Annotated in this window: 56 protein-coding genes (1 of these 56 running past the window's edge); 30 read left to right on the top strand and 26 right to left on the bottom strand. The window is 70.3% G+C overall.

The window, feature by feature from the left end; genetic code table 11:
* On the bottom strand, nucleotides 1–132 hold the 5' portion of the coding sequence (locus tag HND91_RS19360; protein WP_181708250.1) for a hypothetical protein. It extends 207 nt beyond the left edge of the window; only the first 132 of its 339 coding nucleotides appear in the window; the start codon lies at nucleotides 130–132; its stop codon lies off the left edge, out of view.
* An 81-nt stretch (nucleotides 133–213) separates the two neighbouring features.
* Complete coding sequence (locus tag HND91_RS19355) at nucleotides 214–1,461, bottom strand: peptidoglycan-binding protein (RefSeq protein ID WP_181708249.1); 1,248 nt, start codon at nucleotides 1,459–1,461, stop codon at nucleotides 214–216.
* Between the two features lie 215 nt (nucleotides 1,462–1,676).
* Between HND91_RS19355 and HND91_RS19350 the strand changes: the two genes are divergently transcribed.
* The 4 genes from HND91_RS19350 (at nucleotide 1,677) to HND91_RS19335 (ending at nucleotide 6,446) form a co-directional block, all read left to right on the top strand.
* Nucleotides 1,677–2,549 (top strand): c-type heme family protein, encoded by an 873-nt coding sequence (locus HND91_RS19350; RefSeq protein ID WP_181708248.1) that lies wholly within the window; start codon nucleotides 1,677–1,679, stop codon nucleotides 2,547–2,549.
* Nucleotides 2,550–2,655: 106 nt separating this feature from the next.
* On the top strand, nucleotides 2,656–4,032 hold the full coding sequence (locus tag HND91_RS19345; protein WP_181708247.1) for a protein kinase domain-containing protein: 1,377 nt from the start codon (nucleotides 2,656–2,658) through the stop codon (nucleotides 4,030–4,032).
* Nucleotides 4,033–4,123: 91 nt separating this feature from the next.
* Nucleotides 4,124–5,731, top strand: a complete 1,608-nt coding sequence (locus HND91_RS19340; protein WP_181708246.1) for an adenylate/guanylate cyclase domain-containing protein — start codon at nucleotides 4,124–4,126, stop codon at nucleotides 5,729–5,731.
* 325 nt (nucleotides 5,732–6,056) lie between these two features.
* A complete protein-coding gene (locus HND91_RS19335; protein WP_181708245.1) occupies nucleotides 6,057–6,446 on the top strand; it encodes a hypothetical protein in 390 nt (129 codons plus the stop codon).
* Nucleotides 6,447–6,770: 324 nt separating this feature from the next.
* Here the strand turns inward: HND91_RS19335 and HND91_RS19330 are convergent, their stop codons facing one another.
* On the bottom strand, nucleotides 6,771–7,088 hold the full coding sequence (locus HND91_RS19330) for a hypothetical protein (protein WP_181708244.1): 318 nt from the start codon (nucleotides 7,086–7,088) through the stop codon (nucleotides 6,771–6,773).
* Between the two features lie 324 nt (nucleotides 7,089–7,412).
* Between HND91_RS19330 and HND91_RS19325 the strand changes: the two genes are divergently transcribed.
* Complete coding sequence (locus HND91_RS19325; protein ID WP_181708243.1) at nucleotides 7,413–7,622, top strand: hypothetical protein; 210 nt, start codon at nucleotides 7,413–7,415, stop codon at nucleotides 7,620–7,622.
* Between the two features lie 101 nt (nucleotides 7,623–7,723).
* Here HND91_RS19325 and HND91_RS19320 read toward each other — a convergent pair whose 3' ends face one another.
* Nucleotides 7,724–8,263 carry a YciE/YciF ferroxidase family protein gene (locus HND91_RS19320; RefSeq protein WP_181708242.1) on the bottom strand — a complete coding sequence of 180 codons (540 nt, stop codon included), beginning with the start codon at nucleotides 8,261–8,263 and terminating at the stop codon, nucleotides 7,724–7,726.
* A 239-nt stretch (nucleotides 8,264–8,502) separates the two neighbouring features.
* On the opposite strand from HND91_RS19320, the gene HND91_RS19315 reads away from it, so the two are divergent.
* The 4 genes from HND91_RS19315 to bfr all read left to right on the top strand — a co-directional run bounded on the left by HND91_RS19315 (nucleotide 8,503) and on the right by bfr (nucleotide 12,189).
* Complete coding sequence (locus HND91_RS19315; RefSeq protein WP_181708241.1) at nucleotides 8,503–10,740, top strand: EAL domain-containing protein; 2,238 nt, start codon at nucleotides 8,503–8,505, stop codon at nucleotides 10,738–10,740.
* Between the two features lie 198 nt (nucleotides 10,741–10,938).
* Complete coding sequence (locus tag HND91_RS19310; RefSeq protein WP_181708240.1) at nucleotides 10,939–11,100, top strand: DUF3563 domain-containing protein; 162 nt, start codon at nucleotides 10,939–10,941, stop codon at nucleotides 11,098–11,100.
* A gap of 200 nt (nucleotides 11,101–11,300) precedes the next feature.
* Complete coding sequence (locus HND91_RS19305; protein WP_181708239.1) at nucleotides 11,301–11,594, top strand: (2Fe-2S)-binding protein; 294 nt, start codon at nucleotides 11,301–11,303, stop codon at nucleotides 11,592–11,594.
* Between the two features lie 109 nt (nucleotides 11,595–11,703).
* Nucleotides 11,704–12,189, top strand: coding sequence for a bacterioferritin (gene bfr / locus HND91_RS19300; RefSeq protein ID WP_181708238.1), 486 nt, complete (start codon nucleotides 11,704–11,706; stop codon nucleotides 12,187–12,189).
* 104 nt (nucleotides 12,190–12,293) lie between these two features.
* On the opposite strand, the gene HND91_RS19295 is transcribed toward bfr, so the two are convergent.
* Nucleotides 12,294–12,662: a hypothetical protein gene (locus HND91_RS19295; RefSeq protein ID WP_181708237.1), complete on the bottom strand. Its 369-nt coding sequence runs from the start codon at nucleotides 12,660–12,662 to the stop codon at nucleotides 12,294–12,296.
* Between the two features lie 169 nt (nucleotides 12,663–12,831).
* Here HND91_RS19295 and HND91_RS19290 point away from each other — a divergent pair, with 169 nt between their 5' ends.
* The 3 genes from HND91_RS19290 to HND91_RS19280 all read left to right on the top strand — a co-directional run bounded on the left by HND91_RS19290 (nucleotide 12,832) and on the right by HND91_RS19280 (nucleotide 15,161).
* Complete coding sequence (locus HND91_RS19290) at nucleotides 12,832–13,779, top strand: tyrosine recombinase XerC (protein ID WP_425485495.1); 948 nt, start codon at nucleotides 12,832–12,834, stop codon at nucleotides 13,777–13,779.
* Between the two features lie 124 nt (nucleotides 13,780–13,903).
* A complete protein-coding gene (locus HND91_RS19285; protein ID WP_181708236.1) occupies nucleotides 13,904–14,833 on the top strand; it encodes a DMT family transporter in 930 nt (309 codons plus the stop codon).
* 100 nt (nucleotides 14,834–14,933) lie between these two features.
* Nucleotides 14,934–15,161: a hypothetical protein gene (locus HND91_RS19280; protein ID WP_181708235.1), complete on the top strand. Its 228-nt coding sequence runs from the start codon at nucleotides 14,934–14,936 to the stop codon at nucleotides 15,159–15,161.
* 110 nt (nucleotides 15,162–15,271) lie between these two features.
* On the opposite strand, the gene lpdA is transcribed toward HND91_RS19280, so the two are convergent.
* The 8 genes from lpdA to HND91_RS19240 all read right to left on the bottom strand — a co-directional run bounded on the left by lpdA (nucleotide 15,272) and on the right by HND91_RS19240 (nucleotide 26,665).
* Nucleotides 15,272–16,678, bottom strand: a complete 1,407-nt coding sequence (lpdA, locus tag HND91_RS19275; RefSeq protein ID WP_181708234.1) for a dihydrolipoyl dehydrogenase — start codon at nucleotides 16,676–16,678, stop codon at nucleotides 15,272–15,274.
* A gap of 100 nt (nucleotides 16,679–16,778) precedes the next feature.
* Nucleotides 16,779–18,002: a 2-oxoglutarate dehydrogenase complex dihydrolipoyllysine-residue succinyltransferase gene (odhB, locus tag HND91_RS19270; RefSeq protein ID WP_181708233.1), complete on the bottom strand. Its 1,224-nt coding sequence runs from the start codon at nucleotides 18,000–18,002 to the stop codon at nucleotides 16,779–16,781.
* A gap of 82 nt (nucleotides 18,003–18,084) precedes the next feature.
* On the bottom strand, nucleotides 18,085–21,066 hold the full coding sequence (locus tag HND91_RS19265) for a 2-oxoglutarate dehydrogenase E1 component (RefSeq protein ID WP_181708232.1): 2,982 nt from the start codon (nucleotides 21,064–21,066) through the stop codon (nucleotides 18,085–18,087).
* A gap of 164 nt (nucleotides 21,067–21,230) precedes the next feature.
* The gene (gene sucD, locus HND91_RS19260; RefSeq protein ID WP_181708231.1) at nucleotides 21,231–22,130 is read right to left on the bottom strand and encodes a succinate--CoA ligase subunit alpha; all 900 of its coding nucleotides are present in this window, start codon (nucleotides 22,128–22,130) and stop codon (nucleotides 21,231–21,233) included.
* Nucleotides 22,130–23,329, bottom strand: a complete 1,200-nt coding sequence (gene sucC / locus HND91_RS19255) for an ADP-forming succinate--CoA ligase subunit beta (RefSeq protein WP_181708230.1) — start codon at nucleotides 23,327–23,329, stop codon at nucleotides 22,130–22,132. Before sucC ends, sucD begins: the two co-directional genes overlap by 1 nt.
* 77 nt (nucleotides 23,330–23,406) lie before the next feature.
* Nucleotides 23,407–24,372, bottom strand: coding sequence for a malate dehydrogenase (gene mdh / locus HND91_RS19250; RefSeq protein ID WP_181708229.1), 966 nt, complete (start codon nucleotides 24,370–24,372; stop codon nucleotides 23,407–23,409).
* Nucleotides 24,373–24,792: 420 nt separating this feature from the next.
* Complete coding sequence (gene zapE, locus HND91_RS19245) at nucleotides 24,793–25,908, bottom strand: cell division protein ZapE (protein WP_181708264.1); 1,116 nt, start codon at nucleotides 25,906–25,908, stop codon at nucleotides 24,793–24,795.
* Between the two features lie 217 nt (nucleotides 25,909–26,125).
* Complete coding sequence (locus tag HND91_RS19240; RefSeq protein ID WP_181708228.1) at nucleotides 26,126–26,665, bottom strand: protease inhibitor Inh/omp19 family protein; 540 nt, start codon at nucleotides 26,663–26,665, stop codon at nucleotides 26,126–26,128.
* A gap of 252 nt (nucleotides 26,666–26,917) precedes the next feature.
* Here HND91_RS19240 and HND91_RS19235 point away from each other — a divergent pair, with 252 nt between their 5' ends.
* Both HND91_RS19235 and msrA read left to right on the top strand, forming a co-directional pair.
* A complete protein-coding gene (locus HND91_RS19235; RefSeq protein WP_210272799.1) occupies nucleotides 26,918–27,229 on the top strand; it encodes a hypothetical protein in 312 nt (103 codons plus the stop codon).
* Between the two features lie 15 nt (nucleotides 27,230–27,244).
* Nucleotides 27,245–27,907 (top strand): peptide-methionine (S)-S-oxide reductase MsrA, encoded by a 663-nt coding sequence (gene msrA, locus HND91_RS19230; RefSeq protein ID WP_181708227.1) that lies wholly within the window; start codon nucleotides 27,245–27,247, stop codon nucleotides 27,905–27,907.
* 72 nt (nucleotides 27,908–27,979) lie between these two features.
* On the opposite strand, the gene mbfA is transcribed toward msrA, so the two are convergent.
* Nucleotides 27,980–28,951 carry an iron exporter MbfA gene (gene mbfA, locus HND91_RS19225; RefSeq protein ID WP_181708226.1) on the bottom strand — a complete coding sequence of 324 codons (972 nt, stop codon included), beginning with the start codon at nucleotides 28,949–28,951 and terminating at the stop codon, nucleotides 27,980–27,982.
* A gap of 173 nt (nucleotides 28,952–29,124) precedes the next feature.
* Here mbfA and HND91_RS19220 point away from each other — a divergent pair, with 173 nt between their 5' ends.
* Together HND91_RS19220 and HND91_RS19215 are read left to right on the top strand one after the other, a co-directional pair.
* On the top strand, nucleotides 29,125–29,712 hold the full coding sequence (locus HND91_RS19220; protein ID WP_181708225.1) for an NADPH-dependent FMN reductase: 588 nt from the start codon (nucleotides 29,125–29,127) through the stop codon (nucleotides 29,710–29,712).
* An 81-nt stretch (nucleotides 29,713–29,793) separates the two neighbouring features.
* Entirely contained in the window at nucleotides 29,794–30,402 is a 609-nt protein-coding gene (locus tag HND91_RS19215; protein ID WP_181708224.1) for a histidine phosphatase family protein, read from the top strand.
* A 46-nt stretch (nucleotides 30,403–30,448) separates the two neighbouring features.
* On the opposite strand, the gene HND91_RS19210 is transcribed toward HND91_RS19215, so the two are convergent.
* A complete protein-coding gene (locus tag HND91_RS19210; protein ID WP_181708223.1) occupies nucleotides 30,449–31,330 on the bottom strand; it encodes an SDR family oxidoreductase in 882 nt (293 codons plus the stop codon).
* Nucleotides 31,331–31,472: 142 nt separating this feature from the next.
* Here HND91_RS19210 and hslV point away from each other — a divergent pair, with 142 nt between their 5' ends.
* The 5 genes from hslV to HND91_RS19185 are packed head-to-tail and all read left to right on the top strand — an operon-like array spanning nucleotide 31,473 to nucleotide 34,850.
* Nucleotides 31,473–32,033, top strand: a complete 561-nt coding sequence (gene hslV / locus HND91_RS19205) for an ATP-dependent protease subunit HslV (RefSeq protein ID WP_181708222.1) — start codon at nucleotides 31,473–31,475, stop codon at nucleotides 32,031–32,033.
* A gap of 17 nt (nucleotides 32,034–32,050) precedes the next feature.
* On the top strand, nucleotides 32,051–33,355 hold the full coding sequence (gene hslU / locus HND91_RS19200; protein WP_181708221.1) for an ATP-dependent protease ATPase subunit HslU: 1,305 nt from the start codon (nucleotides 32,051–32,053) through the stop codon (nucleotides 33,353–33,355).
* A 46-nt stretch (nucleotides 33,356–33,401) separates the two neighbouring features.
* Nucleotides 33,402–33,665 (top strand): type II toxin-antitoxin system prevent-host-death family antitoxin, encoded by a 264-nt coding sequence (locus HND91_RS19195; protein WP_181708220.1) that lies wholly within the window; start codon nucleotides 33,402–33,404, stop codon nucleotides 33,663–33,665.
* Between the two features lie 2 nt (nucleotides 33,666–33,667).
* The gene (locus HND91_RS19190) at nucleotides 33,668–34,081 is read left to right on the top strand and encodes a type II toxin-antitoxin system VapC family toxin (protein ID WP_343057414.1); all 414 of its coding nucleotides are present in this window, start codon (nucleotides 33,668–33,670) and stop codon (nucleotides 34,079–34,081) included.
* A gap of 7 nt (nucleotides 34,082–34,088) precedes the next feature.
* The gene (locus HND91_RS19185) at nucleotides 34,089–34,850 is read left to right on the top strand and encodes a molybdopterin-synthase adenylyltransferase MoeB (protein ID WP_181708218.1); all 762 of its coding nucleotides are present in this window, start codon (nucleotides 34,089–34,091) and stop codon (nucleotides 34,848–34,850) included.
* A gap of 3 nt (nucleotides 34,851–34,853) precedes the next feature.
* Here HND91_RS19185 and HND91_RS19180 read toward each other — a convergent pair whose 3' ends face one another.
* Nucleotides 34,854–35,486 (bottom strand): LysE family translocator, encoded by a 633-nt coding sequence (locus HND91_RS19180; protein WP_181708217.1) that lies wholly within the window; start codon nucleotides 35,484–35,486, stop codon nucleotides 34,854–34,856.
* A 158-nt stretch (nucleotides 35,487–35,644) separates the two neighbouring features.
* Between HND91_RS19180 and HND91_RS19175 the strand changes: the two genes are divergently transcribed.
* Nucleotides 35,645–36,130, top strand: coding sequence for an Lrp/AsnC family transcriptional regulator (locus HND91_RS19175; RefSeq protein WP_181708216.1), 486 nt, complete (start codon nucleotides 35,645–35,647; stop codon nucleotides 36,128–36,130).
* Between the two features lie 265 nt (nucleotides 36,131–36,395).
* On the opposite strand, the gene HND91_RS19170 is transcribed toward HND91_RS19175, so the two are convergent.
* Nucleotides 36,396–37,382 carry a 2-hydroxyacid dehydrogenase gene (locus HND91_RS19170; RefSeq protein ID WP_181708215.1) on the bottom strand — a complete coding sequence of 329 codons (987 nt, stop codon included), beginning with the start codon at nucleotides 37,380–37,382 and terminating at the stop codon, nucleotides 36,396–36,398.
* 290 nt (nucleotides 37,383–37,672) lie between these two features.
* On the opposite strand from HND91_RS19170, the gene HND91_RS19165 reads away from it, so the two are divergent.
* Nucleotides 37,673–38,218, top strand: a complete 546-nt coding sequence (locus HND91_RS19165; RefSeq protein WP_343057411.1) for an SH3 domain-containing protein — start codon at nucleotides 37,673–37,675, stop codon at nucleotides 38,216–38,218.
* A gap of 165 nt (nucleotides 38,219–38,383) precedes the next feature.
* On the opposite strand, the gene irrA is transcribed toward HND91_RS19165, so the two are convergent.
* Nucleotides 38,384–38,803, bottom strand: coding sequence for an iron response transcriptional regulator IrrA (gene irrA, locus HND91_RS19160; RefSeq protein ID WP_210272803.1), 420 nt, complete (start codon nucleotides 38,801–38,803; stop codon nucleotides 38,384–38,386).
* Nucleotides 38,804–39,178: 375 nt separating this feature from the next.
* On the opposite strand from irrA, the gene fabA reads away from it, so the two are divergent.
* From fabA to fabI, 3 genes are all read left to right on the top strand, one after another.
* Nucleotides 39,179–39,703 carry a 3-hydroxyacyl-[acyl-carrier-protein] dehydratase FabA gene (fabA, locus tag HND91_RS19155; protein WP_181708213.1) on the top strand — a complete coding sequence of 175 codons (525 nt, stop codon included), beginning with the start codon at nucleotides 39,179–39,181 and terminating at the stop codon, nucleotides 39,701–39,703.
* A 115-nt stretch (nucleotides 39,704–39,818) separates the two neighbouring features.
* On the top strand, nucleotides 39,819–41,036 hold the full coding sequence (gene fabB, locus HND91_RS19150; protein ID WP_181708212.1) for a beta-ketoacyl-ACP synthase I: 1,218 nt from the start codon (nucleotides 39,819–39,821) through the stop codon (nucleotides 41,034–41,036).
* A 34-nt stretch (nucleotides 41,037–41,070) separates the two neighbouring features.
* A complete protein-coding gene (gene fabI, locus HND91_RS19145) occupies nucleotides 41,071–41,907 on the top strand; it encodes an enoyl-ACP reductase FabI (protein WP_181708211.1) in 837 nt (278 codons plus the stop codon).
* A gap of 103 nt (nucleotides 41,908–42,010) precedes the next feature.
* Here the strand turns inward: fabI and HND91_RS19140 are convergent, their stop codons facing one another.
* Nucleotides 42,011–42,976, bottom strand: a complete 966-nt coding sequence (locus tag HND91_RS19140; protein WP_181708210.1) for an acetyltransferase domain-containing protein — start codon at nucleotides 42,974–42,976, stop codon at nucleotides 42,011–42,013.
* A gap of 144 nt (nucleotides 42,977–43,120) precedes the next feature.
* Here HND91_RS19140 and HND91_RS19135 point away from each other — a divergent pair, with 144 nt between their 5' ends.
* On the top strand, nucleotides 43,121–44,224 hold the full coding sequence (locus HND91_RS19135; RefSeq protein WP_181708209.1) for a hypothetical protein: 1,104 nt from the start codon (nucleotides 43,121–43,123) through the stop codon (nucleotides 44,222–44,224).
* A gap of 19 nt (nucleotides 44,225–44,243) precedes the next feature.
* Nucleotides 44,244–44,735: an MmcB family DNA repair protein gene (locus tag HND91_RS19130; RefSeq protein ID WP_181708208.1), complete on the top strand. Its 492-nt coding sequence runs from the start codon at nucleotides 44,244–44,246 to the stop codon at nucleotides 44,733–44,735.
* An 81-nt stretch (nucleotides 44,736–44,816) separates the two neighbouring features.
* Here the strand turns inward: HND91_RS19130 and HND91_RS19125 are convergent, their stop codons facing one another.
* The 6 genes from HND91_RS19125 to HND91_RS19100 form a co-directional block, all read right to left on the bottom strand.
* Nucleotides 44,817–45,116: an HPr family phosphocarrier protein gene (locus HND91_RS19125; protein WP_246329582.1), complete on the bottom strand. Its 300-nt coding sequence runs from the start codon at nucleotides 45,114–45,116 to the stop codon at nucleotides 44,817–44,819.
* Nucleotides 45,113–45,514 carry a PTS sugar transporter subunit IIA gene (locus HND91_RS19120; protein ID WP_181708207.1) on the bottom strand — a complete coding sequence of 134 codons (402 nt, stop codon included), beginning with the start codon at nucleotides 45,512–45,514 and terminating at the stop codon, nucleotides 45,113–45,115. Before HND91_RS19120 ends, HND91_RS19125 begins: the two co-directional genes overlap by 4 nt.
* Before the next feature lie 124 nt (nucleotides 45,515–45,638).
* Nucleotides 45,639–46,163, bottom strand: a complete 525-nt coding sequence (locus tag HND91_RS19115) for an HPr kinase/phosphorylase (RefSeq protein WP_181708206.1) — start codon at nucleotides 46,161–46,163, stop codon at nucleotides 45,639–45,641.
* A 3-nt stretch (nucleotides 46,164–46,166) separates the two neighbouring features.
* Nucleotides 46,167–47,936: a sensor histidine kinase gene (locus HND91_RS19110; RefSeq protein ID WP_181708205.1), complete on the bottom strand. Its 1,770-nt coding sequence runs from the start codon at nucleotides 47,934–47,936 to the stop codon at nucleotides 46,167–46,169.
* Nucleotides 47,937–47,988: 52 nt separating this feature from the next.
* The gene (locus HND91_RS19105) at nucleotides 47,989–48,690 is read right to left on the bottom strand and encodes a response regulator transcription factor (protein ID WP_181708204.1); all 702 of its coding nucleotides are present in this window, start codon (nucleotides 48,688–48,690) and stop codon (nucleotides 47,989–47,991) included.
* A 137-nt stretch (nucleotides 48,691–48,827) separates the two neighbouring features.
* Nucleotides 48,828–50,264, bottom strand: coding sequence for an MATE family efflux transporter (locus HND91_RS19100; RefSeq protein ID WP_181708203.1), 1,437 nt, complete (start codon nucleotides 50,262–50,264; stop codon nucleotides 48,828–48,830).
* A gap of 159 nt (nucleotides 50,265–50,423) precedes the next feature.
* Between HND91_RS19100 and HND91_RS19095 the strand changes: the two genes are divergently transcribed.
* Nucleotides 50,424–51,152: a HugZ family pyridoxamine 5'-phosphate oxidase gene (locus HND91_RS19095; RefSeq protein ID WP_181708260.1), complete on the top strand. Its 729-nt coding sequence runs from the start codon at nucleotides 50,424–50,426 to the stop codon at nucleotides 51,150–51,152.
* 452 nt (nucleotides 51,153–51,604) lie between these two features.
* Nucleotides 51,605–53,218 carry a phosphoenolpyruvate carboxykinase gene (locus HND91_RS19090; RefSeq protein WP_181708202.1) on the top strand — a complete coding sequence of 538 codons (1,614 nt, stop codon included), beginning with the start codon at nucleotides 51,605–51,607 and terminating at the stop codon, nucleotides 53,216–53,218.
* Between the two features lie 152 nt (nucleotides 53,219–53,370).
* On the opposite strand, the gene HND91_RS19085 is transcribed toward HND91_RS19090, so the two are convergent.
* The gene (locus tag HND91_RS19085; RefSeq protein ID WP_181708201.1) at nucleotides 53,371–53,925 is read right to left on the bottom strand and encodes an ActR/PrrA/RegA family redox response regulator transcription factor; all 555 of its coding nucleotides are present in this window, start codon (nucleotides 53,923–53,925) and stop codon (nucleotides 53,371–53,373) included.
* Between the last annotated feature and the right edge of the window lie 137 nt (nucleotides 53,926–54,062).

The raw sequence follows: 54,062 nt of genomic DNA, 5'->3' as shown, positions 1-54,062 counted from the left end.
GGTCCGGAACAGGGTGGCGCCGTCGTCGTCGGCCTCGCCCGTCTCCAGGTCGCGCATGCGGACCAGATAGCCCTCCGGATGCTCGATCACCTCGTAGTCGAAGGCGAGGCCATGGGATGCGGCGATGAACATGGTGTCCTCCTGACGAATGCGTCTGGTCGGCACCATGCCCGTCCGCCGGCTCCCGGTCCGTGACGGGCGTCACGCCCGCCGTCACTCGCCGCTCGCCAGCAGCGCGTCATACTGGTCGGCCGTCAGGTAGCCGGTCACGGCCGCCTGCCGGCTCTTCTGGAAGCCCATGATCGCCTCGCGGGTGAGCGGCCCCATGATGGAGTCGATCGGCCCGGTGTAGAGGCCGAGGCCGCGCAGCTTCTGCTGGATCTGCTGGCGCTGCCACCGGCCGAGCTCGCGCTCGTCGATCGGCCCGGGCAGGGCGCCCGTGGCGTCCGTGGAGGCGACCTGCGAGCGGGCGGCGTTCTGCAACGCCTCCGCCTTGGTGCGCTCCGCCTCGGCCAGCGCGCGCGCCGCGTCGGCCTGGGCCTTGCGGGCGTCCGCCTGCGCCTTCTCGGCGTCGGCCTGGGCCTTGCGGGCCTCCGCCTGGGCGCGCTCCACGTCGGCCTGCGCCTTCTCGGCGGCGAGCCGCGCCTCCTCGGCGCGCCCGCGCTCGGCCTCCGCCTCCGTCTCGGCCCGCTCCCGCGCCAGCCGCTCGGCCTCCAGCATCCCGTCGTCCGCCGCGGTGGGGGGCGGATCGGGCGCGACGGTCGCCACCGGCGCCGGCGCCTCCGCTTCCACCGGCTCGGTGGCCTCCAGCGGCACGTCCGGCGCCGTCCCGATCACCGCCCCGCGGCCGTCGCCGGCCACGGCGGCCGCCACTCCGGCGAGCGTCGGCTGCGGCGCGCGCAGCGCCTCGATCAGCGCGTCCGCGGCCTTTTCGGCCGCCAGGTCGAGCTGCGACACCGGAACCGACGGGGAGGCCGACAGGACGACGACGCCGTTCTGCCCCGGCGCGGCCACTTGCGGGCGCACCTCCAGGCCTTGCACGGGCGTCGCGAACCGGGGCGTGGTCGCCAGGTAGAACACGCCCCCCGCCTTCGCCCGCCCGGCGATCTGGGCGACGTTGCCGACCGAGAGGGCCCGGGACAGGAGGTCCGTCGGCCGGCCGATGTCGGTGTTGGCGGGCAGGAAGAAGGACTGGCCCGACCACGTGGTGCCGTGGCCGAGAAGGACCGCGATCGCCATCTCGGCCCCGTCCGAGGCTTCGGCGAACTCCCGCAGCTTGGCGCGCGCGGTGGCGTTCCCGGGGTTGGCGCTCTCGATCACCTGGAAGCCGAGGCCCGTCAGCGCCTCGCTGATCGCCGCCGCCCGCTTGGTGCCGACAGGCGAGGCCTGCAGCGCCGGATACTCCTCCACCGCCAGCACCAATGCGACCCGGGATGGTGCCGCATACGCATTATTAACCATGAACGTGAGCGTTGTGACAAGCACAGCGAACGTCAAGATCGCAAACTTGAAAGATGTCATCACCAATTTCGATGACAAGGAGAGGAAAAGATAGGACCGGTCGCCCCAGATTCCTGTCACGCCGAAATTCATGGCGATGCTCCCGACCTTGAGTTACACTCTCGTAGTGGCAGTCCGCTGTTCAGGCCAACGGTGAGAGTGTCGGGAGACTTTACATGGGGTTGCGGCTTAAATTCAATGTCGTTCTGATCGTCTGCTATCTGCTCGGTCTGGGCGTATCCGTTTTCCCATTCTACTATATCTCGCGTCAGGAAGTCGTAGAGCAACTTCAGTCGCAGATCAATGTTCTGCGCGCGCAGGCGCTCGCGATCCGGAAATACACATCCGAAGAGATCCAGCCGCTGCTCGCCGACTTCTCGACAATCCAATTCCTGCCGCAGACCGTTCCGTCCTTCTCGGCGCAGACCGCCTTCCGGAACTTCCGGGAACACTATCCGGAATTCTTCTACAAGGAGGCGGCCCTCAACCCGACCAATCCGGCCGACCTCGCCGAGCCCTGGGAGCAGGAGCTGATCGAGAAGCTCCGCGCGGCGCCGGACCTTGAGAAGGACGTGAGTTTCCGTCAGACCGACGCCGGCACCTACTACACGGTGACCTACCCGCTGACGATCCGCAGCGAGTCCTGCCTCGCCTGCCACTCCACGCCCGACAAGGCGCCGGCCTCCATGGTGGCCCTCTACGGGCCGAAGGGCGGGTTCGGCTGGAAGCTCGGCGAGACCATCGGGGCGCAGATCTTCTCCGTGCCCATGAGCGTCGCGGAGGGCCGGATCTGGCGCAACCTGGCGCTCTTCGTCGGCACCGCCAGCGCCATCTTCCTCCTGCTCCTCCTGCTCCTCAACGTGCTCCTCAACCGCTACGTGATCAGCCCGGTGCTCAGGATGGCGAAGGCCGCCGAGGCGGTCAGCATGGGCGACGCCTCTGTGCCGGAGTTCGAATATCCCGGCGCCGACGAGATCGCGTCCCTGTCCCGGTCCTTCAACCGGATGCGGCGCAGCCTCGATAGCGCGATGAAGATGCTGGAGAAATGAGAAGCGCCGGCCGCCGGAGCGGCCGGCCTGACGGGGAAGGGTCGTGATGGGTGCGGGCGGGGAGAGGCGAGGGGCAGGGGGCGCTCCTCCATCCGGTGCCGAGGCGGTGCCGGCGCGGGTCGGCAAGTACCGGATCGATCATGTGATCGGTCGCGGCGCGATCGGCGTCGTCTACAAGGGCTACGACGAGCACATCGACCGGCCGCTCGCCATCAAGACACTCCGGCCGGAATTCCTCGCCGAGATCAACGAGAACGGCGACCTGCTGCGCCGGTTCGCCGTGGAGGCCCGGTCCGCCGGCCGCTGCCTCCACCCGAACATCGTCACCGTGTTCGATTTCGTGGAGCACGACGGCGCGCCCTACATCGTGATGGAATATGTCAACGCCGGCACGCTCGACAACGTGCTGAAGCGGGGCGCTTTGCCGCCGGTCCGGCAGGTGGGCGAGATCATGGCCCAGCTCCTGTTCGCCCTCGGCTACGCCCATTCGAAGGGCGTCATTCACCGCGACGTGAAGCCGGCCAACATCCTCTGCCCGTCCGCCTCCTCCATCAAGGTGTCGGACTTCGGGGTCGCCCACCTGGACGCCCTCGACCTCACCCGGCCCGGCTACGGCGGCCCGGTCGGCACGCCCAACTACATGGCGCCGGAGCGCTTCCTCGGCCGGCCCGCCGACGCCCGGTCGGACCTCTTCTCCGCCGGCATCATCCTGTTCCAGCTCCTCACCGGAGCCAAGCCGTACGTGGCGGCGGATCTCGCCGAACTGGTGCGCCTGCTCATGGAGACGGCGCCCCCGTCCCTGCGCTCGGTCCGGCCGGACCTCTGGCCGGAGCTCGACGCGGTGGTCCAGAAGGCGCTCGCCCGCAATCCGGAGGACCGCTTCCCGACCGCGGACCACTTCATCGACGCCCTCAACATCGCCATCGAGTCCCGGCCGGCCGACAATGTGATGCCGCTCGACCTCACGGCCCTCTCCCACCAGCCCGCCCGGGAGGGCGCCGGAACCACGCGCCCGGGCCTCAACCAGACCATGGCGGAGGTGCTCGCCCCCGACACCATCGACGCGCTCTCCAAGACGCTCGCCCGCTGGCTCGGCCCGATCGCCCGGCTGCTGGTCCGGCAGGCGTCCGAGAAGGCCACGGACATCGACACCTTCGTGGGCCTCCTCAACGAGCACATCCGCACGGAAACCGACGCGGTCGCCTTCCGGGCCGCCGCCGGCCGCGTGCTCCAGGCGACCCCCGTCATGGCCGGCGGCCTGCCCGCCGTGGCGGCCATCTCCCAGGCGGAGATCACCGCCGTCACCGCCCGCCTCCTGCCGGTCATCGGGCCGGTCGCCTCCGTGCTCGTCAACCGGCAGGCCGAGAAGGCGGTCGGCCGGGACGACTTCTACCGTCGCCTTGCCGAGTTCATCCCCAGCGAGCAAGATAGGGCGGCGTTTCTGGCATCGCGCGCCCAGCCGGGCGACCGGGGCCAGGGCTGAACGGCCGGTTTGAGCAGTGGATCCGATGGACCATGCGCCGCCATCCACCGGGGGGCAGGGCAGCTCGCGGCGTCGCCGTCTGCGGGCCGTGATGGCGGCCGACGTGGCGAATTTCGGCGGCCTCGTCTCGGTCGACGAGACGAGCACGCTGGAGGCCCTCTGGGTCACCCGCCGCATCGCCCGGGAGGAGCTCGCCATCCACGGCGGCTGGCTGTTCGGCCTGCCGGGAGACGGCATCTTCGCCCTCTTCGAAAGCGCGGTCGACGCGGTGCGCTGCGCGCTCGAAACCCAGGCGCGCCTCGCGGCGGCGCCGGGGCTCGACGCTCTGCGGCTGCGCGTCGGCGTCCATCTCGGCGAGGTCCTGTTCCAGGACGACCTGCCCTTCGGCGAGGCTCTCGTCATCGCGTCGCGCCTGGAAAGCCTGGCCGATCCGGGCGGCATCCTGGTCTCGGCCGCCGTCATGGAGGCGGTCGCGCCGCGGATCAGCGCCGACTTCACCGAGCGCGGCGTCGTCGGCCTGAAGCACAGCCCGCGCCGGGTCGCCATCTTCAGCGTGTCGACGCCCCGCCCGGGCACGCGCCTCGATCTCGCCGGCAGCCCGCTCGACGTCACCATGGCGCCGGCCCGGCGCGCCGACGTCCACGGCCCGACCGACACGGACGCCGATCCCGACCCCGGCCGATCCGGCGCCGCCGGGTTCGCGGGCCGCGAGCACGCCGGCCCCGGGAGCGCCGCGACGGGCGACGCCCCGCTCCCGCCGGCCTCGGGCCTCGACCCGATCCCGGCGCCGTCGCCCGAGCCGCCACCCGACCCGATGCGCGAGCCCTGGCCGCGTCCTCCCCCGGAGACCGTCAAAGCCGCGGAAGCGCTGTCGTCCGCGGCGGCAACCGCCGTTCCGCAGGCGGTCCCGCGTCCCGAGCCGGCTTTCCGTCCGGCGGAGATGATCCCTCCGGAGGCGGTCGCATCTGTGCCGGCGCCGTCCCAGCCGCGCGCGGTTCCGCCTCCGCCGGCTTTTCCTCCCCAGTCGGCTCCACCATCCGCGCCGGCGTCCGGTCCCGTGATCCCATCGTGGCCTCAGCCGTCGTCTCCGTCCGGCCCCGGTCCGCGTCCCGAAGCGCCGCCGCCGGCCGAAGCCGCGCACCATTTTCCTGCCGCGATCGACGCCGCCGCCGCCCCGACCCACTCGGGCGGACCGGACGGCCCGCCGCCGCTCGCGCTGCCGCCCGCCGCCCCGCTCGTCCTCCTGCCCGCGAGCGGATCCGCCGCCGTCCTGCCCGCTCCGGTCGATCCGGCCACGATCCCGGCCGCCATTCCGGCGGCGATCCCAACCGGCGGCCCGGCGGCGACGCCGGCCGCCGGCCCGGCCGTCGTATCCCTCCCGGAAGCGACCCCGCTGGTCGTTCCGGACCACCCGCCGCCGCCGCACGCCCTCCAGGCGGACGAGACGCTCGAGGCGACCGCCCCGATCGATCTCGCCCGCGCCGCCTTCGTGCTGCCTGACGACGTGGTGGACGATCTCGTCCAGGCGCTCACCGTCCACATCGGGCCGGTCGCCCGGATGCTGGTGGAGCGGCAGTCCCGCCGGATCGTGGACCCGCTGGACCTCGTGGAATCGCTCGCGCTCGAAATCCCGGCCGCGGTCGAGCGGCTGCAGTTCCTCGCCCGCGCCCGCCGCGCCGTGCGGCGCGTCCGCCACTGACGGCCGCTTCCGTGACCTCCGTCACGGTCCCGCCCGGCCCGGCGCGCTAGGACCGGTCGACCCGCCCTCCGGCCGGACCCTTCCGGCCGGACCGGTGCGCGGAAACGAGAAAGGGCCGAGCACCATGGCACGCTTTTCAAGATCCGGTTTCGACGACGACGACCGTCCCGGTCGGTCGTCCGGAGATGACGCCGGCTTTGGCCGCGCCGGCATCCGTCAGAACGACGATCGCCCGGACGCGGGGCCGGGCCGCTTCGGCCTGGAGATCGGGGCGCCCCGCCCGGACGATGCTCCCGGGCCCGGTACTCAGACGCCAGACACCCCGATGCCCGATGTCCCCAGGGACTCCGGCCCGGCGGAGCCCGCCGCGCCGGCCGCGCCGTCCGCCGCCGCCGCCGGTCTGCCACCCGCGGACGACCTCGGCTGGGGCCCCGCCGCCTGGGAGGACGCCGGCGGCTTCCTGTCCATCCTCGGGGGCGGCGGACTGGGCGACGGCGGCGATCCGGGCGAGGGCGAGACGCCCCCGCCGGTGGTGAATCTCTTCATCGACACGCTCGACATCGACATCTTCAACGTGATCCAGAACACCCTGATCCAGAACACGTCCGTCATCTTCGACGCCGCGAACGGCGGCTCGATCCTGGTCGGCGGCGACGTCTCGGCGCTCGGAAGCCAGACCGCCCTCGCCGGCGACGGCGGCCTCGGCCCGTTCTGAGGCGGACGGCCCGACCGCTCCGCCATCCGCACCTGTCCCCGCCCCGCGGCCTACCCGGGCCGCGGGCATTTGCGCGTCCGCGGACCGGGGGACGACAGGACCGGGGAGACCCTCCGGCGCCCGTCTTTCCTCCCGCCCCCCTCTTTGTCGTCGGCGACGAAAAGAAACGCCCTCCCGGGGAGGGGAGGGCGGAGGCGGTCTGGAAGGGAGGACAAGGGGAGGAGGCGTCGAAAAGGGGGATAAGACAATGTCTCCGCGGGACGGGGCGGGAGGCGGGGAGAGCGAGGGAGCGCCGCAAGTCCCGGCGACGCTCCCGGCCCAGGCTCAGAGGCCGAGCAAGCCCTCGGTGTCGCCGACAGTCTGGGTCGCGGCGGCAATCACGTCGCCCCCTATGTCGTTGAAAGCGCCGTTTCCGACCACGACATTCGCCGTGTTGACGCCGATGTTGATGTCGATGTCGCCGACGAGGGGGCCGCCGAAGAAGCCGGCGAGATCGAGGCCCTGGTCGCCGACGTCCTGGTCGGCGAGCGCCATCACGGTGCCGCCGATGTCGTTGCCGATACCGTTGCCGGCATAGACGTCCGCGCTGTTGTAGCCCTGGTTGAGGTCGGTGCCGAAAGAGGAGCGCCAGTCTTCGAACATGATAAGTCTCCGTCAGGTCAGTGTTGAGGGTTGGTCCGCGTCGCCGATGTCTTGGTTCGTCCGGCGATGGGTCAACACTGCCTGCGATCGGCCCCGGGTTCTGTGAGCGTCGTCACATGGGAATTGCGGTCCGCTGCGGTTCGTCCGGTCGCGTCCCCGATCGTGACCGCCGTCACGATCGCCCCGCCCGAACCGCCGTCCCCTGCCGTTCGGCCGGTCGATCGTGACCGCCGTCACAGCCGCTCCGCCCGCGCGCGGCGACAGTGGATCCATCGCCGGCGGCACACTCCATCCCCACCCCGCCGGCCCCCGCGAGGTGATCCCATGTTCGTCGAAATCGCCTTTACTTTCTGTCTTCTGACCGCCCCCGCCGACTGCCGCGTCGAGACCCAGCCGTTCGATGGCCCCATGATGGCCTGCGCGCTCCTCGGCCAGCAGGCCGCCCGAGACTGGCTGGAAAGCCACCCGAAATGGCGCATGACCAAATGGCGCTGCGGCGTCCGCGACCCGATCCGGACCGCCACCGCCACTTGACCATCCGGCGCGCCGCCCGGCGCCTGGACCTGCAAGAAAAGCGGCCGCCGCCCCAAGGGCGACGGCCGTTCTTCCGTGTCGATCGAGACCGGCCGGGCCGGTCACTTCCCGCGGGAGCCGCCGGACGCGCGCTTGCCCTCTTCGCCGCCGCCCTCGCCGAGAGCGTTGATCTTGCCGGCGATCTGGGTCAGCAACTCGTCGGTCTTCTTCTCCTCCTGGAGCGTCTCGTCCAGCAGTCTGGCGGCGTCGTCCATTCCGAGCTGGGCGGCCCAGGTCTTCAGGGTGCCGTAGCGGGCGATCTCATAGTGTTCGATCGCCTGCGCGGCGCCGATGAGCACGGCGTCGGCGGCCGGAGACCCTTCGAAGTCTTCCAGGTCCTCCTGCATCTCCGCCGTCAGGCCCTGCATGGCTTCGCAGGTCTTGGACCGGGACGCCTTGCCGATGATCTCGAACACCCGCTCCAGCCGCTCCACCTGGCCCTGGCTCTCGTCGGCGTGGGTCTGGAACGCCGCCTTCAGGTCTTCCGACTGGGCGGACTTGGCGGACTTCTTCAGATTGCGGACCGAATTCTTCTCCGCGTAGTAGACATCCTTCAGGGTTTCATAGAAGGCGTCTTCCAAAGTCTTGGTCTTGGCTGCCATGGTGATCCTCCTTGCGAAAGCCCCGAGTCAACCGCAGCTTCCTCGGATCGTTCCACAGGGATCTTCTGCGGCGCTCCGGGCTCCCCGCGCGCCGGCGCGCCAGACCGAGGGCCCGATTGCGAGAGGCGAGCCGGTGAGGGCGGTAAAACCCTAAGTTCTGTATTCATCATATTTTTAGCCGGGCGCGCTTCCGTCTTCCTCGGCGTCGCCGATCCGGCGGCGCGGCGGAGACTGGTTTCATGGGGCTGACGCCGCCTGAGGAGGAGCAGCGCCTTGCGGGCGCAAGGGCGACCGGGCTCCTGGACGGTCCGCCGTCGGCGTCGCTCGACGCTTTGGTCCGGGTTGTCCGCGCGGCCTTCCGGGTGCCGGTCGCGTTCGTCAGCCTCGCCGAGGGAGATCGGCTCCGACTGGCGGCCCGGTGCGGGATCGCGCTGCCGTTCCTGTCGCGCGAACACGCCTTCTGCTCCCGCACCCTGACCGGACATGCGCCGGTCGTGGTGGAGGACGTCCGCGCCGACCCGCGGTTTCGCGCGCTCGCGGCGACCGCCGGCGCGGACGATTTCCGGTTCTACGCCGGCATTCCGCTGAACGCCGGCGGCGGCGTCCCGATCGGCACCCTCTGCATCCTCGACCACCGGCCTCGCCGGCTCGGCCCCGCCGATCTCGGCCGTCTGGAGGCCTACGGCGCCGTCGCGGTCGGGCTTCTGGAAGGGCACCGCCTCGCCAAGGACGCCGCCCGGCTCGCCGCCGAAGCCTCGGTCCAGCAGGCCCGGTTCGCGGCTCAGAGCCGCGATCTGGAGCGGCGGGAGCGGCAGTTCCGCCAGACCGAGACCCTGGCGCGCCTCGGCGGCTGGGAATACGACCCCGCCGCGGATCTCCTGACCTGGTCGGACGAGATCTACCGGATTTGCGACATGCCGGTCGGCATCCCGGTCGACCTCGAGCTTGCCTGCAGCTTCTACGATCGCGGCCATCGGGAGCGGCTCGTCGACCGGCTTCGGACGGCCATCCGGCACGGCACCACCTTCGACGAGGAGTTCGAGATCCACACCCGCGCGGGCACCCGCAAATGGGTGCGGCTCGTGGGCGAGGCGGAATGGGGCGAGGACGGTCCCGTGAGACTGTTCGGCACCTTCCAGGACATCACCGAGCGCCATCTGGCCGAGGCCCGCCTCTGGGCGGCCGCCAACCAGGACACGCTGACCGGCCTTGCCAACCGGTTCCGGTTCGAGAGCCTGCTCAAGGACCTGACCGGTGGCGAGGGCGCCGGTCTCCTGATGATGGACGTGGATCACCTGAAGGCGGTGAACGACAGCCTCGGCCACGCGGCGGGCGACGCGCTGATCGGCACGGTGGCGGCCCGCCTCGCCCTGGCGGTCGGCGACGCCGGCGTTCCGGCGCGGCTCGGCGGCGACGAGTTCGCGGTCCTGGTGCCCGGACGGGCGAGCGATCCGGATCTTCACCACCTGGCCGCGCGCATCCTCGCCGCCATGAGCCCGGCGCTGGAGTTCGCCGGCCACAGCCTTCGCGCCCAGGTGTCGATCGGCGGCGCGGTCGCCGGTCCCGGCTCTTCCATCGAGGCGCTGCGGCAGAACGCGGATTTCGCCCTCTACCACGCGAAGGAAAGCGTCCGGGGCGGCTACGTGGGTTATCGACCGGACCTGCGCACCCGCATCGCCCGGCGCATGACCGAGGTGCGCCGGCTGGACGAAGCCCTGTCCGACCAGCGCGTCGTCACCTGGTACAGGCCGGTCGCGGCTCTCCCGGACGGTCGCATCGCCGGCCTTTCGGCGGAGGCCCGGATCCTCGCCCCGGAGGGCAGCGAGCGCGTCGCCGACCTCGTCGACGGCCTGAAGGACTGCCGGAACGCGATCCGCGTCACGGATCACCTGCTCTCATCCGTCACGGCCGACCTCGCCGCCTGGGACCGGGCCGGCGGCGGACCCGCCCGCGTGAGCCTCGCCGTGTCCCGGGCGGACCTCGGGCACGGCACTCTGGAGGAGCGCTTGGTAGCCGCCTGCGCGGCCGCCGGCGTCACGCCGGACCGGCTGGTCATCGACGTGGACGACGCCCATGTGCGCGCCGAGGAGGATCCCGCGATCGAGGCCACGCTCCAGAGGATCAGGGCCCTCGGCGCGCGGGTCGCGATCGCCGGGTTCGGCGCCAGCCCGCGGGGCCTGGAGCGCCTGGTGTCGTGTCCGGTGGACATCCTGAAGCTCGATGCGGGCCTCGTCGCCGGCGCGCGCGGGGTCCGGTCGGCCATGGTGCTGACCACCCTTGTGGACCTGGCGCACCGCCTCGGTCTCCAGGTGGTCGCCTGCGGCATCGACGAGGGCGACCTAGCGGCGGTCGCCGCGACGACGGGCTGCGATCTGGCGGAAGGCGACCACGTCGGCCAGCCGTCTCCGGCGGCCGAGCTCTCAGTCGAAGGTCCGCGCCGCTCGCCTGCCGAGAGCCGGTCGGCGCGCAGCGCGTGACGCACCGCCGCCGTCAGCATCCGGCGCACGGCGCGCGAGGTCGTGGCCACCACCCAGGTATGCGTTAAAGTGGTGTTAAGGTCCGGATCTGCTGGATGGTATGTATTACGCGCATTGCTGCGATGCAGCAAAACGGTCTGCACGGGGGCGCCTCGTCGGCTTATCTTGACGACATCACCGTGCAGAAAGGCAAAAGCCATGTTTGGACCCGTCAAAAAGGCGCAGCGCGCCTGGACCCGCTTCGTGACCTTCGACCCGGAACGGGCCTATCTCGACGAAGCGATCGACCGACTGGACCTGGAGCGCCGCCAGCGGGAGATCGACGGCGGCCTGTTCCGCCGTCGGACGAGCTTCTACTGACCGCACCAGACCCGAGCCCGGCGGATCCGCACCAATCCCGATCCGGTGCCCGGATCCTCCCGGGCCGCTTGACGCCCGAAAAGTGGCGGACCATACTCAAGTTCAAATCTTCCCCGGAGCCTTGACCTTCGGACTGAGGACTTGAGCATGACGCCTTTCGACAGCTGCACCCGGTCGCCCACGCGCGACGGAGGCGCCGCATGATTGTCTGCCACTGCAACGTCATCACGCTCGCGGACATCCACAGCGTGGTGGACGAGCTTTTCGACGCCGACCCCTGGCGGGTGATCACCCCCGGCCTCGTCTACATGACGCTCGGCAAGCGCGGCCGATGCTGCGGCTGCTTTCCGAACGCGGTCCGCGTGATCGAGGACCGCGTGGCGAGCCGCCGGACAGCCGGCGACCTGCCGGCGCGGTCGCCCTCGCGCGAACCGGCCGAAGCGCCCGGCGTCCCGGCCACCGCAACCGTGATCAAGCTTCGGCGGAGCGCCTGACGCTTCTTTCGACTTTGGCGCGGACCGTCGGGCGGTTTGCCGGTTGCGCCTGCCCGACACACTGTTTAGGCTCCCGGCCATCTACAAGCGATCTTGCCGGGAGAGCTAGATGAAGGGCAGTGCCAAGGTCCTCGAGCGACTGAACGAAGCATTGTTTCTGGAGCTGGGCGCGGTCAACCAGTATTGGCTGCATTATCGTCTTCTGGAGGATTGGGGCTACGCCAAGCTCGCCAAGAAGGAGCGCGCGGAGTCGATCGAGGAGATGCACCACGCCGACCGGCTGGTGGCGCGCATCATCTTCCTGGAAGGCCACCCGAATCTGCAGACCCTGGCGCCGCTGCGCATCGGCCAGACCCTCCGGGAGGTGCTCGAAGCCGATCTCGCCGGCGAGTACGACGCCCGGACGTCCTACAAGATCTCCCGCGACGTGTGCCACAGCGAAGGCGACTACGTCTCCATGAACATCTTCGAGGAGCTCCTGAAGGACGAGGAGGGCCACATCGACTTCCTGGAAACGCAGATCGCTCTTCTCGACAAGCTGGGCGAAGAGCGCTACGGCCTCCTCAACGCCGAGAACGCGAACGAGTCCGAGTGAGCGTCCAGTGAGAACGGCCCCACCGTCCCTTGACGGCGGGGCCGTTCTCGTCCGGACGGATCGGCGCGGCGGGCGAGCCGATCGGCCGACGGGGGCTGGATCCGTCAGCGCCGGACGAGCCGGCATTCGTCGACCCGCACGCGGACGACCTTGTCCACCCGGCCGTAGCGGTCGTAGGACTTCCGCACCTTCCAGACCGGCTCGCAGATCTCCACGAACCGGTCGCGGTGCCGCTTCCAGCGGCGGTCCCGGTGCGGCCGGTCCCAACGGGGGCGGTCGTCGCGCCAGTCCCGGTCTCTCCAGTCCCGATCGTCCCAGCGCCGGTCGTCCCAGCCGCGGTCCTGCCAGTTGCGGTGGTCCACGGTGATGACGAGCGACGCCTCGCCGGCCGACGCGGGGGACGGGATCGCCGTTGCGAGCACCGCGCCCGCAAGGGCGCCGGCGATCAGGCGGAGGCGGAACGAGTTGATCATGGCATGCATCCTCGATCGTCAGGCTGCCGTCGCGGGCGGAACGCCCCTCGCGGCTTCATGACACCGGTTGTAGCGGGCCGGCCCTGAACCGGCCCTGAGACCGCCGTTCAGCCATCGTTCAGCATTCCGGGCGACCCTCGGTACAGGGCTCGAGCCTGGCAGGGATCCCGTGACCGACGACACTCTCCTCCTCATCATGGCGCCGGACCTGGCCGCCGCCGTCGCGGGCTGGACCGCCGCGCTCGGCCAGATCCGGCGCATGTCGCCGAAGACCGTGGAAGCCTATGGCCGGGACGTGGAGCAGTTCGTCCGCTTCCTCACCCGCCATCTGGGCGGGCCACCCACGATCGCCGACCTGAACGGCCTCAGACCTGCGGACTTCCGGGCGTTCCTGGCCGCCCGCCGGCGCGACGGCGTCTCAACCGCCACCCTGGCGCGCGGGCTCGCGGGCGTGCGGTCGCTGATCCGCCACATGGAGCGGAACGGGCAGGCCTCCAGCGCTGCCGTCTCGGCGGTGAGGACGCCGAAGACGCCCCGCCGCCTGCCGAAGCCGCTCGGGATCGAGGACGCCCTCGCGGTGGTCGATCCGGACCGCCAGCTGGCCGAGGAGCCCTGGATCGCGGCCCGCGACGCGGCCGTGCTCGGCCTCCTCTACGGGGCGGGCCTGCGCGTCTCCGAGGCGCTCTCGCTCACCCCGGCCGACCTGCCGCCCCTGGAGGGCGGTCCGATGCGGGTGGTCGGCAAGGGCGGCAAGACCCGGATGGTGCCGATGCTGGCGCCGGTGAGGGCCATGATCGCCACCTACCTGGCGCTTTCGCCCTTCCGGCCCGGGCCGGACGAGCCGCTCTTCCGCGGCGCCAAGGGCGGGCCCTTGCGGCCCCGGCTCGTGCAGCTGTCCATGCAGCGCCTGCGCGGCGCCCTCGGCCTGCCGGAGACGGCCACCCCGCATGCCCTCAGGCACTCGTTCGCCACCCATCTGCTCGGCGCCGGCGGCGACCTCAGGACGATCCAGGATCTCCTCGGCCACGCCAATCTCGGCACCACCCAGATGTATACGGCGGTCGACCAGTCCCGCCTCGTGGCCGCCTGGGAAAAGGCGCACCCGCGCGCCGGATGAACACGCGAGTCGCGCCGCCGCGCCGCCCGTTGCGGCGACCGGCGGGCGCATGCTACCCACGACCGCCCGAACCGCCGGCCATGCCCGCCCCGCCGCGCGACCCCCTCCGGCCGATAAGGCCAGCATGACGCTCTCGTCCGCCTCCTCCGAACCGCGGCGTCCCGCCGTGTCCCTCCTCGGCTTCGCCCTCGCGTCGTCGAGCGCGATGCTCTTCTCCACCAAGGGCATCTTCATCAAGCTCGGCTATGCGGAAGGGCTCGACGCGATCACGCTCCTTGCGCTGCGGATGCTCTTCTCCGTGCCGGTCTTCCTGGCGGTCGGCCTCTGGGTCGCCGCCCGGTCCGGCGGGTCGCGCCCCTCCATGGCCGATCTCGGGGCGGCGGCCGCGGTCGGCATGCTCGGCTACTGGCTTGCGAGCTACACCGACTTCGTCGGCCTGGAGACCCTGTCGCCCCAGTTCGAGCGGCTGATCCTCTTCACCTATCCGCTGTTCGTGGTCCTTTTCGGCGCGGCCGTCTTCGGCCAGCCGGTCCGACCGATCGCGCTCGTCGCCTTCGGGGTGAGCTACGTCGGCCTCGCGCTCATCTTCGTGAAGGACTACGCGGCCGCCGGGTCGGCGATCGCGGTCGGGACGGCCTGGGTGCTGGTCTCGGCCATCGCCTTCGCGCTCTACCAGCTTCTCGCCAAGCCGCTGATCCGCCGCATGGGCGCGCCGCTCTTCACCTCCGTCGCCATGACGGCGGCGAGTGCCGGCCTTCTCGTCCAGTTCGCCGCGACCCGCCCGGTGGAGGCCCTGATGGTCTCCGGCCCGAGCCTCTGGATCGCGCTCGGCCTCGCGGTCGGCGGCACGGTGCTTCCCGCCTATCTTCTCAGCGCCTCGCTGTCGCGGATCTCGGCGCAGGCGAACGCGGTGATCAGCACCTTGAGCCCCGTCGCGACCCTCGCGCTCGCGGTCGCCATCCTGGGCGAGACGGTGACGCCGGTCGACCAAGCCGGCACCGCCCTCGTCCTCGGCGGGATCGGCCTCTTCACCCTCCTGGAGCGGCGGGCCTGAGGGGCGATCACGAAAACCTGTGTTCGACGATCGGCCCGACCGCTGCTAGCCTCCGTGCCGGGCGGGGGAGCGCCCAAGAGGCAAACGAGGAGATCGTTCGATGACGAAGCTGTTCGTGACCACAGGCGCCGTGCTGGCCCTGTCCACCGGGCTTGCCGCGGCCGAGTGCATGAAGTCCCAGATGACGATGGCGTCCACCGTGCCGGCCGAGTCGGTGCAGGTCGCCACCCTGCAGAAGCCGCTGGTGCCGCCGACCGCCACCGCGGCGACGCCCGCGACGACGATCGCTCCGGCCGCCGACGCCACGGCCGAGACCGCCCGCCAGTAAGGCGAGCGGCGAAAAGCCGAAAGCCCGGATCGCTCCGGGCTTTCCTCCTGTCGCCTGCGGCCGGTGGCCGGCGTGGGGCGGGTTGCCCCCGGGGCGCCCGGCGCCACCGGTCAGATGTGGATCGGGCGCTTGTCCACCGCGAGCGCGGCTTCCTTCACGGCCTCCGACATGGTCGGGTGGGCGTGGCAGGTGCGGGCGAGGTCCTCGGACGAGCCGCCGAACTCCATCAGCACCGCCGCCTCGTGGATGAGGTCGCCGGCGCCGGCGCCGACGATGTGGACCCCGAGCACCCGGTCGGTCTTGGCGTCCGCCAGCACCTTCACGAAGCCGTCCGTGTGGAGCGTCGCCTTGGCGCGGCCGTTCGCCGTGAACGGGAACTTGCCGGAGCGGTACTCGATGCCGGCCGCCTTCAGCTCCTCCTCGGTCTGGCCCACCGCCGCCACCTCCGGCATGGTGTAGACCACGCCCGGGATGACGCCGTAGTTCACGTGCCCGTGCTGGCCGGCCAGGATCTCGGCGAGGGCGACGCCCTCGTCCTCGGCCTTGTGGGCGAGCATGGGGCCGACGATCACGTCCCCGATGGCGTAAATGCCTTCGACGTTGGTCCTGTAGCGGCTGTCGGTCACCACGCGGCCGCGGTTGTCCCGTTCCACGCCAACCTCGTCGAGGCCGAGGCCGTCCGTGTAGGCGCGACGGCCGACGGCCACCAGCACCACGTCGGCCGCCAGCGTCTCGGCGGCGCCGCCCGCCGCCGGCTCGTAGGTCACCGTCACCGGGCCGTTGCCGGCCGGCGCGACGCTGGTCACCTTCTGGCCGAGCTTGAACGCGAAGCCCTGCTTCTCCAGCATGCGCTGGAACTGCTTGGCGACCTCGCCGTCCATGCCCGGCAGGATGCGGTCCAGATATTCGAGCACGGTCACCTTGGCGCCGAGCCGGGCCCAGACCGAGCCGAGCTCCAGGCCGATCACGCCGGCGCCGATCACCACCAGGTGGTCCGGCACGGCCTCCAGCGCGATGGCGCCCGTGGAGGAGACCACCGACTTCTCGTCGATCTCGATGCCCGGCAGCGTCGCCACGTCCGACCCGGTGGCGATGACGATCGCCCTGGTCTCCAGCACCTTGGCCCCGGAACCGTCGTTCAGGGTCACTTCCACCTTGCCGGGGGCGAGGATGCGGCCGGCGCCGAGGAAGGGCTCGATCTTGTTCTTCTTGAGGAGGTAGTCGATGCCCTGGACGTTCGACTTCACCGTCGTGTCCTTGTGGGCCATCATGGCCGGCAGGTCGAGCTTCGGCGTGCCGACGTCGATGCCGAGCTTCTTGAAGCCGTTCGCGGCCTCCTCGAACAGTTCGGAGGCGTGCAGCAGCGCCTTCGACGGGATGCAGCCCACGTTGAGGCAGGTGCCCCCATGGGTGCCGCGCTTCTCAACCACGGCCACCTTCAGGCCCAGCTGGGCCGCCCGGATGGCGCACACGTAGCCGCCGGGGCCGGTTCCGATGACGATCAGGTCGTAGGACATGGGGGATCGATACCCTTTTCGATGTTCGGTTCAACCGGCGAGGCGGACCGCGCCGGCCGGCGACCGACGGGGGCGCCGGCCGCGTGCCCTCGGGCCTTTTTCAGAGATCCAGCACGAGGCGCTGGGGATCCTCCAGGCTCTCCTTGACGCGGACCAGGAAGGTCACCGCTTCCTTGCCGTCCACGATGCGGTGGTCGTAGGAGAGCGCCAGGTACATCATCGGCCGGATCTCGATCTTGCCGCCGACGACCATCGGCCGCTCCTGGATCTTGTGCATGCCGAGAATGCCCGACTGCGGAGCGTTCAGGATCGGCGTCGACATGAGCGAGCCGTAGACGCCGCCGTTGGTGATCGTGAAGGTGCCGCCCTGCATCTCCTCGATCTTCAGCTGGCCGTCGCGGGCGCGCTTGCCGTAGCCCGCGATGGTCTTCTCGATGCCGGCGAGCGACATCTGGTCGGCGTCGCGGACCACCGGCACCACGAGGCCCTTGTCGGTGCCGACCGCGATGCCGACGTGGTAGTAGTTCTTGTAGATGATGTCCTGGCCGTCGATCTCGGCATTGACCGCCGGCAGCTCCTTCAGCGCCTGGATGCAGGCCTTCACGAAGAAGCCCATGAAGCCGAGCTTGGTGCCGTGCTTCTTCTCGAACAGGTCCTTGTAGGCGTTGCGCAGCGCCATCACGTTCGTCATGTCGACCTCGTTGAAGGTCGTCAGCATGGCGGCGGTGTTCTGCGCGTCCTTGAGGCGCCGGGCGATCGTCTGGCGCAGCTTGGTCATCTTCACCCGCTCCTCGCGGGCAGCGTCGTCGGCGACGGAGGCCGGGCGCGGCGCCTGCACGGGCGCCGGGGCGGGAGCCTTGGCGGCCGCGCCGCCCGACATGGCGGCGAGCACGTCCTCCTTCAGCACCTGGCCGCGCCGGCCGGAGCCCGCGTCGAGGTTGATGCCGCTGTCGGCCATCAGCTTGGCGGCGGAGGGCGCCGGCGGCATGGCGGAGGCGGGCGCGCTGGGCGCCGCAGCGGGAGCGGCGGGCGCCGGCTTGGGCGCGGCGGCCGGAGCGGGCGACGGCGCGGCGGCGGCGGCCCCGGAGCCTTCGCCGATCGACCCGAGCAGGGCGCCGACGCCCACGGTCTCGCCGTCCGCGACCAGGATTTCGGCGAGCACACCCGCGGCCGGCGCCGGGACCTCGATGGTGACCTTGTCGGTCTCCAGCTCCACGACCGGCTCGTCGGCCTTGACCGCCTCGCCAGCCTTCTTGAACCAGCGGCCGATCGTGGCCTCTGTCACGGACTCGCCGAGAGTCGGAACGCGGATCTCCGTCGCCATGGGGGTGCTCGTCTCTGTCGTTCGGATGGGAATGCAGGATGGGGGAGGGCGGGAGCCGCCGGGCGGGCGGCTCCCCGGGGGATCAGCCGAGCGCCTCCTCCAGGAAGGCGGCGAGCTGCGCGAGGTGCTTCGACATTAGGCCCGTGGCCGTGGCGGCGGACGGCGCGCGGCCGGCGTAGCGGGGCCGGGTGACCTTGGCGCCGATCTGCTTCAGCACCCATTCGATGTAGGGCTCGATGAAGGTCCAGGAGCCCATGTTCTTCGGCTCCTCCTGGCACCAGACGACCTCCGCCCCCTTGAAGCGCGACAGCTCGGCCACCAGCGCCTTCGCCGGGAACGGATAGAGCTGCTCGACGCGCAGGAGGTAGATGTCGTCGATGCCGCGCTTCTCGCGCTCCTCGAACAGGTCATAGTAGACCTTGCCGGTGCACAGCACCACGCGCCGGATCCTGGCGTCCTCCACCAGCTTCACCGTCGACGACGCCGGGTTCGACTGGGCGTCGTCCCACAGGAGCCGGTGGAAGGAGGTGTCCGCCCCCATCTCGTCCAGCCGCGACACCGCCCGCTTGTGACGGAGCAGCGACTTCGGCGTCATCAGGATCAGCGGCTTGCGGAAGTCGCGGGTCAGCTGCCGACGCAGGATGTGGAAGTAGTTGGACGGCGTCGTGCAGTTGGCGACCTGCATGTTGTCCTCGGCGCACATCTGGAGGAAGCGCTCCAGGCGGGCGGACGAGTGCTCGGGGCCCTGGCCTTCGTAGCCGTGCGGCAGCAGGCAGACGAGGCCGGACATGCGCAGCCACTTGCGCTCGCCGGCGGACAGGAACTGGTCGAACACCACCTGCGCGCCGTTGGCGAAGTCGCCGAACTGGGCCTCCCAGAGCGTCAGGGCGTTCGGCCGGGCCAGCGAGTAGCCGTACTCGAAGCCGAGCACCGCCTCCTCCGAGAGCATCGAGTTGATGACCTCGTAGCGGGCCTGGCCGGGCGCCAGGTTGGTGAGCGGGATGTAGCGCTCCTCGGTCTCCTGGTCGTAGAGCACGGAGTGGCGCTGGCTGAAGGTGCCGCGCTCCACGTCCTGCCCGGACAGGCGCACCTTGTGGCCGCCGATGAGCAGCGACCCGAAGGCCAGCGCCTCGGCGGTCGCCCAGTCGATGCCCTCGCCGGTCTCGATCGCCTTGGAGCGGGCGTCGAGGAAGCGCTGGATCGTCCGGTGCACCCGGAACCCTTCCGGCACCGCGCTCAGCTTGCGGCCGATCTCGCGCAGGGTTTCCAGGTTGACGCCGGACTGGCCGCGCCGCTGCTCGTCGAAGCTGTCCGCCACCTTGAGGCCGGACCACACGCCGTCCAGCCAGTCGGCCTTGTTCGGCTTGTAGCTCTGGCCGGCGTCGAACTCCACGTCGAGCCTCGCCCGCCAATCCGCCTTCATGGCCTCCACCTCCTCGGCGGTGACCACGCCCTCCTTGATCAGCGCGTCCGAATAGATCTGCAGCGTCGACGGATGGCTGCGGATCGTCCGGTACATGATCGGCTGCGTGAAGCCCGGCTCGTCGCCCTCGTTGTGGCCGAAGCGGCGGTAGCAGATCATGTCCACCACCACCGGCTTGTGGAACTTCTGCCGGAACTCGATCGCCACCTTGGCGGCGTAGGTGACCGCCTCCGGATCGTCGCCGTTCACGTGGAAGATCGGCGCCTCGATCATCTTGGCGACGTCGGACGGATAGGGCGACGACCGGGAGAAGTGCGGGTTGGTCGTGAAGCCGATCTGGTTGTTGATGATGAAGTGGATGGAGCCCGCGGTCCGGTGCCCGCGCAGGCCGGAAAGGCCGAAGCACTCGGCCACCACGCCCTGTCCGGCGAAGGCCGCGTCGCCGTGAAGGAGCAGCGGCAGCACCTTGGCGCGCTCACGCAGCGGGATGATGTCGCCTTCCCACACGGTGGCGAGCTGGTCCTGCTTGGCGCGCACCTTGCCGAGCACCACCGGATCGACGATCTCCAGGTGCGACGGGTTCGGTGTCAGCGACAGGTGCACCTTGTTGCCGTCGAACTCGCGGTCCGACGAGGCGCCGAGGTGGTACTTCACGTCGCCGGAGCCTTCCACGTCGTCGGGCGCGAAGGAGCCGCCCTTGAACTCGTGGAAGAGCGCCCGGTGGGGCTTGCCCATCACCTGGGTGAGCACGTTGAGGCGACCGCGGTGGGCCATGCCGACCACGATCTCGCGGACGCCCAGGTTGCCGCCGCGCTTGATGATCTGCTCCAGCGCCGGGATCAGCGCCTCGCCGCCGTCGAGGCCGAAGCGCTTGGTGCCGGTGTACTTGACGTCGATGAACTTCTCGAAGCCCTCGGCCTCGATCAGCTTGTTCAGGATGGCGCGCTTGCCTTCCTTGGTGAAGCTGATCTGCTTGTCCGGCCCCTCGATGCGCTCCTGGATCCAGGCCTTCTCGGCCGGGTCGGAGATGTGCATGAACTCCACGCCCATGGTGGAGCAATAGGTGCGCTGCAGGATGTCGACCATCTGGCGCGGCGTGGCGAACTCCAGGCCGAGCACGTTGTCGATGAAGATGCGCCGGTCCATGTCGGCTTCGGTGAAGCCGAAGGAGGCCGGGTGCAGCTCGTCCGGGTTGACCTTCTTGGCGAGGTTCAGCGGGTCCAGGTTGGCGTGCAGATGGCCGCGCATGCGGTAGGCGCGGATCATCATCAGGGCGCGCACGCTGTCGCGCGTCGCCTGCTGCACCTGCGCCTCGGTCAGCCCGGCGCCCTTCTCGGCCGACTTCTCCTTGATCCGGTCGCCGACCTTTTTCTGGACCTCGCCCCAGTTGCCGTCGAGCGCGGACACGAGCTCGCCGTTCGGCGAGATCGGCCAGTCTGGCCGCTTCCAGGGCGCGCCCTTGGCGTTCCTCTCCACGCTCTCCCGGCTCTCGCCGAGACCCTGGAAGAAGTCGCGCCACTCCGCGTCGACCGCGTTCGGGTCCGCCTCGTAGCGGGCGTAGAGATCCTCGATGTAGGCGGCGTTGCCGCCGTAGAGGAAGGACGTCAGCGCGAAGGCGTCGTTCTGGTCTTGCCGTGCCATGGCCGCTTCGGGGCTCTAAGCCCCGTCCTCGCTGTCAGGGGATGCGCCGCGGACCGCGGCGCTCGTCTGGATGGGTGGCCCGCCCCGACGATGGGGAAGGGCGGGCCGCCTCTAGATAGGCATGGGATCCCGTCCCGGAAGGGTCGGGGAGCCGGGCTCGCCGCTCAGCCCTTCAGCACCTCGACCAGCGTGGTGCCGAGGCGCGCCGGCGACGGCGACACGCGGATGCCCGCGGCCTCCATGGCGGCGATCTTGTCCTCCGCGCCGCCCTTGCCGCCGGAGATGATGGCGCCCGCATGGCCCATGCGGCGGCCCGGAGGCGCCGTGCGGCCGGCGATGAAGCCGACCATCGGCTTCTTGCGGCCGCGCTTGGCCTCGTCGGCGATGAACTGCGCGGCCTCCTCCTCGGCGGAGCCGCCGATCTCGCCGATCATGATGATCGAGTGGGTGGCGTCGTCGGCGAGGAACATCTCCAGGACGTCGATGAACTCGGTGCCCTTCACCGGGTCGCCGCCGATGCCGACCGCCGAGGTCTGGCCGAGGCCGGCCCGGGTGGTCTGGAACACCGCCTCGTAGGTCAGCGTGCCGGAGCGCGACACGATGCCGACGTTGCCCTTGGAGAAAATGTTGGCCGGCATGATGCCGATCTTCGATTCGCCCGCCGTCACGATGCCCGGGCAGTTCGGCCCGACGAGCCGGGTTTTCGAACCGGAGAGCGCCCGCTTCACCCGCACCATGTCGAGCACCGGAATGCCCTCGGTGATGCAGACCACGAGCGGGATCTCCGCCTCGATCGCCTCGCAGATCGAGTCCGCCGCGAACGGGGGCGGCACGTAGACGACGGACGCGTCGGCGCCGGTCGCCTCCTTGGCCTCCAGCACCGTGTCGTAGACCGGCAGCTCCTGGCCCGAGGCGGCGGTCCACTTGGAGCCGCCCTTTCCGGGCGTCACGCCGGCGATCATCCGGGTGCCGTAGGCGAGCGCCTGCTCGGTGTGGAAGGTGCCGGTCTTGCCGGTGATGCCTTGCGTGATGACCTTGGTGGACTTGTTGATGAGGACGGACATCAGCGCGCTCCCCGCACGGCGTTGACGATCTTCTGGGCCGCGTCGTCGAGGTCGTCGGCGGCGAGCACGTTGAGGCCGCTCCCGGCGATGATCTCCTTGCCGAGCTCCACGTTCGTGCCTTCCAGGCGCACCACAAGCGGGACCTGAAGGCCGACGGTCTTCACGGCGGCGAGCACGCCGCGCGCGATCACGTCGCACTTCATGATGCCGCCGAAGATGTTGACCAGGATGCCCTTCACGTTCGGATCGGCCGTGATGATCTTGAAGGCCGCGGTGACCTTCTCCTCCGAGGCGCCGCCGCCGACGTCCAGGAAGTTGGCCGGCTCCTCGCCGTAGAGCTTGATGATGTCGAGCGTCGCCATGGCGAGGCCGGCGCCGTTCACCATGCAGCCGATGGTGCCGTCGAGGGCGATGTAGGCGAGGTCGTACTTGGACGCCTCGATCTCCTTCTCGTCCTCCTCCGTGACGTCGCGGAGCTCCATCACGTCGGGATGGCGGTAGAGCGAGTTGGAATCGAAGTTCACCTTGCCGTCGAGGGCGATGATGTCGCCCGCCGGGGTGACGATCAGCGGGTTCACCTCCAGCATCGCCATGTCGGTGCCGACGAAGGCGTTGTAGAGCTTCTCCGCCACCGGGCCGATCTGCTTGGCCGCGGCGCCGGTCAGCTTCAGGGCCTTGGCGAGGGTGCGGCCGTGGTGCGGCATGAAGCCGGTGGCCGGGTCGATCGAGAAGGTGACGATCTTCTCCGGCGTGTCGTGGGCCACCTGCTCGATGTCCATGCCGCCCTCGGTGGACGCCACGAAGGCGACCCGGCTGGTGGCGCGGTCGACGAGGATCGACAGGTACAGCTCCTTCTCGATGTCGGAGCCGCTCTCGATGTACATCCGGTTCACCTGCTTGCCGGCCGGGCCGGTCTGCACGGTGACGAGGGTCTTGCCGAACATCTGCCGCACGAAGGCGGCGGCCTCCTCGGCGGACTTCGCCAGGCGCACGCCGCCCTTCTCGCCCGCGTCGGCTTCCTTGAACTTGCCCTTGCCGCGCCCGCCGGCGTGGATCTGGCTCTTCACGACCCAGAGCGGGCCGGGCAGGGACTTGGCGGCGGCTTCGGCCTCCTCGACGCTGAGCACGGCCACGCCCGGGTTCACCGGTACGCCGTACTGCTTGAAGATGGCCTTGGCCTGATATTCGTGGATGTTCATCCGGACGTCCTCGACGGTTGGGGACGGGTGGGGGACGACCCCCGACCGGCCCCCGGACCGGTCAGGGGCTGATGCCGTCAGCCGGCGAGCGCCGGAGCGATGGTCTTGCAGGCCGCCACGAGGCCCTGCACGGCGCCGACGGACTTCTCGAAAGCCGACTTCTCGTCGCCGTTGAGCTCGATCTCGATGACGCGCTCCACGCCGCCGGCGCCGATCACCACCGGGACGCCCACATAGGTGTCGGTGAGGCCGTATTCGCCGTTGAGGTGGGCGGCCACGGGCAGAACACGCTTCTTGTCCTTCAGGTAGCTCTCCGCCATGGCGATGGCCGAGGCGGCGGGCGCGTAGAAGGCCGAGCCGGTCTTCAGGAGGGCGACGATCTCGGCGCCGCCGTCGCGGGTGCGCTGCACGATCTGGTCGAGCTTCTCCTGGGAGGTCCAGCCGAGCTTCACGAGATCCGGCAGCGGAATGCCGGCCACGGTGGAATAGCGGGTCAGCGGCACCATGGTGTCGCCGTGGCCGCCGAGCACGAAGGCGGTCACGTCCTCCACCGACACCTTGAACTCCTCGGCGAGGAAGTGGCGGAAGCGCGCGCTGTCGAGCACGCCGGCCATGCCGACCACCTTGTTGGCCGGAAGGCCGGAGAACTTCTGCAGCGCCCACACCATAGCGTCGAGCGGGTTGGTGATGCAGATCACGAAGGCGTCCGGGGCATACTTGGCGATGCCCGCGCCGACCTGCTCCATGACGCCGAGATTGATGCCGAGGAGGTCGTCGCGGCTCATGCCCGGCTTGCGCGGCACGCCGGCGGTGACGATCACCACGTCGGCGCCCTCGATGGCCTCGTAGGTCTGGGTGCCGGAGAGCTTGGCGTCGAACCCGTCGACCGGCGAACTCTCCGCGATGTCGAGCGCCTTGCCCTGGGGCACGCCTTCCGCGATGTCGAAGAGGACCACGTCCCCGAGTTCCTTCAGGCCGACCAAGTGGGCGAGCGTGCCCCCGATCTGACCCGCACCGACGAGAGCGATCTTGTTTCGCGCCATGTTTCCTGGCCTTCCGTTTACGTAAAGGTCATGTAGGCCGACTTCAGCCACGAAGGCATTAACCCGCATCCTGCTGCGGTGCAAGGGCAACGAAAGGCGATCAGACGAAGAAATGAGACCCCGAGATCTTCCTTCACCATTGCGTGGTTCCCCAAGGGTAAAGGCGGTTCTACTGACGGTCCGGACGTCGAGCGTGCGGAAGATCGGCGACCGGATGGCGTCGGCGAGCGCCATCGCGCACCGCCGGCCGCGTGCGGCGCGGCGGGTCCGACGACCGGGATCTGGACTGTTTCGTGGCTCCGGCGCCTAGAGCGCTTTCCGACCTGACGGAATCGTCAGTTCGACAAGAAATCGCTCCAGATTCAATAAGCTGGAGCATCCTCTCGGCGATCAAGTCGTGCAACTTGATCGGAGAATGCCCTAGAGGCTCGCCTCGCGGGCGGAGCGGCGGGGCTCGGCCAGATAGGCCTCCGAGCGCATTTCCGTGAGGCGGGAGGCGGTGCGGTCGAACTCGAACGCTTCGGCGCCCTGGCGGGCATGATAGAGGCCGGACGGTTCCGCCGCCGCGGAGAGCGCGACCTTGATGCCCTCGTCGTAGAGGGTGTCGATCAGGGTGATGAAGCGCTTGGCCTCGTTCCGGCGCTCGTAGCTCATCACTGGCACGTCCTCCACCAGAACGGTCCCGAAGGCGGCGGCGATCGCCTGGTAGTCGACGGCGCCGAGCGGCTGCTCGCAGAGCTCCTCGAAGGTGAAGCGGGCGACGCCCGGGCCGGCCCGGCGCACCACCAGCTTGCGACCCTTCACCGAAAGGACCCGCCGCTCCTCCGCCGCCCCGGCGAGCAGGCGCGCCCACAGCCGGTCCATCGCGGCATCGGCCGCGCCGTCGAGCGGGGTGTGGTAGACGTCGGCGAAGTCCAGCGTCTCCAGCCGGTAGTCGACGGCCGCGTCCAGGCGCACCACTTCGCACCGGGTCTTCAGGAGCGCGATGAACGGCAGGAAGTGATCCCGGTTGATGCCGTCGTGGTAGAGCCGGTCCGGCACCACGTTGGAGGTCGCCACCAGAACGACGCCCCGGTCGAACAGCTTCGTGAACAGGCGGCCGAGAATCATGGCGTCCGCGATGTCCGTGACGGCGAATTCGTCAAAGCAGAGGAGTTGCACCTCCTCCACGAGACCGTCGGCGACCAGGTCCACCGGGTCCCGGTCCGTCCCGCGCGCCAGGGCCTGGCGGGCGGCGAACACCCGCTCGTGCACGTCGGCCATGAACACGTGGAAATGCTGCCGCCGCTTCTTCTCCACCGGCGCGATGGAGAAGAAGAGGTCCATCAGCATGGTCTTGCCGCGCCCGACGCTGCCCCAGACGTAGAGACCCCTCGGCGCGTCGGCGGCCTTGGTCTTGCGGCCGAACAGCCAGCCGAGGGCGCTCTTCTTGGAGGCCAGCCGCTCCTCCTGGAGCGACCGGTACAGGCGATCCAGATGGCGCGCGACGGCGCGCTGCGCCGGATCGGGCGTGATCTCGCCCTCGGTGACCTTCAGGTCGTAGAGCGCCAGGACGCCGGTGCCGAGCGGCCGGTCCGTGCCGTAGGTGTCGGGCGAGGCGGGGGTGGAGGGCAAGGGATCTCGGGCCGGCTGTTGGACGCGGGAGGGGCGGCCGGATGGCCTTCGCCGATGCGAAAGCTCTACCGTCCCCGCCCGGTTCCGCACAAGCGGATCGAAGGTCGCGTCCCCGGCCGGCTCCGGTCTGGTCCGGGCGTCAGCGGAAGAACTGGACGCCGCGCTTGGAGACCTCGGTCTGGCCGGAGAAGCGGGCGGGGGCCACCGCGGTGAGCCGGGCGACCGGCGAGCCGGACGCGTCCTTCAGCACCACGTCCCGGCCGGTCAGGTCCCAGGCGCCCACGGACTTCAACTCGTCCGACGCGCAACCGCGCGTGTTGGCCCGGTAGCCGCCGGACCAGGTGGTCAGGCTCATGAACAGCTGGCAGCTCTCGCCGCCGGAGGCGAGCGTCCAGCCGCCGTTGAGATCCGGACGGCGGACCTCGACGGCCGCGGCCGGCGCCGCCTGCGTGGCGGGCGCGGCGGCCAGGTCGGTGGGTGCGGCCGGCACGGCGTTCGGGTCGGTCGCCAGCGGCGCGCCGGCCATGGGCGGCGGCAGGATCTGCGACTGGACCGGGGCGGTGGGCGCCGCCGGAAGCGGAGCGGGACCGCGCGGCGCCGACGGACTGGTCAGGCTGTACCCCCCGCACCCGGCAAGGCCGAGCGTGACTGCGACGCTGACGATCGGGGTCCACCGCATGAGGCTCTGCTCCCTTGATTCGCACAAATTGGCAAGGACACTGCTTGTTGCGACCGGTAAACGCCCGATGCAAGGCGGAATTCCGGCGGACGCCCCGGTCCGCCGTCCGGTCACGACCTCATGACGACGGTTTGCATGGACACCGTGTCCTATCGGCCATAGTTCTTTCGCGCACCCTCTCGCCTGGACCGCGACGCGGGTCGCGAAACCCAGGCGCTCCGCCGCGCCGAACTTCAGCGGACCTCTTCCCACATGATCGCCTTTCTGATCCGCGGCCTCGGCGTACTCCTGTTCGCCGCCTCCTTCATCGCTCTCGTGGCCGACGGCATCCGGTCGCTCGCCGCGGACGCGGTGGTGCTGACGCCCCTCGGCCAGACGTGGTTCCAGCTGCATCCCGGCTCGCTCAATCTCCTGCAGGCGGTGGTGCAGCGCTATCTCCATCCCTACATATGGGATCCGATCCTCCTCACCGTGCTGCTCTGGCCGACCTTCGCGGTCGGCGGCGGTCTCGGCATCCTCCTGATGGTGCTCGGCCGCAAGCGCCGCCGCGCCCAGGCTTTCTGACGACGGAGACAGGCCATGTACCTTCTGAACATGCTCTCCAAGAAGCTCGCCGTCCCGAGCGCCGCCGAGGCCCTGCCGGGCCGCCCGACCGCGCTGCCGACAGCCGAGCGCCATTTCGTGAACGGCAACGCCCTCAAGGAGCCCTATCCGGACGGGCTGGAGGTCGCCTACTTCGGCCTCGGCTGCTTCTGGGGCGCGGAGCGGAAGTTCTGGCAGACGCCCGGCGTCTGGGTGACCGCCGTCGGCTACCAGGCCGGCCACACGCCGAACGCCACCTACGAGGAGGTCTGCACCGGGCTCACCGGCCACAACGAGGTGGTGAAGGTGGTGTTCGACCCGGCGAAGGTCTCCTACGAGGGCCTGCTCAAGGTGTTCTTCGAGGCGCACGACCCCACCCAGGGCATGCGCCAGGGCAACGACGTGGGCACCCAGTACCGCTCCGGCATCTACGTGACGTCCGAGGCCCAGCGCTCGGCCGCGGAGGCCGCGAAGGAGCGCTATGGCGCGGCCCTGAAGGCCGCCGGCCACAAGGACGTGACCACCGAGATCCTCGACGCCCCGGCCTTCTACTACGCGGAGGCCTATCACCAGCAGTATCTGGCCAAGAACCCGAACGGCTACTGCGGGCTCGGCGGCACCGGCGTCTCCTGCCCGGTGCCGACCGGCGTCACGGTCTGATCCCGCCGAGGTCCTGTTCGGACGACCACGGAGCGGCCGCCGGCCGCTCCGCCTTCGCGGGCCCCGTGGGTCTCACCCGTGTCCGATCAGGATACCGGTGAGGAAGACCAGGAAGCCGCCCACCACGATCTGGAAGGCGGCCCTCAGGAACGGCGTGTCCATATAGCGCCAGCGGATCCACGAGATCGCCCAGAGCTCCACGAACACGATCAGCACGGCGATCGCCGTCGCGGTCCAGAAGTCCGGGATCAGGTAGGGCAGGGCGTGGCCGAGCCCGCCGACGGCCGTCATGATGCCGGCGGAAAGGCCGCGGATCACCGGGCTGCCGCGCCCGGTCAGCGTGCCGTCGTCGGAGAGCGCCTCCGTGAGGCCCATGGAGATGCCGGCGCCCACGGCCGCCGCCGTGCCGACCAGGAAGGTCTCCCAGGTGTCGCCGGTCGCGAAGGCGGCCGCGAACACCGGGGCGAGCGTCGACACCGACCCGTCCATCAGCCCGGCGAGGCCCGGCTGGACCACCTGCAGCAGAAAGCGCCGCCGCTCGTCCGCGTCCTCCCGGCCGCGGGCGTCATCGGTCAGGTGGCTGAGGCCGAGCCGCCGGGCCATGGACACGTGGCTTCGCTCCGCGGCGGCGAGCTGGCCGAGCAGATCGCGCACCGACGCGTCCGAGGTCCGCGCGGCCGCCTTCAGGTAGAAATTGTGCGCCTCCGCCTCCATCGCCTCGGCTTCCCGCCTCACCCGGTCGAGCCCGAGCGGCCGCACCAGCCAGTAGGGCGAACGATCGTAGAAGCCGCGCACGTGCTCGCGGGTGACGAGCGGGATCGTCTCGCCGTGCCGGGCGCGGAAGGTCTGGATCAGCCGGCCGCGGTGCTCGTTCTCCTCCCGGGCCATGTCGTCGAAGACGGCGGCCGTCGCCGGATAGTCGGCCCTGAGGCCGTCCGCGTAGGAGGCGTAGATGCGCATGTCCTCCTCCTCGGCCGAGATGGCGAGCGCGAGGATTTCGCGCTCCGACAGGTCCGAGAAGGCGCGCCTGGACGTTCGAAACATGATGAGGCCGTCCTACAGATTGGAATGATTCCAATCTAGGTGGCGCCGGTTCGCCTGGCAAGCCGCTCCACCGGCGGTACCGGATCCGCCGGCCGCCATCGCCGGAGGCTTGACGGCGCGACCCGAACGCCTCACTTGGCCTGGAGGTCCGTTCCGAGACAGGAGGCTCCGCCATGATCCGCCCCCGCCCCCGCATCCTGGTCTTCGCCGGATCGATCCGGACCGGCAGCCACAACGCCAGGCTCGCGGCCCAGATGGTGCAGGCGCTCGCCCTCAAGGACGCCGAGCCGACGCTCCTGTCCCTCGGCGACTACGCCATGCCGCTCTACGACGCGGATCTGGAGGCCGCCTCCGGCGTTCCTGACGGGGCGCGACGTCTCGCCGCCCAGATGACGGGCCACACCGGCATCTTCATCGCGAGCCCGGAATACAACGCCTCCGTCCCGCCGCTCCTGAAGAACGCCATCGACTGGGTCAGCCGGATCCGTGCCGGCGCCGGGGAGCCGTCCCCGTGGCGCGGGCGGGTCTACGCGCTCGGATCCGCCTCCCCGGGCGCGTTCGCCGGCATCCGCAGTCTCATGCACCTGCGCCAGGTGCTGGAGCTCGGCCTCGGCGCCACCGTCATCCCCGAGCAGATCTCGGTGCCGTCCGCCGCCACCGCCTTCGCGGGCGACGGCGGCCTCGCGGACGAGCGTCTGGCCGCGCGGCTGGAGACCGTCGCGAGCCGCCTGATCGACGAGGCGGCCCGCTACGTGGCCTGACCCGTCACCGCGCCGTCATGCTGGCGTCATCGACCCCGGCGACGGTGGCGGCAGACGCAGCCCGACGGACACGCCGACCTCATGACGCGCATCCTCCACTATCTCACCCACCCCCAGGTCCGGATCGATCCGGCGGTCCCGGTACCGCGGTGGGGACTTTCGGACGTGGGTCGGGCCCGGGTGGAGGCGCTGGTGCGGTCGGGCTGGCTCGCCGGCATCGACCGGATCCTCTCCTCCGACGAGGCGAAGGCGGTGGAGACGGCGGAACTCGTCGCCGACGCCCTCGGGGTGCTGATCGAGGTGGACGGCTCCATGCACGAGAACGACCGCTCCGCCACCGGCTTCCTGCCGCCGGCCGAGTTCGAGGCCGTGGCGGACCGGTTCTTCGCGTCCCCGACCGAGAGCGTGCGGGGCTGGGAGCGGGCGGCGGACGCCCAGGCGCGGATCGTGGCCGCCGTGGAGCGCGCGCTCGCCCAGCCGCACGGGCGGCGCGTGCTCGTGGTCGGCCACGGAGCGGTGGGCACGCTCCTCGCCTGTCACATGGCCGGTCGGCCAATCTCCCGCGTCCACGACCAGCCGGCCGGAGGCGGCGCCGTCTTCACCGCCGACTGGACCGGCCGGAGCATCCTTCACGACTGGGTGCCCATGGAAAGGCTCGCCGTGACGGCATCGGCCGGCGCGGCGAGGTGACCGGCCCGTCGGGGCCGTCTCCCGAACCCCGGCGGCGTGACGGCCGTCAGCGCCAGGTGTCCTCCCGCCACATCCGGTCGAGCGCCGCCCGGTAGGTCGGGTATGCGTACGTCAGGCCGAGGTCGCGCTTGCTCCGGCCGTTCGACACGCGCTTGTTCTCGCCATAGAAGCTGCGCGCCATGGGCGACAGGGTGGCGGTGGCGAAGTCCTGCTCCGGCGGCGGCTCCACGCCCATCAGGGCGGCCGCGTAGGCCACCACGTCCTGGGGCGGCGCCGGCTCGTCGTCGGTGATGTTGAACACGCCGCCCGTCCGGCCGAACAGCGCGCAGCCGATCGCCCCGGCGATGTCGTCCACGTGGATGCGGTTGAACACCTGTCCGGGCTTGACCAGGCGCTTGGCCGTCCCCTCCGTCAGGTTCACGAAGGCGTTGCGGCCGGGGCCGTAGATGCCTGAGAGCCTCAGGATCGCGGTCGGCACGCCGCTCTCCGCGCCGTAGCGGGTCCAGGCCTCCTCGGCGGCGACCCGGGCGACGGAGCGGGCGCTCTTCGGCTTCACGCGCGTGCGCTCGTCCACCCACGCGCCGCCGTGGTCGCCATAGACGCCGACGGTGGACAGGTAGACGACGGCCATCGGCTTGCGGCCGACCTGCAGGTCCGCCCCGTGCCACCGGAGCGCCGGGTCGTTGGTGCCGGCCGCCCCCTCGGCGGGGGCGATCGACTGCAGGACGAAGTGCGCCTCCCGGAGCGCCGCCGAGACGCCCGCGCCGGGCGCGGTTCCGTCGAACAGGAAGGGTTCGATGCCGTCGGCCGCCAGCGCCTCGGCCTTCTCGGCCGAGCGGGTGGTGCCGCCGATCCAGCTGAAACGGGCGCGGTTGCGGCGCACGAAGGCGAGGGCCGAATAGCCGAGGCCGAAGACGAAAAGGCGCATGGATGATCCTTGGGGCGGTCCTTGGAAGGCGCGGCGGGTCCGGACGATTGCATAGACGGTCGCGGCGCATACATAAAGCGCCTGACGGGGGACCCCGCCGGGGCTTCGGACCGGCGAGGGCCCGCTGAACAAGGAGCTTTTGATGTCAGACCAGAACACGCTGCCCACCTGGCACGGCACGACCATCGTGACCGTGCGCAAGGGCGGCACGGTCGTCGTCGCCGGCGACGGCCAGGTGAGCCTCGGCGCCACCGTGATCAAGCACACCGCCCGCAAGGTCCGTCCGCTCGGCAAGGGCGACGTGATCGCGGGCTTCGCCGGCGCGACCGCCGACGCCTTCACGCTGTTCGAGCGGCTGGAGGCCAAGCTGGAGCAGTACCCGGGCCAGCTCACCCGCGCCTGCGTGGAACTCGCCAAGGACTGGCGCACGGACCGCTACCTGCGGCGCCTGGAGGCCATGATGATCGTGGCGGACAAGTCCACCAGCCTCGTCCTCACCGGCACCGGCGACGTGCTGGAGCCGGAGCACGGCGTGGCGGCCATCGGGTCGGGAGGCAACTACGCCCTCGCCGCCGCCCGCGCCCTGGTGGACACCGATCTCGACGCGGAGACCATCGCCCGCCGGGCGATGAAGATCGCCGCCGAGATCTGCGTCTACACCAACGAGAGCGTCACGCTCGAAAAGCTCGACGCCGCCCGCTGATCGCCCGAGGACACGCCATGACCGATTTTTCGCCCCGGGAGATCGTCTCGGAACTCGACCGCTACATCGTCGGCCAGAAGGACGCCAAGCGCGCCGTGGCCGTCGCGCTCCGCAACCGCTGGCGCCGCCTGCAGCTGGACGGGTCGCTGCGCGAGGAGGTGCTGCCGAAGAACATCCTGATGATCGGCCCGACCGGCGTCGGCAAGACGGAGATCTCCCGCCGCCTCGCCAAGCTCGCCAACGCGCCCTTCATCAAGGTGGAAGCCACCAAGTTCACCGAAGTCGGCTATGTGGGCCGCGACGTGGAGCAGATCGTCCGCGACCTCCTGGAGGCCTCCATCGGCCTCGTGAAGGAGAACCGCCGCAAGGACGTGCGCGCCAAAGCCCACCTCCAGGCCGAGGAGCGGGTGCTGGACGCCCTCGTGGGCGCCTCGTCGAGCCCGGCCACCCGCGACAGCTTCCGCAAGAAGCTGCGCGACGGCCTTCTGGACGACAAGGAGATCGAGGTCCAGGTCGCCAGCTCGGGCGGGCCGGCCAGCTTCGAGATCCCCGGCATGCCGGGTGGCTCCATCGGCGTCATGAACCTCCAGGACATGATGTCGAAGATGATGGGCGGGCAGAAGAAGACCCGCCGCGTGACCGTGAAGGACTCCTACGAACTCCTGATCCAGGAGGAGAGCGACAAGCTCCTCGACCAGGACCAGATCGTCCAGGAGGCCATCAACGTGGTGGAGAACAACGGCATCGTCTTCCTGGACGAGATCGACAAGATCTGCGCCCGCGACGGCCGGATCGGCGGCGACGTGTCCCGCGAGGGCGTGCAGCGCGACCTGCTGCCGCTGATCGAGGGCACGACCGTCTCCACCAAGTACGGCCCGGTGAAGACGGACCACATCCTCTTCATCGCATCCGGCGCCTTCCACGTGGCCAAGCCGTCCGACCTCCTGCCGGAGCTGCAGGGCCGCCTGCCGATCCGGGTGGAGTTGAGACCCCTGGAGCGGGACGACTTCCGCCGCATCCTGACCGAGCCGGAGGCGAGCCTCATCAAGCAGTATGTGGCGCTGATGGCCACGGAGGGCGTGACGCTGGAGTTCGCCGAGGACGCCATCGACGAGATCGCCGGCGTCGCCGTGGAGGTGAACGCCACTGTGGAGAACATCGGCGCCCGCCGGCTGCAGACCGTGATGGAGCGGATCCTGGACGACATCTCGTTCAACGCCCCGGACCGGTCCGGCCAGACGGTGGTGGTCGACGCCGCCTTCGTCCGGTCCGCCCTCGGCGACCTCGCCAAGAACACGGACCTCAGCCGCTTCATCCTGTGACAAGACCCGCGGCGGCGACTATGTTTGGTTCAAAGGGAGTGGGCCGATGATCAGGGTCGCCGCCGAGGACTTCGCCAGGGACAGCGCCACCTTTCTCGACCGTGTGGAGCAAGGTGAGGAGGTGTGGATCGAGAAGAACGGCATGGTCGTCGCACGGCTCGTGTCTGTCCTGTCCGCAGGTAAAGAGGCGAGCGGGCCGACCGTGGACCCCGAAGCATCTGAAGCCGTGCGCGCGTTCCGGCGCTTGCGCGCGGGTGCAACGCTCGACGGTCTCGACTGGAAGGCGCTGCGGGATGAGGGGCGACGTTGAACGTGGTGGTTCTTGATTGCTCGGCCGCTCTCTGCTGGTGCTTCAGCGACGAGGCGACACCGGCTTCCGATCGGCTGTTGGCGCATGTGGAAGCGTACGGCGCGATCGTTCCGCCCCTGTTCTTGCTGGAAGTTGCCAACGTCCTCCTGCAGGCGGAACGGCGCCGCCGGATCGACCCCGGTGCCTCAGAGGCCTTGATCCGCCGGCTGAAGACGTTGCCGATCACCGTCGAACCGGACGTCTCCAGTCTGGCGGGCCTTGTCGATCTGGCGCGCATGGAGCACCTGACGGTCTATGACGCCGCTTACCTGGACGTGGCTCTCAGGAGCGGCCGTCCGCTGGCGAGCAAGGATCGCGACCTTCTTGCCGCCGCGAGACGTCGAGGCGTGGCCATTTTCCTGCTCTCGGACACCTGAGACGCCAATGACCCTCTCCTCCATCGAGATCGAACGCTATGCCCGCCACATCATCCTTCGGGAGGTGGGCGGACCGGGGCAGCAGAAGCTCAAGGCCGCGCGGGTGATGGTCGTCGGCGCCGGTGGTCTTGGCGCGCCGGTGATCCAGTATCTGGCGGCCGCCGGGGTGGGCACGCTCGGCCTGGTGGACGACGACACCGTCTCCCTGTCGAATCTGCAGCGGCAGGTCATCCACGACACCGGCTCCATCGGCCGGTCCAAGGTGGAGAGCGCCGCCGAGGCCGTGCGGGCGATCAACCCGCATGTGGCGGTGGAGGCTTACCCGGTCCGACTGACGGCCGACAACGCCGCGGATCTCGTCCGCCCCTTCGACGTGGTCGTGGACGGGTCCGACAACTTCACCACCCGCTATCTCCTGGCGGACACCTGCGCGGCGGAGCGCCGACCGCTCGTCAGCGGCGCCATCGGCACCTTCGACGGCTCGCTCACCACGCTTCTGCCCTACGAGACCGGGCCGGACGGACGGCCCAACCCCGGATACCGGGATCTCTTCCCCGAAGCCCCGCCGCCCGGCACCGTGCCCACGTGCGCCGAGGCCGGCGTCATCGGCGCCCTGCCGGGGATCGTCGGCTCGCTCCAGGCCATGGAGGTGATCAAGCTTCTCTGCGGCATCGGCGAGCCGCTCGTCGGCCGGCTTCTTCTGATCGACGCGCTCTCAATGCGCTTCGAGACGGTCCGCTACAAGGCCGCCCGGACTTCCGCCGCCTGACGCTCAGGCCCACGCGAGCCTGACGCCGAACGCGATCAGCAACGAGCCGAACAGCCATCGCTCGGCGCGTTCCGCCCATCGTGATCCATGGACCGCCGCGCCGATCCGATCGCCGAGCGCGGCGAACACCAGATCGAACAGCAGGCCCGTCAAGACCAGCAGCAGCCCCAGCGCGGCGAACTGGGGCGCCGTCGGTCCCGCCTCCGGGTGAACGAACTGCGGCAGCAGGATGGAGCAGAAGAGCAGCGCCTTCGGGTTCATCAGGTTGGTGAGGAGCCCGGCCCTGAAGGCCTCCGCATGGGACAGGGCCGCGATCTCCGGCGCGTCCGCCGCGATCCGCAGCGAAGGCGCCCGCAGCAGCTTCACGCCGAGGTAGACGAGGTAGGCCGCGCCGGCGTGGCGCACCGCCTCGTAGGCGAGGTCCGAAGCCTGGATCAGGGCAGCGAGGCCGACGGCGGAGAGCGCCACATGGCTCGCCCGCGCGACCGCAAGCCCTGCCGCCACGGCGAGGGCCGCCGACCGGCCCCGGGCCGCGCCTGTCTGCAGAACCAGGATCATGTCCGGGCCGGGCACGAGATAGACGACGGCGAGAGCCGTCACGAAGAGCGAAAGCTGGTCAAGGGCAAGGCCGAACATGGCGCGAGGTCTCCGCGACAGCCGGACCTCTGGACGGTGGCGATCCGGCGAGCCCTCAAGATAGGCCCGGAGCAGCTGGCATGTCCTTGCGATGTGGGTATCAAAGAGCCTAGAATGCGCAACGAACAGGATGTCTACCTAGGTTCCACGTCGCGATCATGCCAAATCTGCCTCTCGACGCCATCGACCGCCGCATCCTCTCCGCCCTCCAGCGCGACGCCCGGCTCTCCAACGTGGACCTCGCCGCCGAGGTGGGCCTGTCGCCCTCCCCATGCCTGCGGCGGGTGCGCCTTCTGGAGGAGGCCGGCGTCATCACGGACTACCGGGCGCTCCTCGACCGGACGGCCATCGGGCTCGGTCTCACGGTCTTCGTCGGTATCAAGGTGGACCGTCACGACGACGCCCACGCGACCGCCTTCCGGGAGGCGGTCGCGGCCTTGCCCCAGGTGGTGTCCTGCCATCTGGTCTCCGGCGAATCGGATTTCCTGCTTCAGATCGTCCTGCCGGACCTCGCCGCCTATGAGCGCCTGCTCCTCGACACGCTCCTGAAGCTCCCGGGCGTGAAGGACATCCGGAGCAACTTCGTTCTCAACACGGTGAAGTCGATGGGGACCCTGCCGTTGGACCAGGTCGCTCGGTCGTGAGGCAGTCGGGAGTAGGCAGTCGGCAGTCGGCAGTAGGAAGGTCGAGGCGGTGGCCCAGGACACCACGTTCCGACTGCCGACTGCCGACTACCGAATACCGCCAACCTTCTTCACAGCATCGACGGCAGCACCCGGTCGGGTGGCCGGTGGCCGTCCATGAAGGTCCTGATGTTGATGATGACCTTCTCGCCCATGTCGAGGCGGTGGCCCAGGGCACCACGTTCCGACTGCCGACTGCCGACTGCCGAATACCGCCTACCTTCCCTCACAGCATCGACGGAAGCACCCGGTCGGGCGGCCGGTGGCCGTCCATGAAGGTCTTGATGTTGATGATGACCTTCTCGCCCATGTCGATGCGGCCCTCGATGGTGGCCGAGCCCATGTGCGGCAGGAGCACCACCCGGTCGGACTTCACCAGCTTGGGGTTCACCGCCGGCTCGTGCTCGAACACGTCGAGGCCCGCCCCGGCGAGCTCGCCCGCCTCCAGCATGCGGGCGAGGGCGTTCTCGTCCAGCACCTCGCCGCGGGCGGTGTTCACCACATAGGCTTCCTTCTTCAGAAGCTTCAGGCGACGCGCCGACAGGAGATGGTAGGTGCCCGGCGTGTGCGGGCAGTGGATGGAGATCACGTCCATGCGGGCGAGCATCTGGTCGAGACTTTCCCACCAGGTGGCCTCGTGCTTCTCCTCGATCTCGGCCGGCAGCCTGCGGCGGTTGTGGTAGTGGATCGACATGCCGAAGGCGAGCGCCCGGCGGGCCACCGCCTGGCCGATCCGGCCCATGCCGATGATGCCGAGGCGCTTGCCCCAGATCCGATGACCCAGCATCCAGGTGGGTGACCAGCCGTGCCATTCCTCCCGCTCGATCACCTTGATGCCCTGGGCGATCCGCCGGGGCACCGCCAGGATCAGCGCCATGGTCATGTCGGCGGTGTCCTCGGTGAGGACGCCGGGCGTATTGGTCACCGTGATGCCGCGGGCGGTCGCCGTGTCCACGTCGATGTTGTCGACGCCGTTGCCGAAGTTGGCGATGAGACGGAGGTTCGGGCCCGCTTGGCTGAGCACGCCCGCGTCGATCCGGTCCGTCACGGTCGGCACCAGCACGTCGGCGGTCCGCACCGCCTCCACCAGCTCGGCCTGGGTCAGCGGCCGGTCCTCATGGCTGAGCCGCGTCTCGAACAGCTCGCGCATCCGGGTCTCGACCATGTCCGGCAGCTTGCGCGTCACGACCACAAGAGGTTTCTTTCGGGCCATCACTCGACGAACCTTCCTCGCGGGGCGCGCCCGCCCGTTGGAAACGACCGCGAAACCAACGTTGATGAAACCTTAACCGCGGTCGGAGACAGTGAAGGGGCCCGGTCGGTCCGGGGCCTTCGGCCAAGTCGTCTTCCTATCAGAAGGACCGGCGAATACAAACTGCGACAACAGGCGCATCCGCGGGGTATGGCAACCGGCCCGCGATGGCAGGGGGGCGTCCCGCCAGGCCGGGCCGGCGCCTCCGGCCCGTCGCCTTGTCGCCGCAATTCAGCGGCTCCGTGCACGGTATGAAGTCTATGCAGTTCCGCCAGAAATTCCTTTTCCAGATCGTCCTGCCGCTCGCGCTCTGCCTGGCGCTCGCCGCTCCGTCCGTCGCGTCCGCCCAGGGCACCACGAAGGGCCCGAGCGGCCTGCCCGTCCCCCGGTTCGTCAGCCTGAAGTCGGATGCCGTGAATGTGCGGCGCGGGCCGAGTCGCGAGCATGACGTGGTGTGGCGCTACGTGCGCGCCGGCCTTCCGGTGGAGGTCACCCAGGAGTTCGAGAACTGGCGGCGGATCCGCGACTTCGAGGGCGCCGAGGGCTGGGTCTTCCACAGCCTGCTGACCGGCGTGCGCACAGCCCTTGTCGCCCCGTGGGACAAGAGCCGCACGGCGATCAACCTCCACGCCGACCCGGACGAGGCGACCCGCGTCACCGCCATGGTGGAGCCCGGCGTCCAGGCCAACGTCAAGGAATGCTCGGGGACGTGGTGCCGGCTGGAGGGCAAGACCTTCTCCGGCTGGATCGCCCAGGCCTCGCTCTGGGGCGTCTATCCGGACGAGACGTTCGACTGACTGGACGCCGGACGGCCGACGACGGATCGCCGGAGGCGAACCGGACGAGGGCCGCGTCGGACGCACGTTGGCCCGGCAGGCTCAACTCAAGGCGTCGGGCGGCTCCGGTCGTTGCCTGCGCGGCGCGGGCCGGGTCGGAAAGGCGCCCCGGCGGCAGGGGCCGGGTCAGGACGGGTCGCGGGGGCGAAGCCGGACCACCACGTCCACGCGCACGATCTCCATGCCTTCCGGCGGCTCGGGAACGTGTTCGATGGAAACGCTCGCGGCGGGGATGTCGAACACGTCGTTCGAACCCTCCACGAAGAAGTGGTGGTGATCGTCCACATTGGTGTCGAAGTATGTCTTCGTCCCGTCGATCGCGACCTCCCGCAGGAGACCCGCCTCGGTGAACTGGTGGAGGGTGTTGTAGATGGTGGCGAGCGACACGGGCACCCGCGCGCCCTGGGCCTCGTCGTGCAGCTGTTCGGCGCTCACGTGGCGATGGCCGCGGCCGAACAGGATCTCGCCGAGAGCCATCCGCTGGCGCGTCGGCCTCAGGCCGGCGCCGCTCAGCAGGCTGCGCACGTTGGTGCGTCCCGCGCCCATCCCCGCTCCAGCCGAGGCATGAGTCGAGCGCGTCGTGCCGTAGGTGGTGGTGGCCGGCGGCAGCTTTCGATCCATCGACGAGTATTCCACTAGCCCGAAACGATCCCGATCGCCCGGCCCGTCCGGCCCGGACGGAATGCTGGCGGACCTCTCGATCACGGACCGGGCCGCGAGGGTGCGGTCCCGTTCACGACGGATAATAGGGATCCTGCGGGTTCTTCGCAAGTTTGACCGAGGATGGGTCCGCCCCGCCGGTGCGAGGCTTTCGATGCCGATGCACCTGTGTTAGGACTGCACGCAAATTTCCGCCGGGATCCGATGCGGCAGCCAGACGTGGCGGCGCGCCCGACGGCCTTGAGAGGAAGACGACCCGGCATGGATGGGCGACAGACGAGTTTCGAATACGAGGATCTTCTTGCCTGCGGACGCGGCGAGTTGTTCGGCGCGGGCAACGCCCAGCTTCCGCTTCCGCCCATGCTGATGTTCGACCGGATCTCCGAGATTTCCGAGGATGGCGGCGAGTTCGGCAAGGGGCACGTGCGCGCCATCCTGGCGATCCGGCCGGACCTCTGGTTCTTTCCCTGCCACTTCAAGGGCGACCCGGTGATGCCGGGCTGCCTCGGCCTCGACGCCCTGTGGCAGATGCTCGGCTTCTTTCTCGGCTGGCTCGGCTCCCAGGGCCGCGGCCGCGCGCTCTCGGTGGGCGAGGTCAAGTTCTCCGGCATGGTCACGCCCGACGTGAAGCTCGTCGAATATGGCGTGGACCTGAAGCGGGTGCTCCGCTCCAAGCTGGTCCTCGGCATCGGCGACGGCTGGCTGAAGGCGGACGGGCAGACCATCTACAAGGCGGCGGATCTGCGCGTCGGCTTGTTCAAGGCCGAGCCCGCCATGGGCGGCTGAGGGTCGGGAAGACCGAAGGGACCGGAACGGCCGGTCGGTCCGGAGCCGGCGGGGCGGCCCCGCCGACGCCGGTCGTCCGCTGCGCAACCAGGATCGAAGAGGATAAGGGACTGTCATGAGACGCGTCGTCGTGACGGGCATGGGCATCGTTTCGTCCATCGGCAACACCACCCAGGAAGTGCTGGCCTCCCTGCGCGAGGCCAGATCCGGCATCACCCGGGCGGAGTCGTTCGCCGAGCACGGCTTCCGCTGCCAGGTCCAGGGCGCGCCGACGCTGAACGCCGAGGACGTGGTCGACCGGCGGGCCATGCGCTTCCACGGCGGCGGCACCGCCTGGAACCACGTCGCCATGGAACAGGCCATCCGCGATTCCGGCCTGGAGGAGGCGGACGTCTCCGACGAGCGCACCGGCATCATCATGGGCTCCGGCGGTCCCAGCACCCACGCCATCGTGGAGGCGGCCGACATCACCCGCACCAAGGGGCCGAAGCGCGTCGGCCCGTTCGCGGTGCCGAAGGCCATGTCGTCCACCGCATCGGCGACGCTCGCCACCTGGTTCAAGATCAAGGGCGTCAACTATTCCATCTCGTCCGCCTGCGCGACGTCGAACCACTGCATCGGCAACGCCTACGAGATGATCCAGTGGGGCAAGCAGGACGTGATGTTCGCCGGCGGCTCCGAGGAGCTCGACTGGACGCTGTCCGTCCTCTTCGACGCCATGGGCGCCATGTCGTCCAAGTACAACGACACGCCCGCCAAGGCCTCCCGGGCCTATGACAAGAACCGCGACGGCTTCGTGATCGCCGGCGGCGCCGGCGTGCTGGTGCTGGAGGAGCTGGAGCGCGCGAAGGCGCGCGGCGCCCGCATCTACGGCGAAGTGGTCGGCTACGGCGCCACGTCGGACGGCTACGACATGGTCGCCCCGTCGGGGGAGGGCGCCATCCGGTGCATGCGCCAGGCCCTCTCCACCGTGAAGGGCAAGGTCGACTACATCAATCCGCACGCCACCTCGACGCCCGTCGGCGACGAGAAGGAGATCGAGGCGATCCGCGCCGTGTTCGGCGACGCCATCCCGCCGATCGCCGCCACCAAGTCGCTCACCGGCCATTCGCTCGGCGCGACCGGGGTCCAGGAGGCGATCTACTCGCTTCTGATGATGAACAACGGCTTCATCTGCGAGAGCGCCAACATCGAGGAGATCGACCCGCAGTTCGCCGACGTGCCGATCGTGCGGGAGCGGATCGACAACGCGGACCTCAACACCGTGCTGTCGAACTCCTTCGGCTTCGGCGGCACCAACGCCACGCTGGTGTTCCAGCGCTACGCGGCCTGATCCAGACGATCACTCGGACACGAAAGAGTAAGGCATGACCGGGCTCATGGCCGGCAAGCGCGGCCTCATCATGGGTGTCGCCAACGATCACTCGATCGCCTGGGGCATCGCCAAGCGGCTCGCCGGCGAAGGCGCGGATCTCGCCTTCACCTACCAGGGCGAGGCGTTCGGCCGCCGGGTGCGACCCCTCGCCGAGGAGGTCGGGTCCAAGCTCCTGCTCCCGTGCGACGTGGAGGACGTCTCCACGGTCGACGGCGTCTTTTCGGCGCTGAAGGATGCCTGGGGCACGATCGACTTTGTCGTCCACTCCATCGGCTTCTCCAACAAGAACGAGCTGAAGGGCCGCTACGCCGACACCACGCGCGACAACTTCGTCCGCACCATGGTGATCTCCTGCTTCTCCTTCACCGAAGTGGCGCGGCGCGCGGTGGACCTGATGCCGAACGGCGGGTCGCTCCTGACGCTCACCTACGGCGGCTCCACCCGCGTGATGCCCAACTACAACGTCATGGGGGTCGCCAAGGCGGCGCTGGAGAGCTCGGTGCGCTATCTGGCGGCCGACTTCGGCGACCGCGGCATCCGGGTCAACGCGGTCTCGGCCGGCCCGGTGCGCACGCTGGCCGGCGCGGGCGTCACCGACGCCCGCCTCATGTACAATTTCCAGAAGAAGAACGCGCCTCTGAAGCGAACGGTCTCCATCGATGAGGTGGGCGGCTCCGCCCTCTATCTCCTGTCCGATCTCGCGTCCGGCGTCACCGGCGAGATCCACTTCGTGGACAGCGGCTATTCCGTCATGTCCATGCCGCGCATCGACGAATTGAAGGCGCAGGAGCGCCGCGAGGCGGCAGAAGGCCTCGCCGCGGAGGACTAAGCCCGAACGCAGTCCGGGCCGAGACCCCAGGCCGGGCGCGGTCCGGCCCGACGGGGCCGGATCCCGCCCGCGCGCCGCTCACCGCAGGCCCCGCGACGCAGCCCTATTCGGTCGCGCCGCTGTCGAACGGCACGTCCACGGCGCGCCGGCAACTGCCCGCGGCGGCGGCGACGAGGCTGCCGTCGGCCGGGTCGCCGTCCCGGGTCTCGAACAGGCCCGTCCCGTCCAGGCTGTCGGCCACGCAGGCGCAGAACCGGGTGCAGAGCGCCCGATCCGGCTGGGTGCGGCCGCATTCCGCCTCGCATCCGCCGACGAACCGGGCGCGCTCCCGCCCGGCGTCCGGCGGCACCAGGGCGGCCGCCCCGGACAGGAGTCCGAACAGCAGAGGCTGATGGACCAGATAGATCACCAGGCTCCACCGGCCGAGCGTCGCCAGAATGCGGCCCGGCGCCCCGAAGGCGGCCGGCTCGGCCGGACCGAACCGCTCGGGCAGCAGCCGGCCGATGGCGACGCCGGCGAGCACGGGCGCAAGCCAGGGAAAGATCGGCACGTAGTCGTTCGACGGCGGCACGTCCGTCGCAAGACCGAGGGGCAGCAGCGCCGGCGCGTTGAACGCGTCGCCGGCCGCCACCCACGGCAGCCCCAGCGCCAGGAGTGCCGCCCCGATCACCACGGCGAGCGGCGCCCGCACGAAGGGCAGGGCGAGGATGCTGCCGGCGGCGATCATGTGCAGGATGCCGAAGAAGACGAACGCCTGCGGGAACATCGCGTAGGTGGAGATCGAAACGAGCGCCGCCGCGGCGGCGATGGTCGCGACCCGCCGGACGCGCTGCCGCGCCCCGACGCCCCGCCGGTCCGAGATGACGAGGCTGACGCCCACGATCACCAGGAATGTCGCGGCGATCGTGATGGCGAACCCGCGCCAGACCGGGTCGCGGGCCACGTCCCAGTCGACGAAGCCCACATAGGCCAGGTCCCAGGAGACGTGGTAGACGACCATGGCCACGATGGCGACGCCGCGGGCCATGTCGACGAGCGCGAGGCGGCCGCCCTGGCGGGCGGGTCTCAACTGATCCTCCATCGGCCCTCGTTCCCTGCCGGTCGACTGATCGCCCGTGGCGCGGCGGGGTGTGATTCCCCGTCGGTCCGCGGTGGGCCCAAAGGATGTGTCGGAGATGGCGGGCGGACGCAACGGGCGACGGGGTGAAAAGTAATGGGTGCGACAGTGACCGAGGGCGACGCGGCGAACCGCATCCTGTTCGACCGGGAGGTCGACGGCCTCGCCGCGCGGGCGGTGGCCGGCCGCGGCAGCGACGTCCTGGCGGTGGTCTTCTCCCAGGTGCGCGTCCCGCGCGGCCGCTACGGCCTGTCGCGCCTGTTCGCCCGCACCGCCCACCCGTGCCTCTTCCTGAACCAGCCGGAGGCGATCTGGTACCGGGGCGCCGAGGATGCGGTCGACGCCGCCATCCGGGAGGCCGCGGGACGCTCCGGCGCCGCCCGCGTCGTCCTCTACGGCAGCAGCATGGGCGCCTTCGGGGCGCTTGCCGCCGCCGCCCGGTGGCCGGGCGCCGAGGCGATAGTCTACGCGCCCGACGGGCGGATCGGCGAGGCGGGCAGCCAGTCGGCCGCCGCCGGCCTTCCGCCCCGGTCCGGCGAACCGTCCCTCGAGGACCTCCTCGCCACGCGGGCGCGGGAGGCGACCACGGTCATCACCGGCCTGTTCGATCCTTACGACGCCGGTGTGGCGAGCCGCCTCGCGCCCCTCGCCGAGGACGGCCGCGTCCGGCTGCTGCCGGTCCTCTCCGGCCACGAGGTGCACGACCACCTCTACGCGCTGAACGTGGTGCGCCGGATCATCTCCACCTTCCGCCGCGATCCGGGCGCGGAGATCGCCGCGCGCGGCCTCGCGGCCCGCCTGGACCCGGGGCGCCACGGGCGCTTCGCCGCCCTCGCGGCCGCGCTGCGATCGTCGGACCCGCCGCATCCGGACGCGGTGCGGGCCCTCGCCATGCCCGACAACCCGGGCGTCGCCCTCCTGGAAGCGTCCGCCCTGGAGGCCCGCGGCGACCTCGACGGGGCGGAGCGGCGCCTCGCGGACGTCGACGGGGTCATCGGCCGGTCGCCCATCCTGTCCACCCTGCCGAAGCGCTACCGAAAGATCGTGCCCCGCCGGCGCATCGACCTTCTGGACCGGCTCGGCCGGCGCGCGGAGGCGGATGCCCTGGCCCGGGAGGCCGCGGCGCGCTTTTCCGAGGACGCCGACTTCGCCGCCCGTGCCGGCGCAGGTTGCCAAACCGGAACGGATGAAGAACAATAAGGCCGAAGGAGACACCCTGATGGCCGACCAATCCGCCCGTCTGATCGAGGCCCTCGTCGTCGACGGCCGCCAGTCCGAACGGGCCCGCCTCGTCCAGCGCGGCGTCGGCCGCATGATGATCGGCCTCGGCTTCTCGATCGTCACCGAACTGCCGCTCGCCTCCGGCCGGCGGGCCGACGTGGTCGGGCTCGCGCCGAACGGCGACCTTTGGATCGTGGAGATCAAGTCGTCCGTGGAGGACTTCCGGGCCGACCGCAAGTGGCCGGACTACCGCCGCCATTGCGACCGGCTGTTCTTCGCCACCCACGAGGCGGTGCCGCTCGACATTTTCCCGGAGGACGCCGGCCTCATTCTGGCGGACGGCTTCGGCGCCGCCGTGCTGCGCGACGCCCCGGAGCACCGCCTCGCCCCCGCCACCCGCAAGGCGACGCTCCTGCGCTTCGCCCACGTGGCCGCGCGCCGCTTCCACACGCTGCTCGATCCGGGCGTCCAGGAGATGGGCGGGTTCTGACGGGCGCCGATTTGCGCTTCCGGTTCGCGGACCGCGGCGGCGCCGGATCCCGCGCCCTGCCGCCGTCTCAGGCGGCCGGCGTCATTCCTCTTCGCCGAAGCGGTTGCCCACCAGGGCCGTGATCGCCGCCATGGCGGCCTCCGCCTCCGGCCCGCTGGCAGAGACCTGGATCGTGGAGCCGATCCCCGCCGCCAGCATCATCAGGCCCATGATCGAGGTGCCCGACACGGACTGGCCGTCCTTGGAGACCAGGATCTCGGCGTCGAAGGATTCCACGCACTGCACGAACTTGGCCGACGCACGGGCATGCAGGCCCTTGCGGTTCACGATGGCGAGCTCGCGCACGAGCCCGTCGGTGTCCATGCGATCGGCGTCCATCATTGTCCGGAGAGCACCTGGCTGGCGACGCTGATGTACTTGCGCCCGGCGTCGCGCGCGTCGGTCACCGCGTCCGCCAGCGGTTTGTCGGCCCGCACGCTGGCGAGCTTGATCAGCATGGGAAGGTTGACGCCCGCGATCACCTCCACGCTGCCGTGGTCCATGACCGAGATCGCCAGGTTCGACGGCGTGCCGCCGAACATGTCGGTGAGAAGCACCACGCCCTTGCCGGCGTCCACCCGATCGACGGCCTCCAGGATGTCGCGCCGGCGGCGCTCCATGTCGTCGTCAGGCCCGATGCAGATCGTCTCCAGCCGGGTCTGGGGGCCGACCACGTGCTCGAGCGCGGCACGGAACTCGTCTGCGAGACGTCCGTGGGTCACGAGAACCAAGCCGATCATTCCCTCGTCCGTCCCCCAGGCATCGGCATGCGGGCCTTCGGGCCGCGGTCGCCGCAGAGTGGTCCGGATTGCGCACCGGAACGGAGGCCCATCTTCACCAGACGCGACGCCGAAGCAAGAACAATCATCGCCGACCTCCAAAGGCTTCCCGTGCGTCCGGGGACATGCTCGCCGCCTCGTGGCCGGCCGGCCACATCGCCCCAAGGACCGAAAGGGCGCTCTCCACCAGGAGGGCGGCCACGAGCGCCGACCGCGCCGGCACGGGCTGGCGCGGCACCGGCACGCCGGCGAGGCGCGTCGCCAGCAGCGCCTCCTCGGGCATCCGAGGCAGGGTCTCGCCGTCGACCAGATCGACCACCAGCCGCACCACCGCGGCGTCCACGTGCGCCACCGCCACGATGCCCCGCCCGGCCGCCTCCCGCAGCCCGGCGAGGCGGGCGGGCGCGCGCGCGATCAGCCGGCCGCCGTGGGCGGCGAGCAAGGTCCGGTCGTCGCTCACGAAGACGGCGAATCGCCCCGCCGTCCGGGCCCGATCCACCAGGAGGGCCTGGAGCGTGGTCTTGCCGCTTTGCGACGGTCCCCGGACGAGGACGCCCGCGTCGCCGAGAACCACGCAGCCCGCGTGCACGGTGGGCTGGGTCGCGGCCATCGGTCAGGTCTCCGCCGGCAGGCGCACGGTGAACCGCGCGCCCGTCACCCGCTCCGGGTCCGCCGGGTCGTCGTGGCGGTTCTCCGCCCGGATGGTGCCCCGGTGGGCCTCCACGATCTGCCGCGAGATGGAAAGGCCGAGGCCGGAGTTGTTGCCGAAGCCCTCGCCCTCGGGCCGGTCCGTGTAGAAGCGCTCGAAGATCCGGTCGAGGGCGTCCGGCCGGATGCCGGGGCCGTCGTCGTCCACCGTGACGACGATCCAGTCTCCCTCCCGCCGGGCGCTCACCCGCACGGTGCCGTCCGCCGGCGAGAAGGAGCGGGCGTTGTCGATCAGGTTGTGGATCACCTGGCCGAGCCGGCTGTCGTGGCCGGCCACCATGAAGCTCGGCTTGTCCGGCCCGGACGCGATGGCGAGCTCCACGCCGACCGATGTGCGCCGTCCCGCCTCCCGGGCGATGCCCACCACGCTGGCGAGGAGCTTGGCCACGTCCAGCGGCACCGCGTCCTCGCGCGCCAGTTCCGCGTCGAGGCGCGAGGCGTCGGAAATGTCGGTGATCAGCCGGTCCAGACGCTTCACGTCGTGCTGGATCACGGCCATCAGGCGCGCCCGGCTCTCGTCGGTCTTGGCGAGCGGCAACGTCTCCACCGCGCTCCGCAAGGAGGTCAGCGGGTTTTTCAATTCGTGGCTCACGTCCGCCGCGAAGCTCTCGATCGCGTCCATGCGGTTGAAGAGGGCGGTGGTCATGTCCCGGAAGGAGCGGGCCAGATGGCCGATCTCGTCCTCCCGGTCGGGGAAGTCCGGGATGGCCTCCCGGTGCTTCACGCCGCGGCGCACCCGGTCGGCGGCGGCCGACAGGCGCCGCAGCGGCGCCGCGATGGTGCCGGCGAGAAGGATGGAGAGGGTCGCCGTCACGACGGACGCCACCAGCGCCACGCGCATGATGGCGAGCCGCTCCGCCTCCACGATGGCGTCGATGTCGCCACCCTGGGTGGAGAGGAGCAGGCTGCCCACCACGGCGCGGAACCGCTGCACCGGCACGGCCACGGAGACGATCAGCTCGCCCCGCTCGTTGACCCGCACCACCGTGCCGGGCGAGCCGTCGAGGGCCGTCGCGACCTCCGGATAGCCGCGCCCGTTCGAGCCGGCGAGCTCCTGGTAGACCGGCATGTCGGCCCGGCGCAGCCAGAACTTCACCTGCGACCACGCCTGCTCGATGAGGGAGGGCTCCTCCGGCTGGGGCGGCGGCAGGTCGAAGCGCAGCACCTGGCCGCGCGAATAGAGGAAGCGGCTGTCCAGGATCAGCGTCCCGTCCCGGTCGTAGATGCGCGCCCTTGTGCGCGTCGGCGAGATCAGCCGGCGCAGGATGGGGGCCACCCGTTCCGGGTTGATCGGAAAGTCGAGCGCCTGCAGCTCGTCGAACGGCGACATGCTCTCGCCCGCCTGGAGCTGCAGCAGGCGCTCCGGGTCGATGGTGATGGAATCCGTGTCCACCGTCGCCGAAGCCGCGATGGCGGCCGCGATGATCTCGCCCTGGGTCAGCAGGCTCTCCACCCGGCTGTCGATCAGGCCGGCGCGGAACTGGTTGAGGTAGAGGATGCCGGCCACGAGCGCGATCAGCGCCGCCAGGTTGAGGACGAGGATCCGCCGGGTGAGGCTGGAGAACACGAAGGATCCGACCACACGGCTCGCGCGGCCGAAGACGAGCCGGCGGAGCCGCACACGGGATGCCCGTTTGCGATCGCCCGCGCGCCTGATCTCGATCTCCGTGGTCATGTCCTGGTCGTGACGCCCGAACGGGTCCCCGCCGGGGCGGGCCGCGGCCGCGTCACATCTCCTTGAAACGATATCCGACGCCGTAAAGGGTCTCGATCATGTCGAAGTCGTCGTCGATGGCCTTGAACTTCTTGCGCAGCCGCTTGATGTGGCTGTCGATGGTGCGGTCGTCCACATAGACCTGATCGTCATAGGCGGCGTCCATCAGGGCGTTGCGGCTCTTCACCACGCCGGGGCGCTGGGCGAGCGCGAACAGGATCAGGAACTCGGTCACCGTCAGGGTCACGTTGGCGCCGTTCCACGTGCAGGTGTGCCGCTCCTGGTCCATCATCAGCGGCCCGCGCTCGATCGTCTTCGCCGCGTCGGTCGGCTTCGGGGCGGCGGCGTCGCGCGGGGCGGCCCGGCGCAGCACGGCCTTCACGCGCTCCACCAGCAGGCGCTGCGAGAACGGCTTCCGGATGAAGTCGTCGGCGCCCATCTTCAGGCCGAACAGCTCGTCGATCTCGTCGTCCTTGGAGGTCAGGAAGATCACCGGCATGTCCGTGCGCTGGCGCAGGCGCCGCAGGAGTTCCATCCCGTCCATGCGCGGCATCTTGATGTCCAGGATGGCGAGGTCGGGGGTGGACTGGGCGAGGCCGTCGAGCGCGGAGGCGCCGTCCGTGTAGGTCTCCACCCGGTAGCCTTCCGCCTCCAGCGCGATCGACACCGAGGTGAGGATGTTCCGGTCGTCGTCGACGAGCGCGATGGTCGGCATGCCGTCTCCTTCTCACTGCGGGGTCGCGGACCCGGACCGGACCGCCCTCCAGTCCGGTCCGAAGCGTCGGTCCGGACCGACGTTCCCGTCTGGTCTACCACGTCATCGAGAGCTTTCCCGCCAGAAAGTGGCGGAAATTATGGCGAAGACGCAGACCGCGCCTGGCCGAAGCTCCCGGCGAGCCGCCTCGACGCCAGATGGAAACGAGGCAGCAGCAGTGCAAGGGACGCGGTGATCCCGGCCCCGATTCCGGCGAACAGGCCGACCGCCCCGTAGTCCAGGTGGAAGCCGAACAGCCAGCCCGTCGGCACGGCCGCGATCCAGAAGGCGGCGGACTGCAGGCCGAGCGGCACCCACACGTCGCCCACCCCGCGCAGCGCCCCCATGGCGACGCCCATCATGGCGTCGAAGGCCGTGAACAGGCCGGCGAAGCGCAGCGTCTCGGTGGCGACCGCCACCGCCGCCGGATCGGACACGACGAAGCGGGCGATCGCCTCCGGCTGCAGGATCATGGCGAGCCCGCAGAGGCCCGACAGGAGCCCGCCGAGGCCGATGCCGCTCCAGCCGGCGCGCGCCATGTCGACGGCGCCCCGGCGCCCCACCGCATTGCCGACCCGGATCGAGGTGGCGCCCGCAAGGCCGACCGCGTTCATGTAGACGAGCGACATCACCGTCATGGTGGTCTGGTGGGCCGCAAGAGCGGCGGTGCCGAGGAGACCCGCGAAGAACACCATTGTGGAGAAGGCGGCGCTCTCCACCCCTTGCGCCAGGCCCATTGGCAGGCCCATGCGGCGGATCACCCGGCCCGGTTCGCCGCCGAGCGTCACGGCCGTCCGCCACCACTGCCCGGCGTCGGCCAGCATCCGGTAGCGGTCGCCGTCCCGGCGGCTGTCGCGCAGGAGGATCGCGATGGCGGCCGCGAACAGGCCCCAGCGCAGCACCGTGGAGGTGGCCGTCGCCGTCACGGCGCCGCCGCCCTCGGCCACGAGCCCGCCCCAGCCGAGCACCAGCACGCCGTCGGCGAGGACGTTGAGCACGTTGGCGATCAGCATCAGCACCATGCCGGTGCGCGCCCGCCCGGTCGCCTCCAGGATCAGGTTCACCGTGATGAAGAGGAGAAGGCCCGGCAGGCCGAGGGCGAACACCTCCGCCACCCGGGCCCCCGCCGCGGCGACCTCCGGCTGCTGGCCCGTCGCCAGGAAGAAGGGCTCGGCGGCGAGCGCCAGGCCGCCGGCGAGACAGCCGAGCACCAGGGCGTTGACGAGGCCGGCCCGCAGCACCTCGCCCACGGTGTGCGGTTCGCCGCGGCCGATCGCCTGGGCGGCCAGCACCACCGTCGCCTGGAGCGCGCCCAGGCAGACCAGCATCAGCGTCATCAGCGGCGCCACGCCGAGCCCGAAAGCCGCAAGGTCCAGTTGCCCGGCGTGCCCGGCCATGATGCTGTCGACGGAGATCAACACCACGAGGCCGGCCCGTGCCACGATGATCGGCGCTGCGAGGCGGAGGGTCTTCTCCACATGGACGCCGAGCGGCTGGGCCTCCGCCGGGCCGGAATCGGGAACTGCCAACGCCACGTGAGAAGCCTCGTGCGAATACCGAGCCCGACCCCGGATCGCGCGCCCGCCGGCAGGGCAGGGCGGGCCGGCGTGGGTGGGGAGATCTGCCTTATAGGGGAGCAGCGCCTGCTCGCCAATCGAGCAAACCGACAAAGGGAGAATGAAGCCGTGTCCGAGATGACGTCCTTCGATCCGGTCCGGGCCGCCCGGGAGACCCTGCGCGCCGCCGCCACCGCGACCCTGTCCACGCTGACCGAGGCGGGCGAACCGTTCGGCAGCTTCGTGAGCGTGGCGACCGACGTGGACGGCGCGCCGCTCCTCCTCGTCTCCAGGCTGGCCGTTCATACCCGCAACCTCGATCGGGACGGTCGCTGCTCGCTCCTCCTCGTGGCGCCGGGGGGCGAGGGCGGGGACCCGCTCGCCGGCGCGCGCATCACCCTCCAGGGGCGGGCGATCCGCGTCGGCCGCGACACGCCCGAGCACGAGCGCCTGCTCGGCCGCTTCCTCGCCCGCCATCCGGAGGCGGAGGGCTATGCGGCCTTCGCGGATTTCGGCCTGATGCGGATCGAACTGCGCGAAGGGCACCTGGTCGCCGGCTTCGGCCGGATCCACAGGGTGGACGCGTCGGAGCTTCTGGTTCCGCCGGACAGCGCCGAGGCCTTCAGGGCGGCCGAAGCCGGCGTCGCCGGCCACATGAACGAGGATCACCTGGACGCCGTCCGCCTCTACGCGACCCGCCTCCTCGGCCGGCCCGACGGCGACTGGCGGGTGGTGGCGGCGGACCCGGACGGCCTGGACCTGTCCTCCGGCGAAGAGGTGGTCCGGCTTCCCTTCCGTTCACGTCAGAGGCAGGTGATGGAGCTTCGATACGAGTTGAAGGCGCTGTCGGAGCTGGCGCGGGCTTGAGCGAAGGAGTGCATCCGAGCCCGACAGGCATCGGCGGGATCGGCTCGCCGACGCTACCTTTGTCTTATTGATCGCAAACGGTTTCACGTGTCCGCCCAAGGACTCGATCGGTCTTTATTACTTTCGATGCTGAATTAAGGATGCCCGCGCGGGTCCGGCCTACCGATTTAGTAGTATCTAACCGATTTACTTCCTGTCCATGAGGCAGAATGACCTGCCGCGAACTTGTCGCATGTCGGGCGCTTCCGTACCTTCGGGAGGATCTCGGCACGGAACGCACGCGGCCGCGGCGTCCACGGACGTCGGACTTGCCCTTTGCGTGAGGTGCGGATCGAGGGCTTTCGTCGTCACGGACCCGGTGGACAGCGCGCCGGACCGTGGATGCGAGAGAGGCGCAACGACCGAGTAAGCTGACGCGTACGTCACCTCGGCACCCTGACGGGATGGATCACGTGGAACAGACCGGCATCTGGAACACCGCCAAAGGGATCGAAACGACGGGGCTCAAGGGCCTCGCGGCCGTGCACTGGAATCTCGTCGAGGCCGATCTCTACGAACAGGCGCTCCGCCGCTCCGAAGGCCAGATCGCGGCCGGCGGCGCGCTCGCCGTCGACACCGGCGTCCATACCGGCCGCTCGCCCCAGGACAAGTTCGTGGTCCGGGACGAGCTGACCCGCGACACCGTCTGGTGGGACAACAACAAGCCGCTGGAGAAGGCCCAGTTCGACCGCCTCTACGAGGATTTCATCGCCCACGCGGCCGGCCGGGAGCTGTTCGTCCAGGACCTGGTGGGCGGCGCCGATCCGGCCCACGCGCTGCCGACCCGGGTCGTCACCGAGTTCGCCTGGCACTCCCTCTTCATCCGCAACCTGCTGATCCGTCCGGCCCGCGAAGCCCTCGCCGCCTTCGTGCCGGAGATGACGATCATCGACCTGCCGAGCTTCAAGGCCGACCCGGCCCGCCACGGCGTGCGCACCGAGACGGTCATCGCCTGCGACTTCACCCGCAGGATCGTGCTGATCGGCGGCACGTCCTACGCGGGCGAGATGAAGAAGTCGGTCTTCACCATGCTGAACTTCCTTCTGCCGGCGCGCGGCGTGATGCCGATGCACTGCTCGGCCAACGTTGGCCACGGCGGGGATTCGGCGCTCTTCTTCGGGCTCTCGGGCACCGGCAAGACCACCCTGTCGGCCGACCCGAACCGCATCCTCGTCGGCGACGACGAGCACGGCTGGGGCGAGGCCGGCATCTTCAACTTCGAGGGCGGCTGCTACGCCAAGACCATCCGCCTGTCTCGCGAAGCGGAGCCGGAGATCTACGCCACCACCGAGCGCTTCGGCACCATCATCGAGAACGTGCCGATCGATCCGCTCACCCGCTCGCCGGACTTCAACGACGCCTCGAAGACCGAGAACACCCGCTGCGCCTATCCGCTGCACTTCATCCCGAACGCCAGCCCCACGGGCCGCGCGGGCCAGCCGAAGAACATCATCATGCTGACGGCGGACGCCTTCGGGGTGATGCCGCCGATCGCCAAGCTCACGCCGGCGCAGGCCATGTACCATTTCCTGTCCGGCTACACCGCCAAGGTGGCCGGCACCGAAAAGGGCGTGACCGAGCCCCAGGCCACCTTCTCCACCTGCTTCGGCGCGCCCTTCATGCCGCGCCATCCGTCCGAGTACGGCGAGCTCCTGAAGCGGCTCATCGCCGCCCACGAGGTGGACTGCTGGCTCGTCAACACCGGCTGGACCGGCGGCGCCTACGGCGTCGGGCGGCGCATGCCCATCAAGGCCACCCGCACGCTTCTCACCGCCGCGCTCGACGGATCGCTGAAGCAGGCGGACTTCTACACCGACCGCTCGTTCGGGTTCGCGGTGCCGGTCGCCGTGCCGGGCGTCGAGGGCGCCATCCTGCAGCCCCGGGAGACCTGGGCCGACAAGGCGGCCTATGACGCGCAGGCCGCCAAGCTGGTCGGCATGTTCATCAGGAACTTCGAGAAGTTCGAGCGCTACGTGGACCGCGACGTGCTGTCCGCCGCCCCCGACATGGCCGCCGCGGCCGAGTGACGGCGGGGCGCTCCGCCCTCGCCCGCTTCTGGTGAGCCACGAAAGGTCCGCCATGGAAAAGGCCCCCGCCGCGACCGCGCCGGGGGCCTTTTCGTCTCGGTCGGAACCGGAGTCCGGCCAGCGGACGGGTCCGGCCGGCGATGGGTGCGCGATCAGCGCGGCGCGCGCTTGGCCAGGATGCGCTGCAGGGTGCGGCGGTGCATGTTGAGGCGCCGGGCGGTCTCCGACACGTTCCGCTCGCACAGTTCATAGACTCGCTGGATGTGCTCCCACCGCACCCGGTCCGCCGACATGGGGTTTTCCGGCGGCACGGCCCGGCTCTCCGGATCCCGCGTCAGGGCGGCGATCACCTCGTCGGCGTCGGCGGGCTTGGCCAGATAGTCCACCGCGCCCATCTTCACCGCCGTCACGGCAGTGGCGATGTTGCCGTAGCCGGTCAGGATGATGGCCCGGGCGTCCGGCCGGTGCTGGCGCAGCCGCTCGATCACGTCGAGGCCGTTGCCGTCGCCGAGCCGCATGTCCACCACCGCGTAGGCGGGAGACCGCTCCTCGACCTTCAGGAGGCCGTCATTGACGGAATCGGCCGTCTCCACCGCGAAGCCCCGGGCTTCCATGGCGCGGGCGAGCCGCTGCAGGAAGGGCTTGTCGTCGTCGACGATGAGGAGGGTCTTGTCGAGATCCGTCACGGCCGTGGTGTGAGCGTCCATGGAAAACTGCCTTTTCGTTCCGTCCCTGTCGGCCCACCGTCCTGTCGGGAGTTCTACGTGCTCCCGATCCGGGTGGATCCCTGGCGTCCCGGCACTCTATATGGGGTTCCGAGGGTGCGGCAACAATCCGTATGGTC

The organism is Chthonobacter rhizosphaerae (genome assembly GCF_013839525.1).
Lineage (GTDB): Bacteria > Pseudomonadota > Alphaproteobacteria > Rhizobiales > Pleomorphomonadaceae > Chthonobacter > Chthonobacter rhizosphaerae.
This window is presented reverse-complemented; position numbering and strand designations above follow the sequence as displayed.

Bases quoted from the DNA above. Each gene is read 5' to 3' on its own strand.
- HND91_RS19355 (WP_181708249.1), bottom strand. From the start codon at position 1,461: ATGGTTAATAATGCGTATGCGGCACCATCCCGGGTCGCATTGGTGCTG.
- HND91_RS19350 (WP_181708248.1), top strand. From the start codon at position 1,677: ATGGGGTTGCGGCTTAAATTCAATGTCGTTCTGATCGTCTGCTATCTG.
- HND91_RS19340 (WP_181708246.1), top strand. From the start codon at position 4,124: ATGGCGGCCGACGTGGCGAATTTCGGCGGCCTCGTCTCGGTCGACGAG.
- HND91_RS19335 (WP_181708245.1), top strand. From the start codon at position 6,057: ATGCCCGATGTCCCCAGGGACTCCGGCCCGGCGGAGCCCGCCGCGCCG.
- HND91_RS19330 (WP_181708244.1), bottom strand. From the start codon at position 7,088: ATGTTCGAAGACTGGCGCTCCTCTTTCGGCACCGACCTCAACCAGGGC.
- HND91_RS19325 (WP_181708243.1), top strand. From the start codon at position 7,413: ATGTTCGTCGAAATCGCCTTTACTTTCTGTCTTCTGACCGCCCCCGCC.
- HND91_RS19320 (WP_181708242.1), bottom strand. From the start codon at position 8,263: ATGGCAGCCAAGACCAAGACTTTGGAAGACGCCTTCTATGAAACCCTG.
- HND91_RS19315 (WP_181708241.1), top strand. From the start codon at position 8,503: ATGGGGCTGACGCCGCCTGAGGAGGAGCAGCGCCTTGCGGGCGCAAGG.
- HND91_RS19310 (WP_181708240.1), top strand. From the start codon at position 10,939: ATGTTTGGACCCGTCAAAAAGGCGCAGCGCGCCTGGACCCGCTTCGTG.
- HND91_RS19305 (WP_181708239.1), top strand. From the start codon at position 11,301: ATGATTGTCTGCCACTGCAACGTCATCACGCTCGCGGACATCCACAGC.
- bfr (WP_181708238.1), top strand. From the start codon at position 11,704: ATGAAGGGCAGTGCCAAGGTCCTCGAGCGACTGAACGAAGCATTGTTT.
- HND91_RS19295 (WP_181708237.1), bottom strand. From the start codon at position 12,662: ATGATCAACTCGTTCCGCCTCCGCCTGATCGCCGGCGCCCTTGCGGGC.
- HND91_RS19285 (WP_181708236.1), top strand. From the start codon at position 13,904: ATGACGCTCTCGTCCGCCTCCTCCGAACCGCGGCGTCCCGCCGTGTCC.
- HND91_RS19280 (WP_181708235.1), top strand. From the start codon at position 14,934: ATGACGAAGCTGTTCGTGACCACAGGCGCCGTGCTGGCCCTGTCCACC.
- lpdA (WP_181708234.1), bottom strand. From the start codon at position 16,678: ATGTCCTACGACCTGATCGTCATCGGAACCGGCCCCGGCGGCTACGTG.
- odhB (WP_181708233.1), bottom strand. From the start codon at position 18,002: ATGGCGACGGAGATCCGCGTTCCGACTCTCGGCGAGTCCGTGACAGAG.
- HND91_RS19265 (WP_181708232.1), bottom strand. From the start codon at position 21,066: ATGGCACGGCAAGACCAGAACGACGCCTTCGCGCTGACGTCCTTCCTC.
- sucD (WP_181708231.1), bottom strand. From the start codon at position 22,130: ATGTCCGTCCTCATCAACAAGTCCACCAAGGTCATCACGCAAGGCATC.
- sucC (WP_181708230.1), bottom strand. From the start codon at position 23,329: ATGAACATCCACGAATATCAGGCCAAGGCCATCTTCAAGCAGTACGGC.
- mdh (WP_181708229.1), bottom strand. From the start codon at position 24,372: ATGGCGCGAAACAAGATCGCTCTCGTCGGTGCGGGTCAGATCGGGGGC.
- HND91_RS19240 (WP_181708228.1), bottom strand. From the start codon at position 26,665: ATGCGGTGGACCCCGATCGTCAGCGTCGCAGTCACGCTCGGCCTTGCC.
- HND91_RS19235 (WP_210272799.1), top strand. From the start codon at position 26,918: ATGATCGCCTTTCTGATCCGCGGCCTCGGCGTACTCCTGTTCGCCGCC.
- msrA (WP_181708227.1), top strand. From the start codon at position 27,245: ATGTACCTTCTGAACATGCTCTCCAAGAAGCTCGCCGTCCCGAGCGCC.
- mbfA (WP_181708226.1), bottom strand. From the start codon at position 28,951: ATGTTTCGAACGTCCAGGCGCGCCTTCTCGGACCTGTCGGAGCGCGAA.
- HND91_RS19220 (WP_181708225.1), top strand. From the start codon at position 29,125: ATGATCCGCCCCCGCCCCCGCATCCTGGTCTTCGCCGGATCGATCCGG.
- HND91_RS19215 (WP_181708224.1), top strand. From the start codon at position 29,794: ATGACGCGCATCCTCCACTATCTCACCCACCCCCAGGTCCGGATCGAT.
- HND91_RS19210 (WP_181708223.1), bottom strand. From the start codon at position 31,330: ATGCGCCTTTTCGTCTTCGGCCTCGGCTATTCGGCCCTCGCCTTCGTG.
- hslV (WP_181708222.1), top strand. From the start codon at position 31,473: ATGTCAGACCAGAACACGCTGCCCACCTGGCACGGCACGACCATCGTG.
- hslU (WP_181708221.1), top strand. From the start codon at position 32,051: ATGACCGATTTTTCGCCCCGGGAGATCGTCTCGGAACTCGACCGCTAC.
- HND91_RS19195 (WP_181708220.1), top strand. From the start codon at position 33,402: ATGATCAGGGTCGCCGCCGAGGACTTCGCCAGGGACAGCGCCACCTTT.
- HND91_RS19185 (WP_181708218.1), top strand. From the start codon at position 34,089: ATGACCCTCTCCTCCATCGAGATCGAACGCTATGCCCGCCACATCATC.
- HND91_RS19180 (WP_181708217.1), bottom strand. From the start codon at position 35,486: ATGTTCGGCCTTGCCCTTGACCAGCTTTCGCTCTTCGTGACGGCTCTC.
- HND91_RS19175 (WP_181708216.1), top strand. From the start codon at position 35,645: ATGCCAAATCTGCCTCTCGACGCCATCGACCGCCGCATCCTCTCCGCC.
- HND91_RS19170 (WP_181708215.1), bottom strand. From the start codon at position 37,382: ATGGCCCGAAAGAAACCTCTTGTGGTCGTGACGCGCAAGCTGCCGGAC.
- HND91_RS19165 (WP_343057411.1), top strand. From the start codon at position 37,673: ATGAAGTCTATGCAGTTCCGCCAGAAATTCCTTTTCCAGATCGTCCTG.
- irrA (WP_210272803.1), bottom strand. From the start codon at position 38,803: ATGGGCGCGGGACGCACCAACGTGCGCAGCCTGCTGAGCGGCGCCGGC.
- fabA (WP_181708213.1), top strand. From the start codon at position 39,179: ATGGATGGGCGACAGACGAGTTTCGAATACGAGGATCTTCTTGCCTGC.
- fabB (WP_181708212.1), top strand. From the start codon at position 39,819: ATGAGACGCGTCGTCGTGACGGGCATGGGCATCGTTTCGTCCATCGGC.
- fabI (WP_181708211.1), top strand. From the start codon at position 41,071: ATGACCGGGCTCATGGCCGGCAAGCGCGGCCTCATCATGGGTGTCGCC.
- HND91_RS19135 (WP_181708209.1), top strand. From the start codon at position 43,121: ATGGGTGCGACAGTGACCGAGGGCGACGCGGCGAACCGCATCCTGTTC.
- HND91_RS19130 (WP_181708208.1), top strand. From the start codon at position 44,244: ATGGCCGACCAATCCGCCCGTCTGATCGAGGCCCTCGTCGTCGACGGC.
- HND91_RS19125 (WP_246329582.1), bottom strand. From the start codon at position 45,116: ATGATGGACGCCGATCGCATGGACACCGACGGGCTCGTGCGCGAGCTC.
- HND91_RS19120 (WP_181708207.1), bottom strand. From the start codon at position 45,514: ATGATCGGCTTGGTTCTCGTGACCCACGGACGTCTCGCAGACGAGTTC.
- HND91_RS19115 (WP_181708206.1), bottom strand. From the start codon at position 46,163: ATGGCCGCGACCCAGCCCACCGTGCACGCGGGCTGCGTGGTTCTCGGC.
- HND91_RS19110 (WP_181708205.1), bottom strand. From the start codon at position 47,936: ATGACCACGGAGATCGAGATCAGGCGCGCGGGCGATCGCAAACGGGCA.
- HND91_RS19105 (WP_181708204.1), bottom strand. From the start codon at position 48,690: ATGCCGACCATCGCGCTCGTCGACGACGACCGGAACATCCTCACCTCG.
- HND91_RS19095 (WP_181708260.1), top strand. From the start codon at position 50,424: ATGACGTCCTTCGATCCGGTCCGGGCCGCCCGGGAGACCCTGCGCGCC.
- HND91_RS19085 (WP_181708201.1), bottom strand. From the start codon at position 53,925: ATGGACGCTCACACCACGGCCGTGACGGATCTCGACAAGACCCTCCTC.